This is a genomic window from Flavobacterium sp. 40-81 (assembly GCF_001898245.1).
Taxonomy (GTDB): Bacteria; Bacteroidota; Bacteroidia; order Flavobacteriales; family Flavobacteriaceae; genus Flavobacterium; species Flavobacterium inviolabile.
In genome coordinates, this window is sequence record NZ_MKTM01000017.1 from 1 (window position 1) to 57,671 (window position 57,671).

Consider the following 57,671-nt stretch of genomic DNA (forward strand, 5'->3'; position numbering starts at 1 on the left):
CTTAACTCAAAAATCCTACGCAATCTCTCAATGAACTTCCCGTTTTTGCGGGCTGCAAAGGTAAAACCTTTATTCCATTTAGCCAAATCTTTTTTGAAAAATTTTTTAATCCCTTTTTCACTCCGATTCAACCTCAATATCTAATGAACTTCGCCTTGATTGCGGGTGCAAAAGTAGCACCTTTTTACTCTTCTCCAAACTATTTCTAAACTATTTTTTGCCTTCCCCTAAAACAATTACTTAACAAACTGATTACTAATCCTTAATATAACAAATTATTTTTAGGGGGTTTTCCCATTTTTGCTCTCAAATACTGATTTTACTGGCTCTTCCAACTATTTCCTATTTATAAAGCGCAAAATTATTCCTGAAAAGTATTGTCGTTTTTTACCAGAACCGATACCTGATCGCTATTTCGCTGCTAAAATCCGGTCTTCAATCTTTTCAAATAAGCTGTTTTTTTAAATACCAGGTTCCATTAAATATCAAAAAACTGCTTCGCTGATTTTCTGCTCCTATATATATAAGGAATAATTGGCCTGTTTCCTTTATAAAAAATATCCAAAAAAATGCAATCTTTAGTTCCTTTACCAATTTATCCGGCAAATTTCCAATCCGGAGTGAGCTAAATTCAATAGCATTTTTTGTTACCATTATAATATGGCAGGTTATTATTGCCATAAATCTGTAAAATTCCTTTTCTTGAAGTTTTTAAATGATTTTTTTCCTGCTCCTTTTTATACACGATACAAAAGGGAACGGCACACTTCCTTTCCCGGAATTTTATAAAAACAAAAAAGCGACAAGATTACTCTTGTCGCTTTTTTTGAATTTTATTGTTGTTTAATAACCGATAAACAATTATTAAATACTTTTAAAAGTTTACTTAGCTTTTTAAAGCTTCAGCACCACCAACGATTTCAAGGATCTCGTTTGTAATGGCAGCCTGACGTGCTTTGTTATAAGTAAGTTTCAACTGGTTTCTTAATTCGGTAGCATTATCCGTTGCTTTATGCATTGCTGTCATACGGGCACCATGTTCTGCCGCGAATGAATCTCTGATCGCTTTGTATAATTGTGTTTTTAACGACTTTGGAATTAAAGTCAACACAATTTCTTCTTTAGAAGGTTCAAAAATATAATCTGATGTTGCCACCTGAGTTCCTTCGATTGAAGCTAACGGTAAAAATTGTTCGGTCATCACGATTTGCGTAGCAGCATTTTTAAACTGATTGTATACCAATTCAATCTTGTCATACTCTCCGGCAACGAATTTTTCCATTAATGTTTCTGCAATAGCAGCAACACCTTCAAATGCCAGGTTATCATAGATAGCACTTTGGTTGTCGATAACATTATTGGTTTTTCTAAGTACGTCATTTCCTTTTTTACCAACAGTAATCACATCAATCTGTTTTCCTGCATAGGCTTCCGTAAGTGTTCTAACCTGTTTAAGAACGTTCGCATTGAAAGCTCCACAAAGTCCTCTGTTCGAAGTAATTGCAACAATCAATACTTTATTTACATCACGTTGATCCGCAAATTTTCCAGCAGCATCTCCTTCTAGTGACGCACTTAAATTTTGTATTAGCTCTGTTAATTTTTCGGCATAAGGGCGCATTGCTGTAATTGCATCTTGTGCTTTTTTCAGCTTAGCTGCAGACACCATTTTCATCGCAGATGTAATTTGCATCGTTGATGAAACAGAAGTAATCCTATTACGTATTTCCTTTAAATTTGCCATTTGTCGATTTGAAAATGAAATAATCTGAAAAATTTGAAGATGTCAGCCATCTTCAAATTTTCAAACTATCAAATTATTAATATTTTGCAGAAACTTCTTTAGCTACTTTTTCTAAAACGTCTGTAATTTCGTCTGTGAATTTACCCGCTTTTAAAGCATCAAGAGTATCTTTATGTTTCGCTTTTAAGAATTCTAAATAATCTTTTTCAAATTCTTTTACTTTATTAACAGGAACGTTTCTTAATAAGTTTTTCGTTCCGGCATAGATAATTGCAACCTGATCTTCTACAGTATACGGATCGTTTACTGCTTGTTTCAAGATTTCAACGTTACGTCTACCTTTTTCAATTACGTTTAAAGTAACCGCATCCAAATCAGATCCGAATTTCGCGAAAGCTTCTAATTCACGGAATTGTGCCTGGTCTAATTTTAATGTACCCGATACTTTTTTCATTGATTTGATCTGAGCGTTACCTCCAACACGTGATACAGAGATACCAACGTTAATCGCCGGACGTACACCAGAGTTGAATAAATCAGACTCCAGGAAGATCTGACCATCTGTAATCGAAATTACGTTTGTAGGGATATACGCAGAAACGTCACCCGCTTGTGTTTCGATAATTGGTAAAGCTGTTAACGAACCACCACCTTTAACGATTGGACGTAAAGATTCCGGTAAGTCATTCATGTTTTTAGCGATGCTATCATCAGCAATAACTTTTGCAGCACGCTCTAATAATCTTGAGTGAAGGTAGAAAACGTCTCCAGGATACGCCTCACGTCCTGGTGGACGACGTAATAATAAAGACACCTCACGGTAAGCCACCGCTTGTTTAGATAAATCATCATAAACAATTAAAGCCGGACGACCTGTATCACGGAAGTACTCCCCTACTGCTGCACCTGCGAAAGGAGCATAAACCTGCATTGGAGCAGGATCGGAAGCATTAGCAGCAACAATAACCGTATAAGCCATTGCTCCTTTTTCTTCTAATGTTTTAGCGATTCCGGCAACTGTAGAAGCTTTTTGTCCTACTGCAACATATATACAGAATACAGGTTTACCTGCATCGTAAAATTCTTTTTGGTTTAAGATTGTATCGATACAAACTGTTGTTTTACCAGTTTGACGGTCACCGATTACAAGCTCACGTTGTCCACGTCCAACAGGGATCATGGCATCTACCGATTTAATACCTGTTTGTAACGGTTCTGTTACCGGTTGACGGAAGATAACTCCAGGAGCTTTTCTTTCTAATGGCATTTCGTAAAGATCTCCACCGATAGGTCCTTTTCCATCGATAGGGAAACCTAGCGTGTTAACCACACGCCCTACCATTTCTTCACCAACTTTCAATGAAGCGATACGTTGTGTTCTCTTAACTGTTGACCCTTCTCTGATTCCAGTAGACGGACCTAATAATACCACACCTACATTATCTTCTTCAAGGTTTAATACAATTGCCTCTAACCCGTTTTCAAATTGCACTAACTCACCGTATTGTGCGTTAGATAAACCATAAACACGAGCGATACCGTCACCCACTTGAAGAACTGTTCCCACCTCTTCCAAAGTAGCTCCTGATTCAAAACCAGATAATTGTTTCTTTAATATTGCTGAAATTTCAGCAGGCTTAATTTCTGCCATCTTGATTTATAATTTAAACACCTTTCAGTGTGGTAAATATTAATTACTTAATTCTCTTTTTAATTCGCGCAATCTTGTTGCTATGGAAGCATTGTATTGCTTATCTCCTATTCTTAAAACAAATCCTCCAATAATTTCCGGGTCTACAATGTTTTCAATTGTAACGGATTTGTTTGAAAATTCTTTGATCTTCGCTAAAACTTTAGCTTCTAATTCCGGGGTGATAGGAAAAGCTGTTGTAACTTTTACTTTTTCAATTCCGTTCATTTCGTCAAACAAAGCGTTGTATTGCGTTGCAATTTCTGCAAGAATTTCAAATCTTTTGTTTTCTAAAAGCAATTGGAATAACCCTTTCGTTTCTGACTGAACAGAAGCAAATATTTCAGATAGTGCTGCATTTTTCACATCACCCTTTACAACCGGGTTCCCTAAAAAATCTTCCAGCTCTTTACTTTCATTTACAGCAGTAATGATGGTTTTCATATCCTCATTTACTGTTGCGGCATGACCGTTTGCATTAGCAATATCTAAAATTGCTTTTGCATATCTAATCGCAGCTCTTGCCATAAACGATTAATTTAATTTTACGTCATCTAACATTTTCTCAACCAATTTGGTTTGAGTATCCTTGTTAGCTAGTTCTTCTTTTAATAATTTCTCAGCAATTTCCAATGAAAGTGTAGACACATGGTTTTTCAATTCAACCATCGCTGCATTTTTCTCACTGTTGATTGTCGCTTTTGCCTGCTCAATCATTTTATCACCTTGAACCTGAGCTTCTGCTTTCGCATCAGCAATCATTTTTTCTTTAATTTCACGAGCTTCTTTAATCATTGTATCTCTTTCTGCTCTTGCTTCTGCTAATAATTTTTCGTTATCAGCTTTAAGGTTTTGCATTTCTTTCTTCGCATTTTCAGCTGAAGCGATTGCATTTTTAATACCTTCCTCACGAGCCGTGATAGAATCCATAATTGGCTTCCAGGCAAATTTAACTAAAAGCAGGATTAACACTAATAAGATAAGTGCTTGCCAAAAGAATAAACCGAATGAAAAATCGTTAATTAATTTCTCCATTATAATGAATATATTATGATTTAATTTTTTTCTTACTAATAAAACAACACCTGCAACCAACCGTTACAGGTATTGTTAAACTTTTTTCCTTTATTATTTTCCTAAGATTAAAGCAGCGAATGCTAAACCTTCTAATAAAGCAGCGATAATAATCATCGCTGTTTGAATTTTTCCAGCAGCTTCTGGCTGACGAGCAATAGCGTCCATAGCAGATCCACCGATTTTACCTAAACCTAAACCTGCTCCGATTACTACTAAACCAGCTCCGATTAAATTAAGACTTCCCATAAGTATATATTAAAAAAATTAAACTTCTAAATTAAATAATTACATTTTCTTCTTCGTGTCCATGATCATCATGGTGATGATCCTGAACCGCCATACCGATAAACAATGATGATAACATTGTAAAGATAAACGCTTGTAAGAATGCTACTAAAATTTCAATAACCGAAATAAATAGTGTCAAACCTAAAGAGATTGGCATATCGGCATAGATATTCTTTCCTACGAAGATCATAGCAATCAAACTCATGATTACAACGTGACCTGCAGTAATATTTGCAAATAAACGAATTAATAATGCAAATGGTTTTGTTAATGTTCCTAAAATCTCAATTGGCATTAAGATAATTTTCATTGGAACCGGAACACCCGGCATCCAGAAAATGTGTCCCCAGTAATCTTTATTCGCACTGAATTGTGTAATAAAGTAGGTAAACAAAGCCAAACAAACAGTTACAGCAATATTTCCGGTAACGTTAATTCCAAGAGGTGTCATTCCTAAAAGGTTTAACAACCAGATAAAGAAGAATACCGTTAACAGGTAACCCATGTATTTTCTGTACTTTTTCTCTCCGATGTTAGGAATAGCGATTTCGTCTCTGATAAAAAGAATCAGCGGCTCTAAAACTCTTCCGAAACCTGTAGGGATTGGTCCTTTTTTGTATGATTTTGCCAAACCGGTAAACATCAGCAATAATAACGCCGATACTACCAACATTGACACAACATTTTTAGTGATTGAAAAATCTAACGGTTTTACGTTAGCCGGGTGGTGGTGCTCATCATAAGTAATTGTACCGGCAGCATCTGTTTTATAGATTTTACCATGGTATAATTTATAATAGTTACCATCAACTTCCGCCACAGTTTCCCCGTGGTGTAATTTTGAAGAAGAGAATACCTTCAAGCCGTTATCAATTAAGATAACCGGCAAAGAGAAACCATAATGTTTACCTTCTTTTTCATCTGAAAAGAAAACAAAATCATGCGAATCCTGCAAGTGGTGTTCAATGTAAGCTGTTACTTTGTCTTTTGGATCCTGAGCTTCGTGCTCGTCTCCATGAGAAGCTTCATTGTGTGCTGCATCAGCAGTTACATGAGCCTCATGCGCCACTTCAGTTTTTACTTGAGTAGTGTCTACTACAGGGTTAGCTATAGCAACAGAAGAAAGCAGCCCTACAAAAGTTGCTAGAATAAATCTGACAGGTTTTTTTGAAATCACCATACCTTATTAAATATCTTAATTTTTACGGTCCTTAAATTTGGTGCAAAGGTACATTTTTAATTAATATTCCAAGATTATTGCCCCTCTTTTTTAGTGTATTTATGAATTTTTACTTCGTTTATTATTTCTTATTTAATAATCGTGAAGCCAAAACCACTTCTACCGCTAAAAAAGCAATAAAAATCATAAAAAAATTAATTTTCTCCATATAAGTACTCTCGGTATTGTCCTGAAGCACCGGTAACAGAAAAATATAACTTAACGCAAACTTAATACTGATTAGGACCAGAAAAACAAAACCTAACTGTTCGGGTTTTGTTTCGTTTATTTTTATTAAAATGAAAAGTAATACCAAAGAGAGGATAAAGAAGAACAGGTACACGGTATACACCGGATAATGAAATGCCTGATACGTTTGAGAAGGAATACCGAATTGAAATATCAGAATGTGTAAAAGCGCCACTGCGGGCATAATCTGAAACAAACGAAGTATTACATCATATTTTTTCCTGCTCATGAATTTTAATTTATTTATTTAATTGATTTACCTGCCTTATCACATTATAAAGCGCCACAAAAACACCTAACAACGTCAGGATTTTTACATATAAATCATTGGGATTCGGGTATTTGTCATCAAGCCAGCCGCCTAAATATGCAAACGCAAAAATTATTATCCCCATCTGGAACGGGATATTAATTAGTGCCAGCCACTTATTACGCGATTTTTTCTCCTGATCCTGATTCATCTTTAGCGATTGTTTTTACCACATTGCGCATCACACAGGACGCACTGAAATCGGCACCGGGTTCTACAGCAAGTTTCCCCACTATAGCTTCCCCTTTAATGGAGGCCTTGGATTTAATATTCAGAATGTCGGTCACTTCGATTTTTCCGTTGAATTTCCCTTCAATATCGGCTGTTTTACAGGAAATATCTCCTGTAACACTACCGGCAGGGCCAATAACCAACCGGCCTTTTGACGTGAAATTTCCAATCAGATGTCCGTCAAGTCTAAAATCGGCCTGAGAAATAATATCCCCTTTTATTGTAGTTCCTTCAACAATTCTATTGGTTTTCCCGAGTAAATCGGTATAGGATTTTTGTGGTTTATCAAACATGACTTATTTCTTTACAGAACAAAGTTAGGGAATAGTTTTATAATAGCCGCAATGCTCCGCATTAGCAGGAGCATTGTGTTTTTACTTATTTCAGCGTGGCCTTATAGGCTTCCAGATTTTTTTTGATCTGGATTACTTTATAATCTTCATTGGAAACAACAAATGGTGTTTCTGTTACTTTATAACCTTTAAAGTCTTTCAGCACACTTATTGTTGACTGTGCGGCTTCTTTACTGGAGAACCCGTGAACAATAACAAAGCTTTTATCGGCTGTGTACACATCGTTCGATAAGGTGATTTTATCACTGCTTCGGTCTGTGATGTATTTTTGCAGCTTGTCTGTCAGCACTTTTGTTTTGGCATCATTCGGATACGGAATTTCAAAGACCAGTTTCCAGCTCATCGGAGTTCCTTTACCCAGTTCCAGTTGTTCCAGTTTTGGGATATCGGTTTTAACCAGCACTTCCGCCTGTTTTCCTTCTTCGGCATTCGGATAGTTCAGCGCAACAAAGTTCAGGGCTTTTTTATATTCTTCCAGTCCTTTTAGTCGTCCTAACGTGTTTGCTTTTAAAAGTTCAAATTTCGGAACCATTTCGTCGCCGTTAAAGTTCTCGATAACCGGATCCAGCTGACTCAACACTTCCTGCAGCTGTCCTTTTTCATATTGTTTGAACAGGTTGTTGTACACTTCTGTCGGACTACCTGCAATAGCAGCATCAGACGCATTGTTCAATAATATCTGGGCATAGCGGCTATCCGGATATTCGGCCAGAATTTGCTGTTTCATAATTTCGGCTTTTGCCGGATCGATGATCTCGTATATTTTGAACAAGTTGTATTTTGCCGGCAGGACCAAACGTTCTTCCGGTTTATTGACCAGCAGTTTCTCCAATTTGGCAGCCGCCAGTTTGTATTCTTTAAATTTCTCTTTGTAAATCGTTCCCAGCTGGAAATAGGCAAAGTTGCGTTCTTTCGCCAGGCTGTCCAGTACTTTTTGCTCTGTAGGCAATTGTTTGATATAGAAATCCGGAGTATAACGTTCATCCTCCATTTTTGTTTTCGGATTTTCATCTACAACGGCGACATCCTGATTGTCTTTATTGTCTTCTTTATCAATACTTTCCTGGGTAGACCAACGCCAGTTGTCTTTTAAAGCTCTGTTCCCCCATTTTTTCTTAAATTCACTTCTTCCGTAAGCAACGGTTGACGGGTTATAGAAATAAAAGGTATTGGTCCCCGATCCGAGATTTGCAGCACTTTTAACAATACCGTTCTTTTTTTGTGTGTCTTCATCAGATGGCGGCAGCTGTTTGGACATCATTTGCATTGCCTCACTTTTCGAGGAAACATCCGGATTAGCCATACTTGCCGACTGTCCGTCGATAGCACCGCCGTTTTCGGCAATGTTTTTTGCCTTCTCTGCTTCCAGCGCTCTTTTGGCATCTTCTATTTTCAGCTTTTCAATATAAGCCTCATAATAGTTTCGCTGGTCGTTAGCATTTAATCCCGTTACATATAAGATACTGTCATTTACCCTGGCAATTCCTTCATATTTGATAACGTCATTAAGGTTTTCTCTTTTTTTCTTAATGGCAATAAACTCTCTTGTTTTTGGGTTTAGTTTTGACATTGTACTGTCATAGTATTGTCCGGCTACAAGGTATTTTGCATCGTCAAAATAGATTTCTGCCAAATTGCGGTAATTGGAAGCAATCAGGTAATTGTCCTGCGATATGGAACGCAGGGATTTATTGTAGAATTTTTTTGCCTGTATTTTTTTATCCTGTTTGTCGTAAAACAACGCAACCTGGTGATTGATCACATCCAGATACGGTCGGTTTTCACGATCTTCTGCCAGTTTGCCAAACTTTTCAAGGAATGCCAGCGTGTCTCCGGCTTTGTAATCAAATTGTGCGGCCTGTTTGGCATGTGCCTGAATAACATAACGGCGCGGCGATTTTCTTCGCATGTCAATAACCGACTGAAAAGAGGCAAACGCGCTGTCAGGATAATTCAAATCGCCATACAACTGTCCTAAGATAAAATGGTATCTTGCTTTTTCTTCGTTGTGTTTTGTTAAATTCCGGGCTGTTTTCAGGTTAACCACAGCACTGTCAATGGAACCCAGATTCATATATGCCTGTGCCAATATCGCATTGGCATCTGCCTGAACCTGTCCTTTCAGTTTGTTGTCTTCCAGTAGTTTTTTCAGGTTTTTGATCGCTAACGCTTCATTTTCCAGACGAATATTGGTTTTTTCTCTCCAAACTTTCGCTTCATATATTTTATCACTATTGGAATATTTATACAGGATATAGTTGAATGCTTCCAAAGCCGGAATGAACCGATTGTCATAATACCGGGCTTTTCCAAGCAGTAAGTGGGCTTCATCCATCTGAGGGTTTTTCTCGCCTCCGTCTATATACATGGAGTGTTTCTGAATGGCTTTGATAGCCTTCGTTTCTGCTCTGTCAAAATTTGCATTCTTTGCCTGTCCGGGTAATACTCCGGCTTCAATATCCTGCATACGTTCAACGGGCAGCACTTCCCAAAAATTATCTTTATAGGTTCCTTTTAATTCTTCTACTCCTTTATCGAAAGCGACCCCGCCGTTATATAAAATATTATATTCGGCAGTAACGGCATGATAATTTCTTCTTACAAGTGAGTTTTTCTTTGTGGAACAGGCCCACAGAAAAAGAAAAAGTCCAACGCCAAAAGCGTATCTGAATATCTTGGTTTTCAATATAAAAACGTTTTTAGTTCTTTAACTTCCAATTTCTTTTTTTAGTATAAAGAGAGGTAAAAATACGTTTCTTTTTGATATGTGGAAAATTTGACCTTAAAAAAGGGTTAAAAGAAAAAGAAATCCCCCGAATAACCGGGGGATAAAGTGTTATACTGCAAAGAATTCTTCAAGTTCCTGAAGGGTTTCTGCCGTGGTGTGTATGTCTTTTACCACCCTTCCTTTTTCAAGAGCAACGATACGGTCGCTCACCTCAATCGTGTGCAGCAGGTCATGGCTTGATACTAAAACCGTTACATTTGGATTAGCCGCCAGTTCCTTGATTATTTTTTTCAGACGGATTTGCGTTGTCGGATCCAGATTCGCAAACGGTTCGTCCAGAATAATAACTTCCGGGCTTCCGATTAATGTGGCGATAATACCCACTTTTTTCTGGTTTCCTTTAGACAGATCCCGCAGGTATTTTTTATTATTCAGAATTTCTCCGTTAAAGAAATCTTCGTGCTTTGCCAAAAGCGCATCCACATCGGCTTTATTTTGTCCGCGTAATTCCCCGATAAAATAGAAATATTCTTCCGGTGTTAAGTACCCGATCAGGAAGCTTTCATCGAGAAAAGCTGCCGTAAATGGTTTCCAGGCTTCACTGTTGTTCACCTGAACCGAATTGTTTATGATGTGTCCTGTTGACGGTTGGATCAAATCCAGCAACAGGCTGAAGAATGTTGTTTTCCCAGCACCGTTATTCCCAACTAATCCAAAGCTCTCTCCTTTTTTAATTTCAAGGTTTTCAATGTTCAATACGGTAGTACCGTTATATGTTTTTGATAGATTCGTTACGTGTATCATTATCTATACTTTATTTAATTAATAGCTTAATTTTTCTGTTTGTAGGCTGCAAGGGTTTTGTACTTCTCCGTTTTATAAACGCGTTCAATAATTGCAAACACTTTGTTTCTAAAAGCAAAACCGATAACACCGGCCGAAGCAACCAGTATAAATCCAAAAGTGGATCCCAAGGTATAATGCCCGATGGCATATAACAATAACGGCAATGCAATTTTTGGCAGTGCCAGCAGTAAGCTTTTTACATTAAAAGCCTGTTTGTCGCCAAATGCGTTTTTACTTGTTGACAGGTCAATCGGTGTTTTAACATAAGCACCGGCCCAAAGTACAACATGGGCATTTACCCCTAAATTGTAGATAGCTCCCACAAGAATAGCAGCATAAACTTCCCAGCCAAAATACAGGTAGAAAGAAGCCAGTACTGTTGAAATTACCGTGGCAATCACCATTAGCCACCACTTCGAATTCAGATAATCCCTGTATTTGATATTCTGGCTCATCATTAAAGGATAATAAGCACTGTCCCAGCTTGGCACAAACTGTCCGAAGTTTAGCAAGAAGCCACCGGTAACAAAAATTCCCGCAAAAATTTTCCAGTGTGGTGCACTATAGCTTTCAATCCCATTTGAGAAAAACAGCAGCCCGTAAAACAGGAATACCACACTCATGATGATGGTCATTTTGGAACGCTTGTTTCTTTTCAGAAGTTTGATATCGTTTTTAAGAAAGGTTCCCAAAGTTCCGAATTGGTTTAACCAGGTCAGGTTTTCTGTTCTGGCAATTTCGTGTTTCAACTCTAATCCGGCATCCAAATACAGATTCTTTTTAAAATATCTAAAGGTAATTTCATACAAAATACCACAAAGGATTACCGGAACGATTACCAGCCATTTCATCTCGTACAATCCCATAAAAAAGCTTCGGGTATACTGAGTGATATCAAACAGGTTATAATATTGTGATCCTGCAATTACAACGATAAGGCCAATTATGATATAAAGCAGCAGGTCCTTTTTATTAATGAGTATGTTTAAGTAGTTGTTTGCCAGGATCAACAGGATCATTCCCAAAAACCAGCAGCTAACTCCCAAAGGATCAAAACCTTCGATAAACAATACTACCGAAAAAGGAACCAGAAAGAACAGGTGCAATACATTAAAAAATGAAATCGCTGTTTTTCCTAACGTATAATTGACAATGCTGTTTTTCCTGATATTTATAAAAAGCAGTGGTTTAATATTCATTACCGGCGTTTTTTGCAGGAAAAACCGCATTATTAAATCCCCAAACAAATAGTAAATAATAAAGGTATTGACTACCGGAAACGGTTTCATCTGGCTTTCCTCAAGGATATAATACAGGGCAGCCCCTAATATTAAAAACAATGCGATAAAATATAACCCTGCTAAAATCATGAAAATCTTGAGCACCAGATTCGATGTGAATGAGGCGGATCGCAGGAATGATTTCCACTCTAAAGTGATAAAATGTTTTAACATGAAATTTATACTGTTTTATTTAAGGTTAGATGCGGCTTTATATCTTTTGTTACATATTATTTTATAATCTGATGCTTTTTAACAATTTCATTCATTTCTTCCTGAAATATTTTAGGCAGTATTTTCATACGGATATATAGGAAAAGGTATAGCAATACCAGCAGTATCGAGAATAGTAAAATGGTCCGGAATCCCATTTCGATCTTATTCATTATCTGGTATATAATATTAAAACCATTGCTCAGAAAGAGCAGCGGAAATGAGAAATAAATATTCTTCATGATACTTTCCAGCAGCCATTTTTTACCGGTTATTTTCTGCTGTTTTTTATTTTTATTCAGCCATAAAAACGCGGCTATTCCTTCTATAAAAAAGGTTATGACAAACAGTCCCAAAATACTGTAATCAGGATAATCGCTGCGGTTCAGTAACTGGAATACCACATAAACGGTTGCTATGACGAGGATAATTTTGGGCAATCTGAAAAAGCGTCTGAATTCTGCTAAAATCCGGCGGTTGTACTTTCCGGTTAATGCTGCCTGTCTTTCCTCCAGAATTGTTGTGAAGCCGAAAACTCCAAATTTCCGGAATTCGATTTTTAAGGCTTCATCAAAAGAGATTGCCGGATTAATAGCCCACTGTGCTTCAATTGCATTTGCCAAATGGTCTACCAGCTCCGTTTGTACGTCATAATATGCCACATAATGCTGACCGGTAAAAGCATATAGTTTTTCTATTTCTGTTTCATTTACCCTTCGGTCTGCCGTTTTGCCTGTATTCATCTTTTATACTATTCGATTATATTTGAAATTTGGGCTTTACCAGCACCTGCATGTTCTTAATAAATGTTTCTAATTCTGCCAGGCGGTTAACGGTTTCCTGTTCTCCGCTTGCGGTCAGCCTATAATATTTCCGGAGCCTGTTGTCTACTTTTTCCATTTCCACATCCAGAAAACCTTCTGCTTCCAGTTTGTGCAGCGCCGGATACAGCGCTCCTTCGGTAACATTCAGGTCGCCTTTGGTGATTTCCTTTACTTTTTGCGTAATTTCATAACCATACATCCTGCCGTTTTCTTCCAGCAAGCGCATGATAATTGTATTCAGGCTGCCTTTATATAATTGTGAATTCTTCATTTCCTGATTTTTTCCGACTCCAATATACATAATTTTCTTATGCATAAGAGTCCTGAGTATTATTTTTTTGCAAAAGGGATTTATCAAAGGCTATAGGTTTAGTACATTTGCAGCATAAACAATTGTAAACATGTCAACATTTCATTCTTTATTAATAAAAGAAGTCAGAAGAGAAACCGCACAGGCTGTTTCTGTTTCTTTTGATGTTCCGGAAAATTTAAAATCTGAATACCAATTTATCGCCGGTCAATACATTAATATAAAATATTCCCAGGACGGAAAAGAGATCCGCAGAGCCTATTCCATCTGTTCCTCTCCCTCCAGCGGTGAATTGCGTGTAGCGATTAAAGCGGTTTCGGACGGTTACTTTTCGAGAATAGCAAATGAAAAATTAAAAGAAGGTGATCGTATTGAAGTTGGCGTTCCGGAAGGAAAATTTACTTTTGAACCCAAACCGGACAATCAGCGCAATTATGCTGCATTTGCTGCCGGAAGCGGTATCACACCGGTTATGTCTATCATACAGGCTGTTTTAGAAGGAGAACCAAACAGTACTTTTGTTCTGGTTTACGGAAACAAATCGCCAGAGGATACTATTTTTTATAAAAAACTGCATGATTTACAACTGCAATACGTAGGTCGTTTCTTTGTACACTATGTATTCAGCCAGGCTAAAGCCGAAGATTCCATTTTTGGAAGAATTGAGCGTTCTACCGTTAATTTTGTAATCAAGAACAAACATGCTTCGCTAACATTCGCCAAATATTATTTGTGTGGTCCGGAAGAAATGATTGCGACCGTAAGCGGTGTTTTAAAAGAGCAGAATGTTCCTGAAAAAGATATTAAGTTTGAGCTTTTCACAACATCCTCTACAGAAACTAAAATTGAAAATACTTTAGGCGGGCATACTAAAATCACGGTTTTGGTTGACGATGAAGAGGTTACTTTCGAAATGGCTCAAAAGCAAACCATTCTTGAAGCAGCTTTAAAACAAGGTGTTGATGCCCCATATTCCTGTCAGGGCGGTATTTGCAGCAGCTGTCTGGCAAAAATAACAAGTGGCAGCGCCGAAATGCGAAAAAATTCCATCTTAACCGACAAAGAAATTGCCTCAGGATTAATTTTAACCTGTCAGGCACATCCAACATCCAGTGAAATCTATATCGATTACGACGATGTATAATATAAAGCATAAAAAAACGCCCTTAGTTCTAAGGGCGTTTTTTTATGCTTATTCGTTATAATACCGATTCAATTTTAGCGATCACGCTTTCCGGCGAAATGGTGTGCATCACGTCTTCATATCCTTCTACCGTTTTATTTCCGTAAACAGACGTTGGCAGCAACGGATAACGGGTTCTGTCCGGAATCAGTGAGTTTTCCATCGGCTGGTTAAACGGCAGGAATCCGGCATAAGGATGGGTTGCTCCCCAAAGGGTAATCACCTTTATTCCTAACATTGCAGCAATATGACCGTTTCCGGAATCCATACTGACCATAACATCGAGATTACTGATTACTTCCATTTCCTGTGGTAATTTCAGTTTTCCGGCAACCACGATTATATTTTCCTGTCCTTTGCTTAATTTGTTCAGGCTATCCACTTCATCCTGTCCGCCGCCAAAAAGAAAGATCGTATAGTCTTTGTTTTGCGCCAGTTTATCAATTACCTGCTGTATTAAATCCAGCGGGTACATTTTTGTTTCATATTGTGCAAAAGGGGCAATTCCAATCCATTTCCCATTTTTTGTTCCCACAACCTCAAGGCTCATGGCGCTGAGTTCTTTTTTTGCCGGAAAAACAGGGTGTTGCAGATCAATCGGGAAACCGAGTTTATTAAACGCCAAAGCATGTCGTTCGAAAGTAGACAGCAGGGGTTTGAAAATTTTGTTTTCGGCTCTTGTCAGTTCCTCTTTCTCTTTTCTTCCCTTGTCCATAAACGTTACTCTTTTTCCCGTTAAGGCAAATAACTTACGGATAACTTTCGAGCGGATTGCATTGTGCAGATCGGCTACAGCATCGGCTTTTAGTTTTGTCAGGTCATAGAACAACCGCAACAGACCGGTAGGTCCTTCGTGTCTTCCCTGCAGATCAACATTAAAAAACGCAACGCCGGGAATATCCTCAAAAAAGGGCTTGAAAAACGGCCTCGATACCACCGTGACTTTCACATTGGGATATTGGGAAACAAAAGCCCGCAGCACCGGTGCGATCATGGCAACATCGCCCATTGCTGAAAGTCTTATTACTAAAATGTGTTTAATTTTAGACATGTGCCTTAAGGCTACTTTTTATTCTGGTACAAAACCGGGTTCAACTCATCGTCATTATACATCTTCATTTGTTTGTACACCTTCATGTACTTATCACCGTTTTCAATGTCGGTTAACAAATCATCAATAGCAGTGGTCAGATCTTTTTTCTGTTCCAATAAAACGTTTAGTTTTTCCTGGCATTTTGCTCTATGTTCTTCGCTGGCTTCTTTACGATTTGCTTCTTCATTCATGTGATAAATTTTCAATGCCAGTATCGACAAACGATCCAGTGCCCAAGCCGGACTTTCGGAGTTGATTTTTGCCGTTGGTTTTACATTTACTGTTGCAAACTTCTGAAGAAAATAGCTGTCGATATATTCTACCATATCCGTTCTTTCCTGGTTGGACGCATCGATTCTTCTTTTTAAAATCAAGGCTGCTTCCGGATTAATCTTCGGGTCACGGATAATGTCTTCAAAATGCCATTGAACCGTATCAATCCAGTTTTTCAGATATAATAAATGTTCAATTTTATCTTTTGGATAAGGGTTATTTATGGGTTGATCGACATTATCAAACTTATGATAATCGGTGATACTTTCCTCAAAAATAGAAAAGGCAAATTGTGAAAACATAGTTTAAATTTTATTTACAAATATAGTTTTTATACTTTTATCCTACTAATACAAATTTTACACTAAATGCGCATTCATTATATTTCCGAAAACAACAGTATTCTCAATCATTTTTTATCTCAAATCCGCGATGTAAATGTCCAGAAAGACAGCATGCGTTTTCGTAAAAATATAGAACGTATTGGTGAAGTCATGGCCTATGAGCTAAGCAAGATCCTAACCTATAAAGAGGTTAATATCCAAACACCGCTGGGCATCAAAAAAACGACCGCTTTAGAAGACAATGTTGTTTTGTGTTCCATTCTGAGAGCCGGTCTGGCATTGCATACCGGGTTTATGAATTTCTTTGATGATGCCGAAAACGGCTTTGTGTCGGCAATGCGCCATCACCCGAATAACGACGATTATTTTGATATTTTAGTAGAGTATCAGGCCGCTCCTTCTTTTGAAAATAAAAACCTGATCCTGATTGATCCGATGTTAGCCACCGGACAGTCGCTGGTTGCTGTTTTTAATAAATTAATGACTGCCGAAACACCTAAAGAAATTCACATTGCCGTAGTTATTGCTACTCCGGAAGGAATTGCCTATCTGGAAAATAACCTGCCGGATAACTGCCACCTTTGGGTAGCGGCTCTGGACGAAGGTCTGAACGAAAAAAATTATATTGTTCCGGGATTAGGTGATGCCGGCGACCTGGCTTACGGCAGCAAATTATAATACCTGGGCAAAAAAGATAAAGAAACTAATGGCTACAAGGGAATACAATACGCCTTCTCTTGTCCATTTGTTATCGATATTTTCTATAAAATTGGTTCCCATAACCGCTAACGGGAAAAAGGTAAAAGCCAGAAAACTGTTGTTTTTACTTGACGACAATACATAAATCCCGACTCCTAATAAAAAGGAAAAAAGAATTTTCTTGTACGACGACTGCATATTCAGCGGACGGTTGGAAAGTGCCAGCAACTGCGTGGCAAAAAACAGTACCGCTATCGATGAAAAAAGTGCCAGGGCAATGTTCTGGTATACGTTTTCAAAATAGGTAAAATCAAAACTGATATAGGCTTTCTCCATTACTAAAAGCAACAGGTTCTTGTCCCATACTATTACCGCAAAAACAAAAATTATCAGCACTGTAAACAGGGCAATAAACGGAATGATCCAGTTGCGATAATCTCTCGAAACGTGGAAAATAATGGACACAAATACTAAAATCAAAAAAAGTATACTCCAGAAATGGAATAGTGTCGCCACAAATATCCATAACGACGCATCAAAGATTTTTTCTTTCGGGGTTATTAACGACTGCAACGAAATTAAGCGTCGAAGCGACAATAGTATAAAAAAGTTCGCAATTATGATATTGGTGTTTATCAAAACCGACGGAAACAGGATCAGAAAAAGCAGGAACAGAAAGGGTGTATAACTGTTATCTTTTGTCAATCCGTTTCTTTTACTGATGAATCTTACTAAAAATAACGACCCCAATAGCAGTAAGAATGAACCTATTTTTTGAACCACTGTTGTATAGTGTTCCATCCAGCTCAGGTCCTTAGTTTGGTATAAAAAGTAAAATAAAACTAGCAATAAACTAATTAAAGCATAATTTAACGGTCTAGATTTATTAAAAAGACTTGCTATCATGTAGATATTTTATATTTTTGTGACTGTAAATATAATACTTAAACAAAAATGAAAGCATTTTTTGAAGGAATACAGTACTTATTCGTAGACATATTATTCGCTCCGATGGATTGGATGAGACAATTGGAATTAACAAACTGGTGGGCTGCAAATCTTTTAAACTGGATTTTCATCATCATCTGTTGTGGTGCTACTTATTACTGGGTTAAAGAATTAAAAAGTCACAAAGATAAGGGTGAGGATGCTCAGGATACTACAGCCCATTCGTTCTTGAAATAATTTACAGGTCGAAACCGATATCTTTTCTAAAATACATCTTATCAAAATTTAGTTTTGCTATATTTTGGTAAGATTTTTTTATGGCTTCCTGGAAGCTGTCTCCATAGGATGTTACGGCAATTACTCTTCCGCCGTTCGTGACAACCTGGTTATCTTTTAAAGCTGTTCCTGCATGGAAAACGATAGAACCTTCCACATTTTCCAAACCGGAAATTACTTTTCCTTTTTCATAGTCTTCCGGATAACCGCCTGAAACGACCATGATGGTTGTAGCACTTCGGGAATCTATTTCCAAATCCACCTGATCCAGTGTTTGTGTTGCTACCGCTTTGAATAGCTGTACCAGATCCGATTGCAGTCTTGGCATAACCACTTCTGTTTCCGGATCACCCATACGCACGTTATATTCAATTACATACGGTTCGTTTGCTACATTGATCAGACCGATGAAAACAAATCCTTTGTACGGAATACCGTCTTTCTGCAATCCGTCAATCGTTGGTTTTACAATCCGGCTTTCAATTTTTTCCATTAAAACAGCGTCTGCAAAAGGTACTGGCGAAACCGCTCCCATTCCTCCGGTATTCAATCCGGTATCGCCTTCTCCGATTCGTTTGTAGTCCTTTGCTGTTGGCAGTACTTTATAGTTTTTACCGTCTGTTAAAACAAAACAGCTCAGTTCGATACCGTCCAGAAATTCTTCGATAACAACTTTTGCACTGGCACTTCCAAATTTTTCATTAACCAGCATGTTGCGCAGTTCTTCCTGAGCTTCTGCCAGATCCTGGATAATCAGAACTCCTTTTCCGGCTGCCAAACCATCTGCTTTTAAAACATACGGCGGTTTTAATGTTGTTAAAAAAGCACAGCCCTGTTCTACGGTTTCTTTTGTAAAACTGTCGTATGCCGCTGTCGGGATATTGTGTTTTACCAAAAATTCCTTGGCAAATTCTTTACTTCCTTCCAGCTGTGCCCCGATTTTTGACGGTCCGATTACCGGAATGCTCTGTAAGGCTTCATCATTCTGGAAATAATCGTAAATCCCTTTTACCAACGGATCTTCCGGACCTACCACTACCATTTCGATGTTTTCCGCTAAAACAAGTTGCTTAACCGCTTCAAAATCGTTCGGATTGATGTTTACATTGACCGCTATTGATGCTGTTCCGGCATTTCCGGGTGCAACAAATAGTTTGGAACAGTCTTTACTTTGCAGCATTTTCCAGGCTAAAGCATGTTCTCTTCCTCCTGAACCTAATAATAAAATTGTCATTTTGTTGTGTTGTTATTTGAAAGGTCAAAAATACTCCGTTTTGAATGGAAAATATAATTTTCGCTGTAAAAAGTTTCTTTCCCTTTAAGTAGCGTTGTTTGTTTTTTTAACTTTGTTAAAATTATTGGTCATTGTGCTTAAACTATTCGATTTATCTTTGAAATTCAGCGGCTTCCCTATGAAAGAAGCCAATTTGGAATTTGACAGGACGCTTGCCGTTCCGGAACACGAGTATGCCGGTTTCATTTTTTCGAAACAGAAGGAAATTGTTGATTTTCACCTTAAGCACAATCCATTTTACCAACAGCTTTACGGGAAAAAGGTGTTTGAAAACTGGGAAGATTTGCCGGTACTGACAAAAAAAGAGTTACAGCAACCTTTACAGCAGCGCCTTGCGGAAGGATATACCTTAAAAAACACGTTTGTGAACAAAACTTCCGGTTCCAGCGGTGATCCGTTTATTTTTGCCAAGGATAAATTTTCGCACGCCATTACCTGGTCTTCCTATTTTTACCGGTTTGGCTGGTTTGGCATTGATTTTAATCATTCCTACCAGGCCCGTTTTTACGGGATTCCATTGGATGCTATCGGTTACCGGAAAGAGCGGATCAAAGATTACCTGAGCTGTCGCTTTCGCTTTCCGATATTTGATTTATCGGATGCTTTTCTCAAAAAAATACTGTTTCACTTCAAGACTAAAAAATTCGATTATATCGACGGTTATACCAGTTCGATCGTATTGTTTGCCAAATTCTTAAAGTCGAAGAATATTATTCTAAAAACTATCTGCCCTACTTTAAAAGTCTGTATGGTTACTTCGGAGATGCTTTTTGAAGAGGATAAGGTTTTACTGGAAAAACAATTCGGCATTCCCATTGTAAATGAATACGGTGCTTCGGAGCTGGATTTAATTGCTTTTCAGAATCCGGAAGGAGAATGGCAGGTTAATACAGAAACTTTATATGTTGAAATACTGGACGCTGATAACCGCCCGGTTCCTAACGGACAGGAAGGCCGCATTGTGATTACTTCTCTTTACAATAAAGCGCATCCCTTTATCCGTTATGATATTGGCGACATTGGCATACTGGATGAAAAGAGCACTCCTAAAAAAATGCTTTTAAAAACACTGGTTGGCAGAACCAACGATATTGCGGTTTTACCCAGTGGTAAAAAGTCGCCGGGACTTACCTTTTATTACGTTACCAAAAGCGTTATTGAAGATGACGGAAATGTAAAAGAGTTTATTATCCGGCAGCTCAAAACGGATACCTTTGAAATTGACTATGTGAGCGATCATGTATTAACCGCTTCACAAATTCAAAAAATTGAACAGGCAATCGCGCTTTATTTAGAACCCGGTCTGTTGTTTATTTTTAATCAAAAGGCTTCATTAGAGAGAACCAGCAGAGGAAAGCTAAAGCAGTTCCAGTCGTTACTGTAGTTTTTCGGTATATCGCGGTTTGATCAGCAACTGTACAAACAGGAATCCTGCCATACATGCCAGCGCTTTGATTGCATTTAGTTTATGAAAATCGCGATATACATAGAAATTATGTTTGAGCAGTTTCCATTTTGAAGCAGAGATAGAATCTTTCCGGATCCTGTAGCAGGCAAGACTTTCCGGAACCGGATAAGCTGTTTTTATTTTTGCTAAAACCGTTAGCCATAACATCCAGTCCTGTCGTTTCCGAAAGGATGGGATCGGAATTTTTCCGAAATAGTCCGTATCGTAAATTCCGGTAAGGTTCCCGATAAAGTTGCAGAAGAACAGTTGCCGGTAAGATAGTTTTACCGGGGCTTTGATTCTCCTGTTTAAAGAGGCACCATGCTCATCAATGCAATCGTAAAAAGAAAAGGTAAACGGCAGTTTGTTGCTTTCCATGAAGGCGAGCTGTTTTTCCAGTTTTCCGGGTTTCCATACATCGTCGGCATCCAGAAAAGCAATATATTTTCCGGTTGCTTTTTCCACCGCATGGTTTCTGGCTTTCCCGGCACCTGAATTTTCCGTAAGGGAGCATAATTTAATACGGTTGTCCTGTGCTGCAAAGGATGTGACAATCCGGGTTGTTTCATCCGAAGAATGGTCATCAACAATGATCATTTCCCAATTTTCACAGGTCTGATTCTGAACCGAAAGTATGGTTTCGCTAATGTAGCGTGCGGAATTAAATGCAGGGGTTATTATGGAGACCAAAGCCGGCATTAATAGGCTTTTTCGTCGCCTTTAACAGCGTTGTAAACGGTAAGGAATATGATTTTAAGATCCAGCAGCAACGACCAGTTTTCAAGGTAAAAGATATCGTATTTTACCCTGTTGATGATGTCGTAGTTGTTTTCTACTTCACCCCGGTACCCGTTCGTTTGTGCTAATCCGGTAATTCCCGGCTTGATAAAGTGTCTTACCATAAATTTGTCAACACTTCTGGCATACATTTCAGTATGGCTCACCATGTGTGGTCTTGGTCCCACCACCGACATATCACCCAGCAATACGTTGAAGAATTGCGGTAATTCGTCAATACTTGTTTTACGGATAAACCGTCCTATACGGGTGATCCGCGGATCGTTTTTGGATACCTGTTCCAGATCGGCTATTTCATTAGGACGCATCGAACGGAATTTATAGCAGTTGAATTCCTTGTAATTCAATCCGTTTCTTTTTTGTTTAAAAAAGATCGGTCCCTTGGATTCCATTTTAATAAAAATTGCCAGTAATGGCGTGAGCCATGATAACAATCCTAAGATGATGAATGACGCAAAGAAAATATCAAATATTCTTTTTATAATTTTATTAAGAGATTTATCTAAGGGAATATTACGCATGGAAATAATTGGAATATAGCCGTAATAATCAAAAACTAAATTTCTGGATAGAATTTCTTTACTATCAGGCAAAAATTTCAAAATCTTAAGATTATTGTCGGTGAAATCAACGAATTGATTAACTTCTTTATTTGTTAAATCGGACAAGGAGCAATAAATCTCATCTACATTTTTATCCAATACAAATTGAAGACACGCTTCAATGTTTTCTTCCTTGTTGTTTACATTGAACACCTTTTCCAGTTTATAGCCGTAGTCGGGATTGTCGTTGAAAAAGTCTTTTAACTGGACTACATTTTTACTATGGCCGACAATAACAACTCTTCTGAAGTTTCCTCCGAAAACAACCCGGAATCGTTTCAGGAAGTAAAAAACGGCCAGCTTGAACAAGGCTATTAATGCGATGGAAATAGTGGTGTATTTAATGGTCGCCGATGGTTCCGTATATTTTGAAAAATATCCGATATAGGCAAAACTAAGCACCAAAAACAACAGGTATTGCTTTAAAATTTTTCCTAAAATCTCTATTGCTTTGGTGTAGCGGTAAACTTCATAAAAACCAATATTAAAAGAGACGATGATCCAGGCGATACTGATAAAGATATTATAAAAACATCCTATTGTTTGCGGCAACAGGAATACCGTTAATACATTGATAATAATCAAGTCTAACAAATAGGAAAACGGTCTAATATATCCGGAATATCGGCCTGTATTTCTACGCACTAAAATATATATTTTGAGAAATCTTTATGCTCTTCTTTTAATAACTCTTCTGTTGACAAAGACCTGAAATAATCATAGGTTATCTTCATTCCTTCTTCTCTGGAAACTTTTGGCTCCCAGCCCAATATTTCTCTTGCCTTTGTAATGTCCGGCTGACGCTGTAAAGGGTCATTTACAGGTAGCGGATGGTAAACCACCTTTTGTTCGGTACCGGTTAGTTTGATAATTTCTTCGGCAAAGTCTTTGATCGTGATCTCATCCGGGTTTCCGATATTAACCGGTAAAGCATAATCCGAATGCAATAGTCTGAAAATCCCCTCTACCTGATCGTCTACATAACAGAAAGAACGGGTTTGCGAACCATCGCCGAAAATAGTAAGATCTTCACCTCGCAATGCCTGTCCGATAAAAGCCGGGATTACACGTCCGTCGTTTAATCGCATTCTCGGTCCGTAGGTATTAAAGATTCGTACGATTCTGGTTTCTACACCGTGAAAAGTGTGGTAAGCCATCGTTATGGATTCCTGGAAACGTTTTGCTTCATCATAAACGCCTCGCGGACCAATGGTATTTACATTTCCATAGTATTCTTCCGTTTGCGGGTGCACCAAAGGATCTCCATATACTTCTGAGGTGGATGCAATTAAAATCCTGGCTTTCTTAACACGGGCCAATCCTAAAAGATTGTGGGTTCCCAAAGAACCTACTTTAAGGGTTTGAATCGGAATTTTTAAATAGTCAATAGGACTTGCCGGTGAAGCAAAATGAAGTATATAATCCAGCTGACCCGGAACATGCACAAACTTTGTGATATCGTGATGATAAAACTCAAAGTTCTGGTCTTTAAATAAATGTTCTATATTTTTTAAGTCTCCGGTAATTAAATTATCCATTCCAATAACATAATATCCTTCTTTTATAAATCTATCACACAAATGAGACCCTAAAAATCCTGCAGCCCCTGTAATTAAAATTCTTTTCATTGTTGCCTTTTTACGGTTGCAAGATATAAAAATCCCGTGTTTTGATTCCATTAAAAATTAACAAACTTTAAGAATTAACACTAATTGCCTGCTCAATTTTTATTTCTTATCAAGAAAACCCTGTTTGTTTCGTTCTAAAATTTATATTTGCAGTACTTAATACTGTAGAATGATTCTATTTTATTAATATTACGGACACACAAAACAGTTAATCATATTGATTTTTCAATCAGTTTTACAACCTGGTGTTGTTCGGTATTTCAAATATTCTTTGCTTTTGAACAAAGGAAGACTATTTTAGCGATTTGTTAATCTTCAGCATAGTGACGATTCTTAAATATTAAATAAAGGAATCACAATGACATTATTATGCTGACGATTTGGATTATCCCGTTAATTGAAAAAATTAACCGGACGGAAATTATCAAAATTTATGATTAAAGACATTACCTTTATTACCGTAAACTATGCCCCTGAAGATACAGCAATAGGTTTATATACATCCCAATTAGCGGAATTTTTAGTTACTAAAGGTTATAATGTATCTGTAATTACAGGATTCCCTTATTATCCCATGTGGAAAATTCCTGAGAACTACCAGGACAAACCCCGGTATTATACCGAGGTTATTAATGGGGTTACCATTTACCGATACAAATTTTTTGTTCCGGAGAACAGAAACTTTTTTTATCGTACCTTACACATATTATCTTTTAATTTCGGAAATTTATTTAACCTGAAAAAGGTGCGAAAAGCCGATTTGGTTTTTTGTAATATTCCTTTTACAACCAATGTTGTACTGGGATTGTTTTTAAAATGGCGATTAAAAGCAAAATTGTGGACCTCCATTAAAGATTTTGAATTTGATGCGGCCTATGAGTCCGGATTACTAAAACAGAATGTGGTAACCAGGGTATTCAAAACAATTTTATACAAAATTGAAGCTTACCTGTTTACAAAGTCCGATATTATCAGTTCGATCAGTTTTAAAATGGTAGACCGGATTAAACAGAAAGCACCCAGAACAAATCCTGTTTTTTTCCCGGATTGGGTGGATGTTGATTTTATCAATCCGGAGAATTATAACCATCACAGCTATATTTCTAAAGATAAGTTCACGATTTTATATTCCGGAAATATCGGTCAGAAACAAAACTGGGAAGTTTATATTACTTTAGCGAAAAAGTTAATTGCACATCCGGATATTGAATTCATCCTAGTGGGTGAAGGGGCTTATAAAACAGAATTGTTAGCCCGCCTGGAACAGGAAGGGCTTCTTGGTTTTATTAAATATTATGAGCCGATTCCTTATGAGGATTTATCCGATTTGTTGTGCAGTGCCGATTTACACGTACTGTTTCAAAAATCGGATGTTATCGATTCGGTGATGCCGTCTAAGATACTGGGAATGATGAGCAGCGCACGTCCTTCGGTTATTACCGGGGATCTGAGCTCGGAAGTTGCCCGACATATTAATTCATCACAGGGCTGGGGGTATTATACCAATGAGGATCCGGAATTAATACTGAATGCTATTCTGACCTTAAAAGAAGATAAAAATTTACAAACGGAAATAGGTAAAAAAGCACGAACTTACATGATAGAAAATTTTTCAAAAAATATGATTTTGAATTCTTTCATTGAAAAAATTGATACTTTATAATTATGAAAAAAATAATAGTTTTAGGTGGTGGTGGTTTCATCGGTGGTCATTTAGCCAAAAGATTAAAAAATGAGGGTAATTTTGTTCGTATCTGTGACATCAAAAACCACGAATACTTTTCACATGAAGAGATTTGTAACGAATTTATAAAAGGAGATTTAACCGATCCTGTTCTGGTAGCACAGGTAATTGACGAAGGTGTTGATGAAGTATACCAGCTAGCTGCCGATATGGGTGGTGCCGGTTATATTTTTACCGGAGAAAATGATGCCAATGTGATGCACAATTCTGCCATGATTAATTTAAATGTGGCAAAAGAGTCTGTCGTAAAAAAAGTGAAAAAGGTTTTCTATTCTTCTTCTGCCTGTATGTATCCGGAATACAACCAGCTGGATCCTTCCAATCCAAACTGTGAAGAATCTTCGGCTTATCCGGCCAATCCGGATTCGGAATACGGTTGGGAAAAACTATTCTCCGAAAGATTATTTTTAGCATTCAACAGAAATTACAAACTGGATGTGCGTGTCGCACGTTTTCACAATATATTCGGTCCTCAGGGAACCTGGAAAGACGGTAAAGAAAAAGCGCCAGCTGCCATGTGCAGAAAAGTTGCCGAATCGGAAGCCGGATCTCAGATTGAAGTTTGGGGCGATGGTCAGCAAACAAGATCTTTCTTATATGTTGACGAATGTGTGGAAGCCGTTTTAAGATTAATGGAATCCGACTTTTTAGGACCTGTAAATATCGGTTCGGAAGAGATGGTTACGATTAATCAGCTGGCACAAATGGCAATTGACATTTCCGGAAAAGATATTACGATTAAAAATATTGACGGACAGGAATTTATTGATAAATACGGTTTCAAATGCCCTACCGGTGTTCGTGGCCGAAATTCCGACAACCGATTGTATAAAGAAAAAATCGGCTGGGAAGTTTCAGAACCATTACGTGATGGTATGGTCAAAACGTTTACCTGGATCAATCAGATGGTTCTGGAAAATAGTCCGAAAATCTAACAAAATAAAAAGCGCCATTTAAAAATGGCGCTTTTTATTTTATAGGTAATCCATTATTTAAACTGCTTTATGCTTTACAGCCGGATTTCCTTTATATATTCCTTTCTCTGAAATACTTTTATATACTGATGATCTTGCTCCTACAATAACTTCATCTACAATTTCTACCCCAGGAGCCACAAATACATCTGTAGCCAACCAACATGAATCATTAATTATAATGGTTTTAGCATATATTGGAAAATCAATTTTGTCATAATCATGGGATCCCGTACAGATATAGCATTTTTGAGAAATTATAGTATTTGTACCTATAAATATCTCTCCTAAGCTGTATAAAACAACGTCATCCCCAATCCAGGAATAATCCCCTATTGTTACCTTCCAAGGGTACGTTACTTGTACCGAAGGACGAATAATTACCTTTTTCCCAATTTTAGCTCCAAACATTCTTAATAAAAAACGTCTCCAGCCATACATAAATTGAGGAGAGGGGCGAAACAAAAAGAAATGAATAAGCCACCATAGTTGAACAACTATCGCGCTACGCCCTCTAAAACCTTTTGGTAAATAAAATTCTTTTAATATATACATTTTTCCAACAATGTATTTGCGTTAATTATAAACTGCTCTTCAGTAAAATGCTTTTTTGAATATTCAATATTATAGATTCCTTTTTTCGCTATGATATTTGGATTAAAATACAACTCTTCTAATTTATTTGCTAAATCCAAAGCGTCATTTTTTTTACAAAAAACAGCATTTTCACTTTTACAAATATCAGCAATTCCTGCGTGATTAGTTGTTAAAATTAGATTTCCTAATGCCATTGCTTCTAAAATACTGATTGGCTGTCCTTCCATTTTATAGAACGTTGGCAAACAGAAAACGTTACTATCCCTTAAAAAATTCTTCTTTTCTTCACCATAAAGCCCCCCTTTATAATCAATCTCGTTTTTTATAAATAACTCCGAAAGATCATTTTCGGTCACTAAATTTCCGGCAACTTTTAGATCTATATTTATTCCTTTCTTTTTATTTATCTCAATAGCTTCGATTAAGATATTTATCCCTTTTTCTTCAATCAAGTTACTCAAAAAAACCACCTTCAATGTTGAGTAGTCTTTTTTGTTTATTAATTCTTTTTCAGGTATCACTAAGGAATTTTCGAAAAAATTATTCAATTCAAAAATATTCTCTGTTTTAAGGAATGGTTCAAAGTTTTTACGCAGCGATTCCGATAAAACGATTCCATAATCAAACCATGAAATTACCTTATGGAAAAGACTTTTTTTAATTCCTTTCAGCCTATTATACTCGTCTAATAAATAGTTTCCATGCAAATGGACAACAAGCTTCTTATTGAGTATCTTAGAAACAATAATAAACGGAAGGTATTTCATAACGCCAAAAAAAGACTGTCCTATAGTGATATAAACAATCTTTGTAAGCAGTATTTTATAAACACTCAGATAGCTTTTCAAAAATTTAATTTTCCCTAAACTAATACTTCCATGACTATTAGAGATATTAGCGGCAAATTCGGTATTGATTTTCATCACTTCCCAATCTTTCTCACGTAATCCTTTTGCAATTACTTCATTTGCTAAACTTACACCAGAAACAGGAAAAGGGAAAGGCCCTATTATTAATATCTTTTTTTTCATTTCTCATCCTCTTTAAAGATATACATACTCATTATAAAGGAATACATAATAATCCCATTTTGACGTTCCAAATAACTCTCAGTCAAGAATACCATCAAAAAAAATGTCAATACCAATAATCCTTGACTGTTTTTTGATTTAATAAATTGACGGTATAAAATTATGTTTGATGCTAAAAAGATTAACAATCCTGTTAATCCTGCTGTCAATGCAATCTGTATATATTGATTATGGGCATTATATGTATCAACAGCTAATTTCTTATAGCCTTGAGCGATATAGCTTTCATTTAGTACATCCTGGACATCGCCTATTCCATATCCAAAAAAAGCAGCATTTTCAACCAACTGTATACTGGACTTCCATATAATATACCTTATCCCTGTTGATGTTTCCGTATTTTCAACAATTCTGTCAACAGATAATAATTCAAAAAATCGATTTTTAATTTCCGGAATAAATATCATTCCTATGAAAACAAACATAATTATGAGTATCCCTTTCAGCCAGTATCCTTTCATTTTTTGAGAAAGGAAGAAAATAGTTGTACAGACTAAGAACGCTATGATTGATCCTTTTCTCGATAAGATTAATAACCCAGCAAATATTACCAAAAATAATATGTACGATATTGTTTTAGAGGTGACATTAGAATAGAGTAAAAAGAATAATGCAATTGCAAAGTATGAAGATATATATATCGGATGATCGTTAATTCCCCAAAACTCATACATTATATAGGAGTATGCATAGTTTAAGGAACTATCCCCGGAGAAACACCCTAACTGATTCAAATAGATAAAGATTAAAACAGTATATATGGAGCATGCTACCACAAATGACTTCTTAAAAAAATTAAAAAATCTTTCCCTGTCATAGTCCGTTAATAAACAAACCGCCATTGGAAGGAGTAAAGGAATCATTCTCCCAATAATTTTCCATCCTTCGTTTAAATTGTTCGTATATAATAATGAAAGAAACGCTATTACGAAAAGTATCGAAATAAGTAATCCTCTTTTGAAATGGAACTTATTATTATTATTATTATTATAAAAAAAGGATAATCCTGAAAGTATAAAAACAAGAACTGCTAAATACGGTTTGAATTTGAATGGTATTAAAACAAAAAGGCCAAACAAAATTGCTGAACCACTTATAAAATAATTCCAATTTTTATTAATAAAGGTTTTTATCATTCTTTGATTTCTTTAAAAACGAATTTCATTTTTTTTAACTTGTAAAGATATCTTGAAAGTATCAAAATAAAAATTGAATACCATATAAATCTATGTGTTGATCTTAAATTATACTCATAACTGAACATAATAAACAAAAGCAACATTAAAACTTGTAATATTGAAAAAATGTACCTTTTGTTCATAATCTCTTTTTTTATGAACCGGTCTACTAAAGAAAAATAAAATCCTAAGAAAATGTAATAAAAAAAGCTGAAAACCGGGAATTTTGAAAGTTCTCCAATTGCCGAAAACGGTGCATAAATATTGATTCTTAAATGTTTAGAAATCTGGTACCAGTTTACCATTCTGCCGGGTAATGGACTCATGCAGGTCATCAGATTCTCTAAAGAGGCATCTTTATACAATTTGATTGTTTCTGATGTTACATAAAATCCGAAGATAAATGTGTAATAAACATTTCGGACAGTGTATTCAAAAATCACATGTGGTTTGCTTATTGTCATATTCATATAAGGAATCAAACCATGTCCGAAAGATTGCGAACGCAGAGAAATATTATATCCGAAAAATAAAGTAATAAAAGGGATAAATAAGGAGTAAAATAAAATCCTTTCGCTTCTTTTCGATAAAAATAATGAATAGGTAATCCCAAAGATGATTAAACAAATAGAGGCAATCCTACTTCCTAAACATATTCCTATAAAAATTACTGTAAGTATGGATATCCAAGATATGATCTTTACCTTTTTCATTAAAGCTCCCGACAGAACAGAGATAAAGATTAACAGATTTGAATAAATCATCTTAAGAACGGAACTATCCTTTGGAATATATTTTTTCCGAACAAACAACTCATTACCATAATCCAGATAAACCAGAATTACACACACTATTAATAGGCTAATCGTGATATTTGAAATGAGTTTATAATTGATTTTTCTATCTTTTATATTGACTATTTCTATTCTTATTTTATTAATGGCATTATACCCTGGGTTTGCTATTTTATAAATAAAAACACCTGCTAGGAATAACGAAATAACTCTTAAAAAGACTATGAGCTGGTCGACAAAGTTTTTATGATTTTTCATATCCAGATTGAAAAAATTTATCTTTTCAGATCTCGGATAATAAAAGTGGTAAATTGTAGTGAAGAAAATTACCGCTAAATAGTATAGTACAAATATATCAACAGGTGATAAAACAAAAAACTTGCGTTTATTGTATATTAAAGCGAGTAATACTATTATTAAAGAAAGATATAAAATCATTATTTAAAAAAATCCTGTGAGGAAAATTCCCCACAGGAAAATTAATTATTCTTCTAAAGCTCTTATTCCAGAAGCTTCATACCAAGCACTAGAATATGATCTAACGTATACATTTCCGTTTTTAGAATTCAAGAGAACAATTTGAAATTTAGCATCAGCTCCTTTTATTATTTCAAATGAATAAACCGGATATTTATACTCTTTAAGTCCCTGAGTAGCATCTTGTGCATTGTACCATGACCCATTATTATTTCTAACGAAAACATCACCTGTAAATTTGTTTAAACAGATAATATTAAATTCATCATTTGAAATTTGAAAAACTTTCATCTGATATTTTTCTGACATTTCTGCTTGTTTAGAAATGTCTTGGTTTACTTCTTGTTTTTTGTCACTACTTTGACATGAAAACAAAAAAATACAACACAACATACTAAAAAATACTGTTCTCATTTTTGTTTTTTTTACAAATATAGAATCATTATACAACTAATTGGTATTTTATAAGAAAATCTATTAACAATAGTTGTTATGAAAGAAACAATAAGCTCATTAAAAAAATAATTGTAGTTTTACGCTAAACAATAATACCGCTATAATGGAAGTCAATCATCTTGAAAAAATATATAATCAACAACAATCCGAATATTTAAACAATAACCCTACCTGGCATGAAGAAGATTCTCCATGGAAAGCAAAGCAAATTGAGAAGCTATTATCACGAAATGAATTGGATTTATCAACTGTTGTTGAAGTAGGTTGTGGTGCCGGTGAAATTCTTAATCAGTTGCACTCAAAACTGAATAAGGAAATAAATTTTTACGGATATGATATTTCTCCAGATGCTCATCAGCTTTCGAAGACAAAAACAAAAGAACGTTTACAGTTTTTTCAAGAAAATTTCTTAGAAAAAGATGTTTCTTTTGATTTATTATTAATGATGGATGTTTTTGAACATGTTGAAGATTATTTCGGTTTCATAAAAAATTGTTCTAAAAAAGCCACCTATAAAATATTCCACATCCCTTTAGACATCTCAGTCTCATCTGTATTGAGAAATGAAATAATTAATGGGCGAAAAAGTGTAGGGCATATTCATTACTTTATGAAAGACACTGCTATTTCTACATTGAAAGATTGTAATCTTGAAATTATTGACTACATATATACCGCAGGAGCAGTAGAACTCAGCAATAGAAAATTTAAAACCCGTTTATTAAATATCCCTAGAAGGATTTTTTTTAAAATTTGTCCCGATTTGTGTGTCAGAGTATTTGGCGGTTACTCCATATTAGTTTTGACCCGGTAATTTATGTGAGAAAAGGATTTTATTCTTAATTGAAAAGAATAAAATCAAACACGCCATAAGGATATCCACACCAATTCTCAAAAAAATTAAATTTTCAAAATACATTTGATCAAACAGGTATAAGAACAGAACAATACTCATATACGCCAAGCATGAGATTATTAATGAAAAATTGTATTGCTTAAGCGATCCAAATGCTACTAAAGCGCAGCTTCCTACGATATTTGAAATTCCAATGGCTGGGATTAATATTACCATTTGTTTTAAAAGGTAAGAATATTTTGTCATTTCATTACCTCCCAGAACACCCATTATTTTTTCGGAAAAACAATAGGTTATCAAGGCAAAGGTAATACCCATCATAAACGTTAGTAATACTAATTTCCGCATAAACGTTATACGTTTATTTCTAACAATGGAAGGAAAAACAGCTTGCTGAATAACCTCATAAACAAAAACAAAAGCAAATACTATTTTAGACGCAAGGTCAAAACCAGAAACCAAACTTTTCGAACAGAAATAACCGATTAAAAAAATTGTCCCGAAATTCAAAAAAAGTGTTGAGAATTTTCCTAAAAAAAACAGGTAACCTTCCTTTAAATAAAACAACAATGTTTTTAATGGTATTTTAAGAAATTTAAAGTTCGATTCTTTCTTTAAAAAATAAAAGCCCATTCCGCCCCAAATCAGGTTTGAAATTACTAACAGAACTACATATCGAAATCCATGATCATTGTTTACAACTAAAACAAAAGTTCCGATAACTAAAAATACTCTGGCGATAACCGTAACGATTGTTATTGGTTTCATTTTTTCTATCCCTTGAAAATACCAAATCGGAAAAAGGACTTCACCACCTCCCATCAGCATCATTACGATAAAAAGAAAGAAATATGCTTGGGTACCCGAAATAAAAATAAAGGGCACTAATAAAATAAAACTAAGTAAAAACAATAGGGCTTTAATGGTATAAATTGACGAAATAATTTCATCTATTTTAGCCTTATCATCTTTATTCTCAACTATATTCTTAGAAATATATAAATCGAATCCGAAGTTTATCAGAATTAAAAAATACTGGATAAAAGAGTCAACCCATGTTATGGTACCATAGTTTTCTTCCCCTAATACTCTTATAAGATATCCTATCAATAAGTATTTTGATAGAATGTTGACAAACTTTATTATCCCTATATGAAAGAAGTTTCTAACTATACTTTTATTATTATTCTTTATAATTTGAAGTTTAGCAAACATTTTCTCCTAATTTTTCATCCCACTTACTTATAGAAACCCCAAAAATACTTTTTATTTTGCTTTTATCCAGAACACTATACTTTGGCCTTTTTGCAGGTGTCGGATAAGCCGATGTCGGGATCGGATTTAGTTCAATCGTGACATGATTAACCTCAAATATCTTTTTTGCAAAATCAAACCAGCTGCAAACCCCTTCATTGCTAAAATTATAAATCCCGTAATTTTCTTTAGCACTTGTGATGATTTGTAATAACGCTTTTGCCAGATCCACCGCATACGTTGGTGTACCAATCTGGTCGTTTACTACATTCAACGTATCTCTTTCTGAAGCCAAACGCAACATGGTTTTCATAAAGTTATTCCCAAATTCCGAATATACCCATGAGGTTCTGATAATGTAATATTTTTCTGCGATTTGTTGTATTACCTGCTCACCTTCTAATTTGGTTTGTCCATAAACGCCTGTAGGATTGGGCTGGTCTTCTTCTGTATAAGGAATACTTTTATTTCCGTCAAAGACAAAATCCGTTGAAATATGCAGTAAAACCGTATCAAAATCTTTACACACTTCCGCCAGATACTGTGCGCCGGTAACATTTATGGAATAGGCTTTTTCCGGTTCGCTTTCTGCCTTATCCACAGCAGTATATGCTGCAGCATTAATGCAATAATCCGGTTTTACTTTTAAAAAAAAGTCGGTAATATTTTCTTTATTCGTAATATCGATCTCTGCCGATGTTGCAAAGAAAAATGTTATTTCGGGGTAGTTCTTCGCAATAGCCTGGATGGACTGACCCAGCTGCCCTGCTGCTCCGGTAACTAAAACTACCATACTTTCTTAGCATTATTGAGTTCCGGCAACTGTGTGTCTTTCTCGGAGATCAGCAACTCTTCCTGTTTTAATTGCCAATTGATATTCAGTTGGGCATCATTGTAGATTATGCCACCTTCTGATTCTTTATTGTAAAAATTATCACATTTATAGAAAAAGGTCGCTGTTTCACTCAACACCAAAAATCCGTGAGCAAAACCGCGCGGAATAAACAACTGTCGCTGATTTTCGGCAGACAGTACTTCGGCGACATACTGTCCGTATGTTTCCGACTCCGGACGAATGTCGACCGCCACATCCAGTACTTCACCCTGCAACACGCGGACCAGTTTTGCCTGAGCGTGATCGCCCGACTGATAATGCAATCCCCGCAGCACTCCTTTAGAGGAAAAAGACTGATTGTCCTGAACAAATTTTACGGATTGTCCAACACCGTCCTGAAATGTTTTTTCGTTAAAACTCTCCATGAAATAGCCTCTTGAGTCATGAATAACTTTAGGCTCAAGAATAAAACATCCTGATAGTTTTGTAGGAATAAAATTCATGCTGTTTATTGTAATAATCCTAATAAGTGTGTTCCGTATCCGCTTTTTAATAACGGTTGTGCCAGTTCGTTTAATTGTTCGGCATTGATGAATCCCATTTTATAGGCCGCTTCTTCAATTGCCCCTATTTTCAGTCCCTGACGTTCTTCAATAACCTGGACAAACTGCCCGGCCTGCATTAACGATTGGAACGTACCGGTATCCAGCCAGGCGGTACCTCTGTCCAAAATACTTACCTGCAGTTTTCCCTGTTCCAGATATGCTTTATTGACATCCGTAATTTCAAGTTCTCCTCTATGGCTTGGTTTGATGCGCTGTGCAATAGAAACAACATTGTTATCATAGAAGTAAATCCCCGGAACCGCATAATTCGATTTCGGATAGATCGGTTTTTCTTCAATGGAAAGTACCCTTCCGTCTTTGTCAAAATCCACAACGCCATAACGTTCCGGATCATGCACATGATAGGCATAAATAATTCCGCCGTCCGGGTTGTTATTCGCCTGCAGTAATTCGGCCAATCCGGTACCGTAGAAAATATTATCGCCCAGGATTAACGCTACTTTATCCTCTTTAATAAAATCTTTTCCAATAATAAATGCCTCAGCCAATCCGTTCGGATGTTCCTGTTCAGCATATTCAAAACGGCAGCCCAAACGGCTTCCGTCTCCCAGCAATTGTCGGAATAAAGGTAAATCATGCGGGGTTGAAATAATTAATATTTCACGAATTCCTGCCCACATTAATGTCGATAACGGATAATAAATCATCGGTTTATCATAAATAGGCATCAGCTGTTTGCTAACGGCTAATGTTAGTGGGTGCAATCGGGTTCCGGAACCTCCGGCTAAAATTATTCCTTTCATGTATAATTGCTGTAATTCGAAAATGAATCTTTATTATTGCTTCTTCATTTTATCCAGATACCACGAAATCGTTTTACGAATTCCGGTTTCAAAATTTTCATCTGCTTTCCATCCCAATCCGGTTTCAATTTTACCGGCATCAATAGCATATCGCAAATCGTGTCCCGGTCTGTCCTTAACAAAAACAATCTGGTCCTGGTAATTGCCTTCCGTTTTTGGAGATACTTCGTTTAAAATATCACAAATCGTATGGGCAATATATAAATTGTCCCGTTCATTTCTTCCGCCTATATTATAGGTCTCTCCTGCTTTCCCGTTTTTAAAAACAAGCGCAATCCCTTTGCAATGATCGGTTACATATAACCAGTCTCTAACATTTTTACCATCTCCGTAAATCGGAATGTTTTCACCGGAAATAGCTTTGCGTATAATTGTTGGTATTAATTTTTCATTATGCTGTTTCGGACCGTAATTGTTCGAACAGTTTGTAGTCACCACATTCATACCATATGTATGGAAATAACTTCTTACAATCATGTCGGAAGAAGCTTTAGACGCAGAATAGGGGCTATTTGGTGCATAAGGCGTTTGTTCTGTAAACAGGCCTGTAGCTCCTAAAGTGCCATATACCTCATCTGTTGAAATATGGTGAAATCGTGCCGATTCATAACCTTCTTTATACTGGCCAGGTCCAACCATCCAATGCTTCCGGGCACTGTCCAAAAGATGGAATGTCCCCAACACATTGGTCTTGATAAATGCTTCCGGACCGGAAATGGAATTGTCCACATGCGATTCGGCGGCAAAATGGATTACTCCGGAAAAATTATATTTTTCAAAAAGCTGCTCAATCAATTCTTTATCACAAATATCTCCTTTAACAAAGGTGTACTGTTTGTGATTTTCAACCTCTTTCAGATTGGATAGATCTCCGGCATAGGTAAGCAAATCCAGGTTAACTACATGGATATCCGGATTATTCTCAATAAAATAGGTTACGAAGTTAGCACCAATAAATCCTGCACCACCTGTAATTAAAATATGCTTCATTATTTATGCTAAATTTCTTTTAGTCATTTGTTTTTTATAGAATGACATGAATATGTTAATTGCAATGAAAATTCCTATAAAAAGAATTGGTAAAACCAATTTAAATTTACCGTTAAGAGACTTAACATTTTTTATATTTAAGATGGTACTGTTATCTTTTATTATTTTATCGCTATTTTGAAATTCTTCTTTAAGACCTCCTAATTCTTGAGTCAATTGATCTTTCGTCTTAATGATATCATTTAACTGCATGTTTTCGTTATAATAAATCAGCTTATCACTTTTTTGATTTGCTCCTATAAATCCGGAAAATTGATTTAAAATACTGTTAATCTGACCTATTGTCTCTTCATTCGTCTTAACTTTTAGAGCTATACCGCCTAATCGCTCTTTCTGAATTTTTTTATAATAATCATTCTTGTTCAGATAATCTAATATAGGCTGAACCGTTTTATTCACGTCAGTTGCTTCAACGGTACTGAATGTTATTAAATGATATTTATAATTTTTACTGGTTATATTATCTTCTAATATTTTTGCCGTACTACCATCTTCAGATAACAATTTAATCATTTCTAAATTTTCTTCATTCTTGTTGATAAGCTTATATACATCAATAATAGGCTCAACATCAATTTTAATCATTTTATCAGAATCTTTCAATCCTATTTTATCTAAAAACGATTGATCTTGTTCTCTTATCTTAGAATCTATAAGTTTAACTTTTGAATATAAATAATCAACACTATTGAAATTAGGGATAACGATGATTTCATGATTATAAACTTTTGTCGTTTTATCTTTATAAAAACCTAATCCAACTCCTAATATGAATAAAATCACTATTATTATTATATTTCTTTTAAAAAATAAAATAGCATCAAAAATTTTATCAAAAAATAATTGAACCATTTCTCCTATTTTTTTAGAGACTTGTGTCAAATTTACCTCTTGATTATCAGAATTAATTTGTTGATTATTACTCATGTAAATGGTTATTTGATATTGAAAATTTGTTCTAAAATCTTAATTGTAATTAAATAGGTTGGTTTAACTCCTGTTGTTCCCAATCCTCCGGAAGCCAATGTACTTCCTGTTTCTAACGGGTTATCCGATGCATAATAAGCATAACGGACTTTTACGTTAGACGGAATGCTCTTTCTGATTTTGGAAGCCGACTGAATTGCTTTTTGATAATAAGCCCCTTCCATTTCCAGTCCGATTACTCCCCAGGTGGATTCATGGAAAAATTTCAGTAAATCCTTATTCTGTAAAGACGTTCCTAAAACCGTTATCATTGGTCCTGCAAAAACAGGTATATCATTGCCTACAAACATTTCGGCAGACAGTTCATTATCGAATGGATAATTATCTCCTGTTCCCTCATTGATGTGCGCCGAAGGAATCATAATGTCTCCTTTTCCGCCTTCTAAAATTCCGGCTTTACCCATAATCGAAACCGATGCAACATTCAGGAATAATTTTCCTTCATCGTTTTTATACGGTTTTAAAAGCTCATCAATAGTCTCATAAGCCTGCTCACCGAAAGCATAATCCATTACAATGATAACCGGATGCTCTCCTTCTACCGTTGCTTTTGGAAATGCCGATTTATTCCAGTCAATTTTTGCCGTATCAAAAATCTGAACGTCAATATTGGTTCCGGATGTATCCGGTAATGAAATCATTCCGTGTTTTGTAGCAAATTCTTCTACTTTCGAGCGAACATCGCTATTTCCGGATTTACTCAGCTCTTCATAAATAACAAAGTCCGATTGGTCCTTGAATTTTGCTTTTAATACATGAGTCGCAAAAAGGGAATTCATCACACTGTGCATATTCGCACTGATAACGTGAATAGGTCTGTCAATCAATTTGTTCTTTTGCAGAACTTTCTTGATGTTGTTTGCCCAGATCTCACCGTGTATATGATGTCCTAAACGCTCTCTTAAAATCGGGCTGAACGTAATTGTTCTTTTGTTATTGTCAACCACTTCTTCTATGGCCAGTTTTCCTAACCAGTAAATAATGTGCAGAAAACGTTCCGGTGCCTGTTGTGTGGCAAAATCATCATAGATATCCAGAACCTCAGCAAATGTTCTTCCCAAAATATTGGACACGTGGGAAATTGCTTTTTCTCTTTCCACCAGTGTCAGTTTTTTGTTCTGCAGGATCACCTGTTCCAGCTTTTCCCAGTCACGGGTCAATCTTCCGTCCTCATCAATCAAAACCCTGTCCTTGATTTTATGCGACTCGATAAAGATAAAGGTAAGATGCGTTAAAATATCATAGATATCCGAACGTCCTCTCGTGATTTCGATATTCATCTGCTCATCGTCAATACGGTAACAGTTCCTCTTTCTTTTCGGAGGAACTATTGCCTGGAAATGCGATTTGGAATATCCTTCATCTGAGGTCAGATTGATATAACGGCATTCTTCTATTCCTATCGGTAACCGTTCAATTACATACAGTAATCCGTTTAACTCTACTTTTTCTTCTGCTATGGAACCATATATTTCAGGACGCAAAGACAATAATGCTTCCCGTAATGTTTCTCCTGAAACCCCCATTGGTTTATAGAATCCTCTATTGAACAAATGACGCATGGTAATATACAAACGTTCAATTGCTGCCGATGATTCCTGTGCGCGTGAACGCGAAATGTTTTTAATCTCTTTCATATTTCTTTCTATTTACTAACCTACAAATGTAGGATTTTTATTTTTTAGTTTGTCAACGTTTCCTTTAAAGCAAATTCCCGGGAAACGATACGGTTTGCCGCAATTAAAAATAGCACTTAAACAAATCGATTTATATTATTTTTTCGTTAGCTTATCGGCAATCTTCCGGTCATTCGACAATCTTGGCAATTTATTCTGTCCGCCCAATTTTCCTTCCGATTTCATATAATCGTGAAACGCGTTTTTAACAACCGGTGTTACCACCACTGTCCGCAATACATTACCGGAAATTAAATCGTCATAATACACATTCTGCTTTCGCATCGCCTGATCGATCTTTAATTCAAATTCCGACAGTTTTTCCGGTTCCTGTTCAAATTCAATAAACCATTCATGATACGGTAATCCTTCTTTTGGCGTGATTTGCGGCGCAACCGTAAACTCATTTATACGAATAGCGGTAGCTGCCATTGCCTCCTGTAAAGCCGCTTCCACTTCTTTTCCGATAACATGTTCTCCAAAAGCCGAAATATAATGTTTAATTCTTCCGGAAACAATAACACGGTAGGGCGCTAAACTGGTAAACTGAACCGTATCGCCGATATTATAAGACCAAAGTCCGGCATTGGTAGAAATAATCAGGACATAATTCACGCCCAATTCCACTTCTCCAATCGTATATCTTTTAGGACTGTCCTTGAAAAAATCCTCACTTTTAATGAACTCATAGAAAATTCCGGAGTTCAGCAACAGCAGCATTCCTTTCTCTTTTTGCGTATCCTGGTATGCAAAAAAACCTTCCGAAGCCGGAAACAGTTCAATACTGTCTACCCTTCTCCCAATCAGGTCTTCAAACTTGGCACGATAGGGTTCGTAGTTCACACCACCGTAAATAAACAAATTAAAATTCTTGAAAATTTCGCCAACCGGTTTTTGCCCTTTCTCTTTCAGCTTTTCAAAATACATTTGAACCCAGGAAGGAATCCCGGAAATAACCATCATGTTTTCGTCATAGGTTTCTTCCACTATGGCATTCACTTTGGTTTCCCAGTCTTCAATACAATTGGTTTCCCAGCTCGGCATTCTGTTTCGTTGCAGGTATTTCGGCACATAATGCGCCACAATTCCGGAAAGACGTCCCAGTTTTATGCCGTTTTTTTCTTCCAGTATCGGACTTCCCTGTAAAAAAATCATCTTGCCATCCACAAACTTGGCATTCCCGGTTTCATGAATATAATGCAAGATCGCATTCCGGGCAGCTTCTATGTGAAAAGGCATGGATTCTTTCGTAAGCGGAATGTATTTGGCACCGGAAGTGGTTCCGGAAGTTTTGGCGAGATAAATCGGTTTCCCTTTCCACAAAACATCTTCTTCCCCTTTTACCATACGGTCAATATACGGTTTTAACTCCTCATAATCCCGTACAGGAACCTGTTTCTGGAAATCTGCAATAGTGGTAATCGCCGAAAAATTATGGTCTTTGCCAAAATGGGTCTGTCTGGCATTTTGAATTAACTCAGAAAAAACTTTTTCCTGTGTGGCAACAGGGTTTTTCGCCCACTGCTGTGTTTTATTGTATATGTTTTTCGCTAATATTTTAGCAACAATCGATTTTATCGACATTGGATCTTAATTATAATTAGTCGCAAACTTTTTACGTATTGCTTTTTCGGTTCTATAAATGGGTATAAAAACAAAGACCAGTACGATGGCAATACTGACTACAAATTCTATTTCACTTTTTACGTTGATTACCAGGTTGATCATCGAAATCAGCACTAAAAAGAAACCGCTTTTGATGATTTCTTTAGCCGAATATTTCTGGGCAAAATTCCAACGCTCTGTCGACTGCATGGAAGCAGCAGTCCGGTAACCGTATAAACCGTTAATCTTCCGGGGCGGAAACAAATACAAAACCATACCGGTTATAATAAATATCCCTCCGGCCAGTAACGGCAACTGTAATAACGCACGAATCCACTCCATAATATACTATTCAAAATCAATAAACTGCGTCGGGTCAATCGGGTAGCCATCCTTCCAGAGCTCAAAATAAAGCTGCACATCCGGATGAATTCCGGTCATTCCGGCCAGCGCAACCACTTCGCCCGATTTTACAACATCTCCTTCCGACTTTGTCAAAGATGCCGCTCGTTTGTAAACGGAAATAATCCCGTCATTATGACGGATAATAATTACCTGCCCGTTTGTAGGTGTCCAGTCGGCAAAAACAACGGTTCCGTTGGCAATCGACTTTATCGGTGTATTCTTAGTTAACGCAATACTCACAAAAAAGTGTTTGTTCTTTGCATTATATTTTTCGGCAATATGTCCTTTTACCGGCGGTAGTAATACCAGATTTACTCTTGGTTTTGCCTTTTCAAAAACATTGTATTTGTCTTCCAAAGCCACCTGTTCCCGTAGCTTTAAATCGGTTTTAGACGGATTTAAAGCGACCGTTTCCACTTTGTCTTTCTGTTCTACCTTAATGGAATCCTTATTTAGTTTTGCATATTCCAGATCGCCGGTGAGCACTTTCTTGATCGATTCTACATACAGGTTGTTTTGCCTGATGGCTCTTTCCAGCGAATCCGATTTCATTGCCAGCTGCGTTGCTTCCCTTTTCAGTTTGGTAGAAGAGTATCCCGGAATGTATTCCCGAAGCGGTGTAAAAGCAATAATAAAGGTGGTCCCGGTAATTAAAAAAATAGTCGAAATGGTCAGGCTGACGAAAACATTCATCAGGTTTAATTTCAATGAAAAAATCTCTTCAAATGTATCTTCGTTCAATATAACCAACCGGTTTTTATTGAATAACTTCTTTTTTAAAAGCTGTCTCTTTAGTCTCTTTGCAGACATTTTATTGGTTTAATTCACAAATATAATAATTTAATATTCGCTTTCTTAATCCTTAATGTATATTGGTTTTTAGCAATTAGGTTAAAGAAATCCTAAATTTTAGCCGTCAATACTAAAAAGCTCTAAATATTTATTCGTCAAATCGTATTTATACCTAACTTTGTTCTCTCTTTGATGAAATAAACTTTTTGAAATAATAAACACATTAACAATGGGAAAGCTTGGTGCAACAGAAATAATATTAATCGTAGTAGTAATTGTTCTTCTATTCGGTGGTAAAAAAATTCCTGAATTGATGAAAGGTTTAGGTTCCGGTATTAAGGAATTTAAAAATGCTGCTAAAGACGATCAACCTTCCAATACTAAGAAAGAAGAAACTAAAGAGTAATTTTTTGTAATACTTTTTTTTAGAGGCTGTAAAAGTAAACGACTTTTTAAACTTGGATTTCTATATTTTTATTCCTTAGAAATCCTGAAATATAAAAAGAGGCTGTTTGTTTTTTACAGCCTCTTTTTGTTTATAGTATCATACTCAATTGTATTCTTTTACGGTCTTCATCCACTTCGGTCACTTTTACCTGTACATGCTGGTGCAGCTTGACCACTTCATTCACATCGCTCACAAAACCTTCTTTGAGCTGTGAAATATGAACCAGTCCGCTTTCTTTAATTCCAATGTCTACAAAACAGCCAAAATTGGTAATGTTATTCACAATTCCCGGCAATACCATTCCGGTTCTTAGATCTTTAATTGATTTTACATTCGCATCAAATTCGAAAACTTTAGCCGATTTTCGCGGATCCAGTCCCGGTTTTTCCAATTCTTTTACGATATCTTTCAAACTCAGCAAACCAATCTCCTCTGTAATATAATTTTCCAGCTGGATCTGCCCGATCTTCTCCTTGTTTGCAATCAGTTCGTTAACCGATATTTTAAGATCCTTCGCCATTTTTTCCACGATCTTATAGGCTTCCGGATGCACGGCCGAATTGTCCAGCGGATTTTTAGCATTGCTGATGCGGATAAAAGCCGCCGCCTGCTGAAAGGCTTTTTCGCCCAGTCGCGGTACTTTCTTTAACTGGCTTCTGCTTTCAAAAGCTCCGTTTTCGGAACGATAGGCAACAATATTCTCCGCCATCTTCTCCCCGATTCCCGACACATAGCTCAATAACGATTTACTCGCCGTGTTGATATTGATTCCCACAGAGTTTACACAACGGGTAACCACTGTGTCCAGTTCATTTTTCAGCAACGACTGGTCTACATCATGCTGGTATTGCCCCACTCCGATTGATTTCGGGTCGATCTTAACCAGTTCTGCTAACGGATCCGACAAACGACGACCAATAGAAACGGCACCTCTAACGGTAATATCGTAATTCGGGAATTCATCACGGGCAATTTTAGATGCCGAATAAATCGAGGCTCCGGCTTCGCTCACCACAAATACCTGCAGTGGTTTATCAAAGGCTATTTTTTTAATAAAAAACTCGGTTTCTCTCGAAGCCGTTCCGTTTCCAATGGAAATCGCATCAATTTTATAAGAGTTCACCATCGAACGGATCTTTTTCATCGCCATAGCCGATTCGTTCTGCGGCGCATGCGGGAAAATCGTTTCGTTGTACAGCAAATCGCCCTTTTCATCCAGGCAAACCACTTTACAGCCGGTTCTAAATCCCGGATCTATTGCCAGAATTCGTTTTTCTCCTAAAGGCGGTGCCAATAAAAGCTGTCCCAGGTTTCCGGCAAAAACCTGGATGGAACTCGCATCTGCTTTCGCTTTTGCTTCCTGTAAGGTTTCATTCGAAATGGCCGGTTCTAACAGTCTTTTATAACTATCCGAAATCGCTTTTTTAAGATGTCCCGCTGTTTCTTTTTTAGGATTCTTAATGACATTTTCTTCAATAAAATCTAAAGCTTCCTCCGGTTCTACAGCCACCTTCATTTTTACATAGCCTTCATTTTCTGCCCGAAGCATGGCTAATAAACGGTGTGATGGTGCTTTGGTAATGGATTCCGACCACTCAAAATACTGCTCGAATTTCTTAGCCCCTTCTTCTTCCCGCTTGGCTTTTACCACTTTGGTTTCCACAACCGCTTTGCGCTGAAACAATCGTCTCAGGTTTTTCCGGATGTAGATATTTTCATTAATCCATTCTGCCACGATATCTCTGGCGCCCTGCAAAGCTTCCTCTTCGCTGGCAACATTGCCATTCAGGTATTTTGAAGCGATAAAATCCAGATCGTCGGCATTTTGTGCCATTATAATTTTTGCCAAAGGCTCCAATCCGTTTTCACGGGCAACATCGGCCTTTGTCTTTCTTTTCTTTTTATACGGCAGGTATAAATCTTCCAGATCGTTCAGATCGAAACTGCTGTTGATCTTCTGTTCCAGTTCCGGCGTTAAGGCATTTTGTTCCTGAATTGCCTTGATGATCGCTTCTTTTCGTTTGCTGATGGCTTCAAAAGCCAGATTCAGTTTCGCAATCTGTTCAATGACTACCTCATCCAGATTCCCGGTACGGTCTTTCCGGTAACGGGCAATAAAAGGAATCGTACAATCTTCCGATAGAAGCTGCAGCGTATTTTCTATATTTTTTGGAGCGGTCTGAACGTGCTTCAGAATGTATTCAATCGTGTTCATCCTTAAAATAAAAATGGGTGTTTAAAATTTTATTAACCTTAGCGCGAAAAGCTAATATATAGTAGGCTAAAATACTATCTTTGGCAGAAATTTTATAACAATGTCCCCATTATTATGTTTTCTTCTGGTAATTAACGGTATAACGTTATTTACTTTCGGATTAGACAAATGGCTGGCTGTTAATCGCAAAAGCAGAATTGCTGAAAGAACGCTTTTACTACTCGCCTTTTTTGGCGGTACGATGGGTGCCTTATCCGGAATACTGCTGTTTCGTCACAAAATTGCAAAAGGTTCCTTTTTATGGAAATTTGCAGTGGTATTTGCTATCCAGGTCATCATTTTATACCTGCTGCTACCATATTTTTCCAGTCTGGATCAGGTTTCTGACCGGTAGAAAAGTGTCGACAGAATTCGTTCAAAATCAATATATTTGTCAAACATCTTACTAAATTCAAACTATTTTGACTCAGAATCCTACAAAATTTAATTTTTCAAAGTTTTCATTTCTTTTGAATCCAAAATATATTTTTGGAATCCTTGTCATTTTAGCCGGATTAATTGCGGTAAAACAATTTACGAACGGTAGTTACAACAACTATTCGATTTTCAAATACACGTTCTGGCACCTCATCGAATCCAAATCGCTTTACGACCACTATCCTGCCGAATATTGGGATCGCAATCACTACGGTCCTGTATTTGCCATTTTTATTGCCCCTTTTGCCCTTTTACCGGACTATCTGGGAATGTTTTTCTGGAATGTATGCAGTGTACTGGTTTTTGCATTCGGTATTTACAGCCTGCCGCTTTCCAATAAAATCAAGGCAATAATTACGCTTATCTGTGCGAATGAGCTGATCACCGCTTTGCTTAGCTTTCAGTTTAATATTTTCCTTACCGGAGCCATCTTAATTGCTTTTTCCTTTACGTTAAAAAATAAAAACCTGATTGCGACTTTCCCGATAATCAGTTGTGCGTTTATAAAACTTTACGGTGTTGTGGGACTGGCATTTTTCTTCTTTACCAAGAAAAAGATCTCGTTTATCCTGGGGCTGGTTTTCTGGACGGTATTGCTTTTTGTACTGCCCATGGTATTGTCTTCCCCTAAGTTCATAATCGATACCTATGTAGAATGGTTCAACACTTTGGTTTATAAAAATTCTTCCAATATTTCACTGGATTCGTATCAGGATATTTCAATCATGGGGCTGGTACGCAGAACGTTAGGTGATCCTACAATCCCGAATTCCCCGTTTTTACTGGGCGGTGTTTTGTTATTCGGGTCTACTTACCTTCGCATCAGTCAATACCGCTTTCTGGAATACCGTTTATTGCTTTTGGCATCCACGTTAATTTTTACGGTGATCTTTAGCAGCGGATCCGAATCGCCAACGTATATTATTGCTTTTACAGGTGTTGCCATCTGGTTTATGAGCAAGTCAAAACATAGCAAATGGGATATTGCATTACTGGTTTTTGCAATCCTGCTGACTTCATTTTCACCAACCGATTTATTCCCGAAAGTGGCCCGTGTTTTCATCAGAAATCATGCCTTGAAAGCACTTCCCTGTGTAATAATCTGGTTTACTATTATTTATGAAATGCTAACGAAAGATTTCAAACCTAAATCCGTTACCGTATGCGAAAATTAGTTTCCATAATCATCCCGGCTTATAATGAAGCCGAAAATGTCCGGCACATCTTTGATAAAATCAAGGTTGTTTTTGATACGTTACCCTATAACTGGGAGGTTATTTTTATTGATGACGGGAGTAAAGACGAAACGATAAATACGGTTATGGCTTTGTCTGAAGAAAACAATAATGTTTATTTTTTAGAGTTTTCAAAAAATTTCGGGCATCAGTTAGCGGTTAAAGCCGGTTTGGACAATGCCTATGGGGACTGTGTGGTTTCTCTGGACTGTGATGCACAGCATCCGCCGGAAATCATTCCGGATATGCTGGTAAAATGGGAGGAAGGCTATGACATTGTTTATACCATCCGGGAAGAAGACAAACGCCTTTCGAAAGCCAAGCGCAGTACTTCCAATCTTTTTTACAAGCTGGTTAATTCCCTATCGGATATTGAACTGGAAGCCGGTACGGCCGATTTCCGTTTGCTGGACCGTAAAGTGGTCAATGTATTCCGCAATTTCCACGAAACAGAACCTTTTTTAAGAGGGCTGATCAAATGGCTGGGCTTTAAGCAGCACGGTATTCACTATTCGCCGGCCGAACGTTTTGCCGGAAGCAGTAAATATTCCGTAAAAAAAATGATCCATCTGGCGTTACACGGCGTAACGTCCTTTAGTATAAAACCGCTGTATACCGCTGTTTATTTAGGACTGAGCATGTCCCTGCTGTCCCTGTTATACATTCCATACGTGATTTATGCTTTTTACAGCCATATTGAAGTATCCGGATGGGCTTCCACCATTATGACCATCGTTTTCTTTGGCGGTTTACAGCTCATCATGCTGGGAATTATCGGGATTTATGTGGGCAAAATGTTTATGCAGACTAAGAACCGGCCGAATTATATTATCCGTTCTACCAATTTAAAAGACCAGTCATGATTTTATTAAGTTTTGATATTGAAGAGTTCGATATGCCTTTTGAGTATTCAAAGGACATTTCTTTTGAAGATCAAATGCAAATATCAATAGAAGGCTCTCATAAAATCCTGGATTTACTGGAGAAACATGAGGTCAGAGCAACTTTTTTCAGTACGGCAACTTTTGCCATTCACGCGCCGGAAATTATCGAAAGAATCAAAAGAGCAGGGCATGAGCTGGCTTCCCATACTTATTATCATTCCGATTTTAAAGTGCCGCATTTACGGGAATCCCGGGAAAAACTGGAAGCCTTATCCGGTATGAAAGTAACCGGTTTCAGAATGCCCAGAATGATGCCCGTTGATGAAAAAGAAGTGGCAAAAGCCGGATATACTTACAACAGTTCCATCAATCCGACCTTTTTACCGGGAAGGTATAACAACCTGCATATTTCCAGAACCTATTATATGCAGGACAATGTTTTACAAATACCGGCTTCTGTTAGTCCGCTGGTACGTTTTCCGCTGTTTTGGCTGTCATTTCATAACCTGCCCTTGAATTTGTACAGCTGGATGGCAAAGAAAACCTATCAGAAAGACCAATACCTCAACATTTATTTCCATCCCTGGGAGTTTACCGACCTGAATGATTTTGAGCGTTTTGGTTTTCCGGGTTATGTGCGCAAAAATACCGGTGTCAAAATGGAGGAGAGGCTGGATCGCTTTATTGCAAAAATGAAAAAAAATCAGTTACCGTTCGGCACTTTTCAGGAGTTTATCCGTACGATTCAAAAATAAAAAAGCATCCCAAAAGGATGCTTTTTCTATAATTTTTACTCTTGTTTATTATTGACAAAACGGGATTTTATTCACCCGGTTGGCATGTCTGCCGCCTTCAAAATCCGTCGTTAAAAACGCTTCCACCATTTCTACGGCCTGTGGTATCGACGTAAAACGCGCTGGAATGCTGATAATGTTTGCATCATTGTGCTGACGTGCCAAAACCGCAATTTCTTTAGTCCAACACAACGCAGCTCTGATACCCTGGTGTTTGTTTGCTGTAATGGCAATTCCGTTTCCGCTGCCGCAGATTACAATACCAAAAGCAGCTTTTCCTGCTGTAACATCCGTTGCTACCGCATGTCCGAAATCGGGATAATCAACACTGTCAAAAGTATCTGTACCGTGGTTGGTAACGATGTGTCCTTTTGCTTCTAAGTGTTTTACAATAGCTTGTTTATAATCCGGACCGGCATGGTCATTTCCAATTGAAATATTCATTGTGTTGTTGTTTGTTGTTATGCCCTGCAAAGTTAGAAAAGAATCCTGTTAAACAATTTTTAAATTTGTATCATCATTTAATTTTTTCAGGATTTCCCGAACTGTTTCCAGATCATTCGGATGCACCTTCAGTTTGATTCCTCCCAAAGCCTGCGAATACATCGGTACGATATTCATCATTGTCTCATTTTCAAAAAAGTACTGGATCCGGCTTTGGTCCAATAAGTGTTTCAGCACGGTAATCTCGTGCGGATAATCAAAAACGGCAATCGTTATAAATTCGTTCATTTCTCAGACTTTTTATAAAGATACAAAAGTTATTATTTCTATAAATCTTAATTCATTGTACATAATTGTTAATACTTATTTGTAATTTTAGCAGTATATTAGAAATGAAACATGAGTAAGAAACACAAAAAGTTAGGAAAGACAGGGAAAGATTTTTCTGGTAAAATTTTTAAAATCCTGTCCAAAGATCCTAATAAAACATTCAACTATAAACAAATAGCTTCTGTTTTAGAATTGAATGACACCCAAAGTCGCAACGAAATCATCAAAGAATTAAAATACCTGGCCTCCAAAGAAAAGATTGAAGAAATAGATCGCGGGAAATACCGCGTGATCTCCAAAGCCGATTATTTCGAAGGAATCATTGATATGACCAGTCGTAAAACAGCCTATTTTGTGGCTGCCGAATTAGAAGATGATGTTTTTATCCCGACCAACAATTTAAACCATGCGCTTGACGGCGACAAGGTAAAAGTATATATCTACAACAGAAGAAAGGGCAGAAGACCGGAAGGAGAAGTTGTTGAAATTGTAGAAAGAAAGAAAACGGATTTTGTGGGTGTTATTGACATTCAGAAAAACTTTGCATTTGTAGCTACCGCCAATCCGAAAATGTACACGGATATTTTTATCCCGAAAGACAAAATAGGAGAGGCACAGGATGGCGATGTGGTATTGGTGCACATTGAAGACTGGCCGGCAAAAGCCGATAGTCCTTTTGGAACGGTTACCAAAGTTTTAGGAAAACCGGGTGAGCACAATACTGAAATTCACGCTATTCTGGCCGAATACGGTCTGCCGTATGATTTCCCGGTAGAAGTGGAAGTCTATGCACAAAAACTGGATACTTCCATTCAGGAAAGTGAAATCCTGAAACGCCGTGACATGCGCGATACCCTTACGTTCACGATTGACCCGAAAGATGCCAAAGATTTTGACGATGCCTTATCGTTTAAAAAACTTCCGAACGGCAATTACGAAATCGGAATCCACATAGCCGACGTTTCCCATTATGTACAGGAAGGAACAATCCTGGACGAAGAGGCCTATAAAAGAGCCACATCGGTTTATTTAGTGGACAGGGTAGTGCCAATGCTTCCGGAAGTACTGTCCAATTTTGCCTGTTCTTTGCGTCCGCATGAAGAAAAGTACACTTTCTCAGCCATTTTTGAACTGAATGAAAAAGCAGAATTAGTAAACCAGTGGTTCGGAAGAACGGTAACCTATTCTGATCAGCGATTTGCCTATGAAGAGGCACAACAGATCATTGAAACCAAAGGAAATGTTATTCCTGCCGAAATTTCCTTAACCGGAAATGACTATATAGTGGATACCCCTATAGTCGAAGCCACGTTAAAACTGGATGAGCTGGCAAAAATTCTAAGACGCAAAAGACTGAATAACGGTGCGATTTCATTTGATAAAGTGGAAGTGAAATTCCATTTAAATGAAAATGCAGAGCCAACAGGCGTTTATTTTAAGGTCGCTAAAGACGCCAATCACCTGATTGAGGAGTTCATGTTGCTTGCCAACAGAAAAGTGGCGGAATTCATCGGAAAACAAAAGAAAACATTTGTGTACCGTATCCACGATGAACCGGATGAAGATAAATTAATCAACCTGCAAACGGTGATTTCAAAATTCGGTTATTCCATCAATTTTAAATCCAAGGACAGTATTTCAAAATCACTGAATACTTTACTGGAGGATGTTCAGGGTAAAAAAGAACAAAACCTGGTCGATACACTTGCTATCCGCAGTATGAGTAAAGCGGTTTATTCTACTGAAAACATAGGCCATTATGGTTTGGCATTCGATTATTATTCCCATTTTACCTCACCAATTCGTCGTTATCCCGATGTTATGGCACATCGTTTGCTACAGCATTATCTCGATGGCGGAGCTTCGGCAGATGCAGAAGTGTATGAAGAAAAGTGTGTTCATTCTTCATCCATGGAAGGCCTTGCGGCAAACGCAGAGCGTGACAGCATCAAATACATGCAGGTAAAATACATGCAGGATCACAAAGACGAAGAGTTTTTGGGTGTTATTTCCGGTGTGACAGAATGGGGAATTTATGTAGAAATCGTTGAGAATAAATGCGAAGGAATGGTTCGCATCAGAGAAATTCGGGATGATTATTACACTTTCGATGAGAAGCAATATGCTTTAGTTGGAGAAATTTCTCATAATATTTTACAATTAGGAGACGAAGTTATCGTTAAAGTGAAAAATGCCGATCTGGTTAAAAAACAATTGGATTTTCATTTTATTAAAAAGAGAGAGTAGTCTAATTTAAAATGTAATTCTTATGATAAAAACAAATCTGAAAAACAATTTCATGCTGGTAGCATTGCTTATTGTCGCGCAATTGGGTTTTGCCCAGGTAAATAAAAATGTTGGTGATTTTACAACCGTAAAAGTATTCGATAAAATTTCAGCGCAATTGGTTCCTTCATCAGAAAGCAAAATTGAGATTAAGGGAGAAGGTGCCGAAAAAGTGGAAGTGGTAAACAAAAACGGGGATTTGAAAATCCGTATGCCGCTGGATAAATTCCTGAAAGGTGAAGATATAACCGTTATTATACATTTCAAAAATATCGAAAGTATTGAAGCCAGTGAAGGTGCTTATGTTTCCAGTGAAGCAACCCTGAAAGGTGTTGACTTTACCGTAAATGCCAACAAAGGCGGACAGATAAAGGTGATCCTTGATGTTAAAAAAGCCGGTGTCCGTGCTACAACAGGTGGTGTTGTAAAATTGAGCGGTAAGGCACAAAATCAGGATATCGTGATTAATTCCGGAGGTATTGTAAATGCTAAAACTTTTGAAACATCTCAAACTACTGTTGCGGTAAACGCCGGTGGTGAAGCAGATGTTTTTGCAACGGATCTGGTGGATGCCAAAACCAGAGCAGGCGGGGATATCACCGTTTACGGAAATCCTAAAAAAGTAAATCAGAAAACTTTTGCCGGAGGAAACATTGATATCATCAAAAAATAATAAACCGCGTTACCGCTTAAAAAGACAGGCTCTGTATATGAGCGTTTAGATCTTCATCAATGAGTTCTAATTTCTTTTTTAAGCGGTAACGTCCTTTTTTAACGCTCTCTGCCGATATACCAAGAATGGACGCTACTTCAAAAGAATCTAAATTCAGTTTGATCAGCAATAGCATCCGCAATTCACCAGGAGTTAAGTTATTGTGCTTTTTTCGGATATGCGGTATAAATCCCGGGTAAACCTTGTCAAAGTATTCCTTGAACAAAAACCAGTCTTCCTCTGTTAAGATTTTCATTTTGCTTAATTCTCCGATATTTCTGGAATGGATTGCATCGTCATGGTCTACATTAAAACTATTCAGTTTCTGTTCCAATTCATTAATAATTTCCGATTTTGTAAGCAGTTTATCTGTGAAATTATCCAACGCTTTTCTTTTTAGTTCCATTTCTATTTTAAGCCGTTCGATTTCCGATTCGTGAAGCTTCTTATCCACAAGGAACAGTTCTTGATTCTTACGGCTTCTAAAAACGAAATAAGCAACAGCAATCGATCCCGTTATAATTAAAAATAAAATCGTAACCACATACATCCAGCGTTGGTTTTGGGCAAGCTGTTTGTCCTTTTGAAGCAGTTTTATCTTTTCTTCTTTTTGTTTGGTTTCATATTTGGTCGAAACATCCTGAATTGCTTTTTCTTTTTGAATATTAAACAGCGTATCCTTTGTTTTGCTATACTTCATATAGTACACCAAAGCTTCTTTATAATTCCCTTTAATTCTTTCTAGTTTGGACAACTGTTGCAATGAGATTCTGGATTCATTCTGCATTTTTTTAGATTGTGCAATTTTATAAGCCAACTCATATTTTGCTATGGCGCCATCAATATTATTCTTTTCCTTTAAACAATGTGCGATATTATGCATTATTGTAATAGGTACTTCCTTGTTATTGCCTCCCGAAAGAAAGAGTTTTTCTGAAGTATAGAGATATTCCAAAGCCAGATCCCAATTTTTCAGACCCATATAGGCAATCGCGATATTATTGTTGGATTCAGCCTGTCCGGATATGTCCTTTAATTTTTTCCTTAATTCCAGCGAATGTTTTGCCAGTTGGACAGATGCTTCAAATTTATCATCCTGAAATAACATTACCGCTTTAGCAGATTCAAAATAAGCAAGATTCAAACTGTCTTTTACCTTTGCAAAATAAGCAAGAGCCTTGTCGCCATATAATTCCGATTTATTATAATCCTGATTTAGAAAAAAATTGATTCCCAAATTACCAATAGTACTGTAATACAGTCTTTTTTTATCGGTTAAAGCGCTTTTTTCTAAAAAATCAAGCGCTTTATACTGAAGGTTTATGGCAGCATCAAATTTTCCCATTTTTGAAACGGATTCCGCGGCGCCCTTTAGTCCATAATACATTTCCCTTTGTAATGGCTTTGTATTTAAACCCTGTAACGCTTTATTGAAAAACACTTGTGCCGAGTCAAATCTGGATTGATGCAGGTAAACATATCCTTTGTACAAATTAAGAACAGCTGTTTTTTCTTTAGACTCCTCAGCGGGTTCTTTTATTTCTTTTCCAAGCCGGGCATAATCCTTTTTTTTATACCATGAAAACAAAGAATCATAATACCGGTTTTCATCCGTACCGGTCGTTCTTTTATTTATTTCCAATTGTGTGGTGCTATTATTTTTCTTTTCACAAGAAATGAATACTACCATAAGAAGTAGCCCCATGGCTTTTAAATGTTTCACGTATAATGTTTTGTTTTTAAAAAGTATTCCTGTTTTTGAATTAAATCAAAATGCGAAATAAATCTTTTTATAATTATCCCAGGCCCCTAAAAATGGGATGTCCTCTTTTTTGTCCACCGCAAATATGGTGATTATAATCTTTTCAAAAATAGATTTGTAAAAAACTAAAAACCTATATTGAATGAAGAAAATTACTTTATTATTACTGTTAACTTCCTTTACTTTTTCTTTTGCGCAAACAGCAAGTCCAAGTCCTTATTGTGCTTCTAATTATTCCAATGAGCCTTTTGCTTTACCCGATTATTTTATAACATCAGTTGTTTTGAAAAACGCAACATTAATTACTAAAAATGTCCAAAGTGCAGCTCCAAACTATCAATTTTACAATACTGTTGCCGCACAGGATCTGCCTAAAAATTCCCAGGCAAACATTACTATCAACTTTAACGGATCAACTATGCATTATATTGATGCCTGGATTGATTACAACAAAAACAATGCATTTGATACAGGAGAAAGTATTGGTTATTATGACCGGATAAACGATCCTAATATGAATATAAATGTGACCAGTAAAACATTTTCTTTTACAGTACCGGCAAGTGCACAAAACGGTACAACAAGATTGAGAGTAAGAGTAGTGGAAGATGACGATGTGTTTTTTTCAAATCCTGCATTGCCGGTAACTATTTGCCAGCAATATGCCAATGGGGAAACATTAGATTTTAATGTAACAATATCCAATGCTTTGAGTACTGAATCTTTTGATAAAAATACTCTTTCCGTTTTTCCGAATCCGGTTTCCGACTTGTTAACAATCACTAATGATAACGCTGCTATTGACATGGTTTCCATTTCAAACGCATTAGGGCAAACGAAAACGGTTAAAACTGCCATTACAGATAAATCCGTTATCGCAGATTGCTCGAATCTTTCTTCTGGAATATATTTTTTAAGCGTTCAATCCGAAGGGAAAGTATTCACTCAAAAAGTGGTTAAGAACTAGATTTATTACTTGTTGACTCTTTTTAACCCACAAATCCTACAGGATTGTGGGTTTTTTGGCGTTAAATAACATCAAAATAGCATAACTAAAGAGAAAAATCATTTTTTCATCTATCTTTGTAAGATACCTATTTCTTAATAGGTTTTTTTTTATAATTCACCTTAAAACCCTTTCAATGATTGATGATATTCTTACCGGTATTCCGTTAGGATTCTTTTTAAGTTTCATGATTGGACCCGTATTCTTTGTTCTTCTGGAAACCAGTATCACTAAAGGGTTTCGTGCCGCTATGTCTTTTGATGTGGGGGTAATTCTGGGAGACATTGTTTTTATTGCTATTGCATATTTTAGTAGTGTCCGCTTAATCCAGAGTATCAAAGATGATCCGGCATTATTTCTTTTCGGGGGCATCCTGATGTTTACTTATGGTATGATCACTTTCTTTAAACTGCGAAGAAAAAGTAAAACCATAGATGAAGATGAGGAAGTGGTTGAATTGATTAAAAAAGATTACCTGAGCCTCTTTCTAAAAGGCTTTTTATTAAACTTTATTAATATTGGCGTACTTGGTTTTTGGCTGGCCATCATTATTACTTTCGGTCCAAAACTGGACATGGAAGCCGGCAGAATGCTGACTTTTTTTAGTGCTGTAATCGGTTCTTATTTTATTACCGATATCGGTAAAATCATGCTGGCAAAACAATTGCGCAAAAAATTAACGCCAACGAACATTATCCGGGTTAAAAAATTCAGCAGTGTTTTATTAATGGTCTTCGGGATGGTTTTAATGATTCAGGGATGGTTTCCTAAAGAAAAAGAGTTTGTAAAAAATACCTTAGAAAAAATAGAAGAAAAAAAGTAAGTCTTTTATACATCCAAACGATATAAAAACAAAAAAAGCTGTCAGAAGACAGCTTTTTTTAATTCTGAGGCATCGAGCGGATTCGAACCGCTGTAGACGGTTTTGCAGACCGCTGCCTAGCCACTCGGCCACGATGCCAGTGTTATTGGTGGGCAAACTTACTAAAATATTTTTAATTCCAAATCCTAAATTGAGAATTTATTCGGTATATTTTGTAATTCGCTCGTTATCAATAATATTTTAACTTCTGTATTCTTCCATTTGTATCGTTACGGCTTCCACATCACCACCAATAGGCGGATTTAGCTTGGAAACGGCTACAATTATTCTGGAAACAGCAGGAATTTCTTTAAAAATTCTTACAATAATACGCTTCGTAACATGCTCTAATAATTTCGAACGGATAGCCATTTCTTCACGAACGATACGGTTTAAATGAACATAATCAACGGTGTCTTCCAACTCATCTGTTTCCGATGATTTTCTTAAATCTGTTTTTATTTCTAAATCAACACTATAATCAGAACCTATTTTACTTTCTTCTACCAAACAACCGTGAAAAGAAAATGTTCTGATGTTTTTCAGCTTAATAATTCCCATTTTAAATGTATTCAATTATTGGTTATTCCTTCAATGGATAAAAGTACAACTTTTTGGAACGTATTCGTTGAATAAGCATTCAAAGAAATGAGTTTATAATGAACATTTTTGGTAACTTTGCCTTTCTAATTTTATTTTATGTCAACAAAAGAAAAATCATTAAATTTTATCGAACAAATCATTGAGGAAGATTTAAAAAATGGTTTATCTCAAGATAAATTACGTTTCCGTTTCCCGCCAGAACCTAATGGTTATTTACACATTGGGCATGCCAGTTCAATTTGTTTAAACTTTGGACTTGGATTAGATTATCAGGCGCCTGTAAACCTGCGTTTTGATGATACCAATCCGGCTAAGGAAGAGCAGGAATATGTAGATGCTATTAAAAGAGACGTACAATGGTTAGGATATGAATGGGCGCATGAATGCTATGCTTCCGATTATTTCCAGCAGTTGTATGACTGGACAGTTGCCCTAATTAAAAAAGGAAAAGCTTACGTTGACAGTCAGACTTCTGAAGAAATGGCGAAACAAAAAGGAACACCTACACAACCTGGTGTGGACAGTCCTTACCGAAATCGTTCCATTGAAGAAAATCTGGATTTATTCGAACGTATGAAAAACGGTGAGTTTGAAGAAGGAACACATATTTTGAGAGCCAAAATAGATATGACCGCGACCAATATGCTGATGCGTGATCCTATCATGTACCGAATCTTACACAAACACCACCACAGAACCGGTGATAAATGGTGTATTTATCCAATGTATGACTGGGCACACGGCGAAAGTGATTATCTGGAGCAGATTTCCCATTCTTTCTGTACACTGGAATTTTTACCACACCGGGAATTATACGATTGGTTTTTAGACCAGATTATCGATACTAATTTAACACGTCCTAAACAACGTGAGTTTGCACGCCGGAACCTTTCCCATACCGTTGTTAGTAAACGTAAGTTATTACAATTGGTTCAGGACGGGCATGTTACCGGATGGGACGATCCGAGAATGTCAACCATTTCAGGAATGAGAAGACGCGGTTATACACCGGCTGCTATCCGCAATTTTGCCGATACCATTGGTATTGCCAAACGCGACAACCTGATTGACGTTTCCTTACTGGAATTCTGTGTTCGTGAAGATTTAAACAAAACAACTCCGCGTGTCATGGCTGTTTTAGATCCGGTTAAACTGGTAATTACCAATTATCCGGAAGGAAAAGAAGAATGGCTGGAAGCAGAAAATAATCCGGAAGAAGAAGTTATGACCTATAGAACGGTTCCTTTTTCTAAAGAATTATATATTGAAAGAGAAGACTTTCTGGAAGAAGCAAACAGTAAATTCTTCCGTCTTACTCTTGGAAAAGAGGTTCGTCTGAAAAATGCTTACATTATTAAAGGCGAAAGCGTAGTAAAAGACGCTGAAGGAAATATAACAGAAATTCACGCTACTTATGATGAAGAGAGTAGAAGTGGCAGCGGTACAGAAGCCAGCAAAAGAAAAGT

The 57,671-nt window shown here is 36.8% G+C and carries 58 protein-coding genes and 1 tRNA gene (1 of these 59 running past the window's edge); 17 read left to right on the forward strand and 42 right to left on the reverse strand.

Features of this window, described 5'->3' with window-relative positions:
- Positions 1–886 precede the first annotated feature (886 nt).
- From atpG to BGO42_RS05435, 14 genes are all read right to left on the reverse strand, one after another.
- Positions 887–1,744, reverse strand: a complete 858-nt coding sequence (gene atpG, locus BGO42_RS05370; protein WP_177730823.1) for an ATP synthase F1 subunit gamma — start codon at positions 1,742–1,744, stop codon at positions 887–889.
- A gap of 76 nt (positions 1,745–1,820) precedes the next feature.
- Positions 1,821–3,395 carry a F0F1 ATP synthase subunit alpha gene (gene atpA, locus BGO42_RS05375; RefSeq protein WP_177730825.1) on the reverse strand — a complete coding sequence of 525 codons (1,575 nt, stop codon included), beginning with the start codon at positions 3,393–3,395 and terminating at the stop codon, positions 1,821–1,823.
- 39 nt (positions 3,396–3,434) lie between these two features.
- Positions 3,435–3,962, reverse strand: coding sequence for an ATP synthase F1 subunit delta (gene atpH / locus BGO42_RS05380; protein ID WP_177730827.1), 528 nt, complete (start codon positions 3,960–3,962; stop codon positions 3,435–3,437).
- 6 nt (positions 3,963–3,968) lie between these two features.
- Positions 3,969–4,469 (reverse strand): F0F1 ATP synthase subunit B, encoded by a 501-nt coding sequence (locus BGO42_RS05385; RefSeq protein WP_177730828.1) that lies wholly within the window; start codon positions 4,467–4,469, stop codon positions 3,969–3,971.
- Positions 4,470–4,562: 93 nt separating this feature from the next.
- Positions 4,563–4,757 carry an ATP synthase F0 subunit C gene (atpE, locus tag BGO42_RS05390; RefSeq protein WP_136404294.1) on the reverse strand — a complete coding sequence of 65 codons (195 nt, stop codon included), beginning with the start codon at positions 4,755–4,757 and terminating at the stop codon, positions 4,563–4,565.
- A 31-nt stretch (positions 4,758–4,788) separates the two neighbouring features.
- On the reverse strand, positions 4,789–5,979 hold the full coding sequence (atpB, locus tag BGO42_RS05395; RefSeq protein ID WP_177730830.1) for a F0F1 ATP synthase subunit A: 1,191 nt from the start codon (positions 5,977–5,979) through the stop codon (positions 4,789–4,791).
- Positions 5,980–6,100: 121 nt separating this feature from the next.
- On the reverse strand, positions 6,101–6,496 hold the full coding sequence (locus BGO42_RS05400) for a hypothetical protein (protein ID WP_273246542.1): 396 nt from the start codon (positions 6,494–6,496) through the stop codon (positions 6,101–6,103).
- Between the two features lie 10 nt (positions 6,497–6,506).
- A complete protein-coding gene (locus BGO42_RS05405) occupies positions 6,507–6,728 on the reverse strand; it encodes an AtpZ/AtpI family protein (RefSeq protein ID WP_273246543.1) in 222 nt (73 codons plus the stop codon).
- On the reverse strand, positions 6,697–7,101 hold the full coding sequence (locus BGO42_RS05410) for a bactofilin family protein (protein ID WP_177730836.1): 405 nt from the start codon (positions 7,099–7,101) through the stop codon (positions 6,697–6,699). Before BGO42_RS05410 ends, BGO42_RS05405 begins: the two co-directional genes overlap by 32 nt.
- Positions 7,102–7,186: 85 nt before the next feature.
- Complete coding sequence (gene porW, locus BGO42_RS05415) at positions 7,187–9,847, reverse strand: type IX secretion system periplasmic lipoprotein PorW/SprE (protein WP_273246544.1); 2,661 nt, start codon at positions 9,845–9,847, stop codon at positions 7,187–7,189.
- Between the two features lie 150 nt (positions 9,848–9,997).
- Entirely contained in the window at positions 9,998–10,693 is a 696-nt protein-coding gene (locus BGO42_RS05420; RefSeq protein ID WP_177730840.1) for an ABC transporter ATP-binding protein, read from the reverse strand.
- A 26-nt stretch (positions 10,694–10,719) separates the two neighbouring features.
- Complete coding sequence (locus BGO42_RS05425; protein WP_273246545.1) at positions 10,720–12,189, reverse strand: DUF5687 family protein; 1,470 nt, start codon at positions 12,187–12,189, stop codon at positions 10,720–10,722.
- A 56-nt stretch (positions 12,190–12,245) separates the two neighbouring features.
- Positions 12,246–12,971, reverse strand: a complete 726-nt coding sequence (locus BGO42_RS05430) for a hypothetical protein (RefSeq protein WP_273246546.1) — start codon at positions 12,969–12,971, stop codon at positions 12,246–12,248.
- A gap of 16 nt (positions 12,972–12,987) precedes the next feature.
- On the reverse strand, positions 12,988–13,323 hold the full coding sequence (locus tag BGO42_RS05435) for a PadR family transcriptional regulator (protein ID WP_273246547.1): 336 nt from the start codon (positions 13,321–13,323) through the stop codon (positions 12,988–12,990).
- A 130-nt stretch (positions 13,324–13,453) separates the two neighbouring features.
- Between BGO42_RS05435 and BGO42_RS05440 the strand changes: the two genes are divergently transcribed.
- Positions 13,454–14,506: a ferredoxin--NADP reductase gene (locus BGO42_RS05440; RefSeq protein ID WP_273246548.1), complete on the forward strand. Its 1,053-nt coding sequence runs from the start codon at positions 13,454–13,456 to the stop codon at positions 14,504–14,506.
- Positions 14,507–14,561: 55 nt separating this feature from the next.
- Here BGO42_RS05440 and BGO42_RS05445 read toward each other — a convergent pair whose 3' ends face one another.
- Positions 14,562–15,596, reverse strand: a complete 1,035-nt coding sequence (locus BGO42_RS05445) for a glycosyltransferase family 9 protein (protein ID WP_273246549.1) — start codon at positions 15,594–15,596, stop codon at positions 14,562–14,564.
- Between the two features lie 11 nt (positions 15,597–15,607).
- Complete coding sequence (locus BGO42_RS05450; protein ID WP_273246550.1) at positions 15,608–16,213, reverse strand: DUF4254 domain-containing protein; 606 nt, start codon at positions 16,211–16,213, stop codon at positions 15,608–15,610.
- 66 nt (positions 16,214–16,279) lie between these two features.
- On the opposite strand from BGO42_RS05450, the gene upp reads away from it, so the two are divergent.
- Complete coding sequence (gene upp / locus BGO42_RS05455; protein WP_177730854.1) at positions 16,280–16,933, forward strand: uracil phosphoribosyltransferase; 654 nt, start codon at positions 16,280–16,282, stop codon at positions 16,931–16,933.
- Here upp and BGO42_RS05460 read toward each other — a convergent pair.
- The gene (locus tag BGO42_RS05460) at positions 16,928–17,755 is read right to left on the reverse strand and encodes a DUF6427 family protein (protein WP_502686358.1); all 828 of its coding nucleotides are present in this window, start codon (positions 17,753–17,755) and stop codon (positions 16,928–16,930) included. The two genes, upp and BGO42_RS05460, sit on opposite strands and share 6 nt — an antisense overlap.
- Positions 17,756–17,908: 153 nt before the next feature.
- On the opposite strand from BGO42_RS05460, the gene BGO42_RS05465 reads away from it, so the two are divergent.
- A complete protein-coding gene (locus BGO42_RS05465) occupies positions 17,909–18,139 on the forward strand; it encodes a DUF6341 family protein (protein ID WP_177730858.1) in 231 nt (76 codons plus the stop codon).
- A 1-nt stretch (position 18,140) separates the two neighbouring features.
- On the opposite strand, the gene purD is transcribed toward BGO42_RS05465, so the two are convergent.
- On the reverse strand, positions 18,141–19,412 hold the full coding sequence (purD, locus tag BGO42_RS05470; RefSeq protein ID WP_177730860.1) for a phosphoribosylamine--glycine ligase: 1,272 nt from the start codon (positions 19,410–19,412) through the stop codon (positions 18,141–18,143).
- 133 nt (positions 19,413–19,545) lie between these two features.
- On the opposite strand from purD, the gene BGO42_RS05475 reads away from it, so the two are divergent.
- Positions 19,546–20,856, forward strand: a complete 1,311-nt coding sequence (locus tag BGO42_RS05475; RefSeq protein ID WP_273246552.1) for a phenylacetate--CoA ligase family protein — start codon at positions 19,546–19,548, stop codon at positions 20,854–20,856.
- On the opposite strand, the gene BGO42_RS05480 is transcribed toward BGO42_RS05475, so the two are convergent.
- From BGO42_RS05480 to BGO42_RS05490, 3 genes are read right to left on the reverse strand one after another with little or no spacing between them, the layout of a single operon-like run.
- The gene (locus BGO42_RS05480) at positions 20,848–21,618 is read right to left on the reverse strand and encodes a glycosyltransferase family 2 protein (RefSeq protein ID WP_273246553.1); all 771 of its coding nucleotides are present in this window, start codon (positions 21,616–21,618) and stop codon (positions 20,848–20,850) included. The two genes, BGO42_RS05475 and BGO42_RS05480, sit on opposite strands and share 9 nt — an antisense overlap.
- A complete protein-coding gene (locus BGO42_RS05485; RefSeq protein ID WP_273246554.1) occupies positions 21,618–22,964 on the reverse strand; it encodes an undecaprenyl-phosphate glucose phosphotransferase in 1,347 nt (448 codons plus the stop codon). The genes BGO42_RS05480 and BGO42_RS05485 overlap by 1 nt, the downstream gene beginning before the upstream one ends.
- Positions 22,964–23,947 (reverse strand): UDP-glucuronic acid decarboxylase family protein, encoded by a 984-nt coding sequence (locus BGO42_RS05490; RefSeq protein ID WP_177730868.1) that lies wholly within the window; start codon positions 23,945–23,947, stop codon positions 22,964–22,966. The genes BGO42_RS05485 and BGO42_RS05490 overlap by 1 nt, the downstream gene beginning before the upstream one ends.
- A 433-nt stretch (positions 23,948–24,380) precedes the next feature.
- Here BGO42_RS05490 and BGO42_RS05495 point away from each other — a divergent pair, with 433 nt between their 5' ends.
- A complete protein-coding gene (locus BGO42_RS05495; RefSeq protein WP_273246555.1) occupies positions 24,381–25,610 on the forward strand; it encodes a WcaI family glycosyltransferase in 1,230 nt (409 codons plus the stop codon).
- A 2-nt stretch (positions 25,611–25,612) separates the two neighbouring features.
- Positions 25,613–26,626 carry an NAD-dependent epimerase/dehydratase family protein gene (locus BGO42_RS05500; RefSeq protein WP_273246556.1) on the forward strand — a complete coding sequence of 338 codons (1,014 nt, stop codon included), beginning with the start codon at positions 25,613–25,615 and terminating at the stop codon, positions 26,624–26,626.
- A gap of 57 nt (positions 26,627–26,683) precedes the next feature.
- Here the strand turns inward: BGO42_RS05500 and BGO42_RS05505 are convergent, their stop codons facing one another.
- The 5 genes from BGO42_RS05505 to BGO42_RS05525 form a co-directional block, all read right to left on the reverse strand.
- Positions 26,684–27,220, reverse strand: a complete 537-nt coding sequence (locus BGO42_RS05505) for a WcaF family extracellular polysaccharide biosynthesis acetyltransferase (RefSeq protein WP_273246557.1) — start codon at positions 27,218–27,220, stop codon at positions 26,684–26,686.
- Positions 27,208–28,293, reverse strand: a complete 1,086-nt coding sequence (locus BGO42_RS05510; protein WP_273246558.1) for a glycosyltransferase family 4 protein — start codon at positions 28,291–28,293, stop codon at positions 27,208–27,210. The genes BGO42_RS05505 and BGO42_RS05510 overlap by 13 nt, the downstream gene beginning before the upstream one ends.
- Entirely contained in the window at positions 28,290–29,489 is a 1,200-nt protein-coding gene (locus BGO42_RS05515) for an O-antigen ligase family protein (RefSeq protein WP_273246559.1), read from the reverse strand. Before BGO42_RS05515 ends, BGO42_RS05510 begins: the two co-directional genes overlap by 4 nt.
- Complete coding sequence (locus BGO42_RS05520) at positions 29,486–30,583, reverse strand: hypothetical protein (protein ID WP_273246560.1); 1,098 nt, start codon at positions 30,581–30,583, stop codon at positions 29,486–29,488. Before BGO42_RS05520 ends, BGO42_RS05515 begins: the two co-directional genes overlap by 4 nt.
- Positions 30,584–30,808: 225 nt before the next feature.
- Complete coding sequence (locus BGO42_RS05525) at positions 30,809–31,216, reverse strand: hypothetical protein (protein WP_273246561.1); 408 nt, start codon at positions 31,214–31,216, stop codon at positions 30,809–30,811.
- Between the two features lie 145 nt (positions 31,217–31,361).
- Between BGO42_RS05525 and BGO42_RS05530 the strand changes: the two genes are divergently transcribed.
- Entirely contained in the window at positions 31,362–32,072 is a 711-nt protein-coding gene (locus BGO42_RS05530) for a class I SAM-dependent methyltransferase (protein ID WP_273246562.1), read from the forward strand.
- Here BGO42_RS05530 and BGO42_RS05535 read toward each other — a convergent pair.
- The 10 genes from BGO42_RS05535 to BGO42_RS05580 form a co-directional block, all read right to left on the reverse strand.
- Entirely contained in the window at positions 32,055–33,329 is a 1,275-nt protein-coding gene (locus BGO42_RS05535) for an oligosaccharide flippase family protein (protein WP_273246563.1), read from the reverse strand. The genes BGO42_RS05530 and BGO42_RS05535 overlap by 18 nt on opposite strands.
- A complete protein-coding gene (gene rfbD, locus BGO42_RS05540) occupies positions 33,319–34,161 on the reverse strand; it encodes a dTDP-4-dehydrorhamnose reductase (protein WP_273246564.1) in 843 nt (280 codons plus the stop codon). The genes BGO42_RS05535 and rfbD overlap by 11 nt, the downstream gene beginning before the upstream one ends.
- The gene (rfbC, locus tag BGO42_RS05545) at positions 34,155–34,706 is read right to left on the reverse strand and encodes a dTDP-4-dehydrorhamnose 3,5-epimerase (RefSeq protein WP_273246565.1); all 552 of its coding nucleotides are present in this window, start codon (positions 34,704–34,706) and stop codon (positions 34,155–34,157) included. The genes rfbD and rfbC overlap by 7 nt, the downstream gene beginning before the upstream one ends.
- Positions 34,707–34,711: 5 nt before the next feature.
- Positions 34,712–35,572, reverse strand: coding sequence for a glucose-1-phosphate thymidylyltransferase RfbA (rfbA, locus tag BGO42_RS05550; protein WP_273246566.1), 861 nt, complete (start codon positions 35,570–35,572; stop codon positions 34,712–34,714).
- A 33-nt stretch (positions 35,573–35,605) separates the two neighbouring features.
- Positions 35,606–36,622, reverse strand: coding sequence for a dTDP-glucose 4,6-dehydratase (rfbB, locus tag BGO42_RS05555; RefSeq protein WP_273246567.1), 1,017 nt, complete (start codon positions 36,620–36,622; stop codon positions 35,606–35,608).
- A gap of 3 nt (positions 36,623–36,625) precedes the next feature.
- On the reverse strand, positions 36,626–37,609 hold the full coding sequence (locus tag BGO42_RS05560) for a hypothetical protein (protein ID WP_273246568.1): 984 nt from the start codon (positions 37,607–37,609) through the stop codon (positions 36,626–36,628).
- Positions 37,610–37,617: 8 nt separating this feature from the next.
- Positions 37,618–39,306, reverse strand: a complete 1,689-nt coding sequence (locus tag BGO42_RS05565) for a DUF6909 family protein (RefSeq protein ID WP_177730902.1) — start codon at positions 39,304–39,306, stop codon at positions 37,618–37,620.
- Positions 39,307–39,441: 135 nt separating this feature from the next.
- Positions 39,442–40,929: a GH3 auxin-responsive promoter family protein gene (locus tag BGO42_RS05570; protein WP_273246569.1), complete on the reverse strand. Its 1,488-nt coding sequence runs from the start codon at positions 40,927–40,929 to the stop codon at positions 39,442–39,444.
- A gap of 6 nt (positions 40,930–40,935) precedes the next feature.
- A complete protein-coding gene (locus tag BGO42_RS05575; protein WP_273246570.1) occupies positions 40,936–41,292 on the reverse strand; it encodes an SdpI family protein in 357 nt (118 codons plus the stop codon).
- A gap of 6 nt (positions 41,293–41,298) precedes the next feature.
- On the reverse strand, positions 41,299–42,165 hold the full coding sequence (locus BGO42_RS05580) for a murein hydrolase activator EnvC family protein (protein WP_177730908.1): 867 nt from the start codon (positions 42,163–42,165) through the stop codon (positions 41,299–41,301).
- A 211-nt stretch (positions 42,166–42,376) separates the two neighbouring features.
- Between BGO42_RS05580 and tatA the strand changes: the two genes are divergently transcribed.
- Positions 42,377–42,553 (forward strand): twin-arginine translocase TatA/TatE family subunit, encoded by a 177-nt coding sequence (gene tatA, locus BGO42_RS05585; RefSeq protein WP_177730910.1) that lies wholly within the window; start codon positions 42,377–42,379, stop codon positions 42,551–42,553.
- A gap of 130 nt (positions 42,554–42,683) precedes the next feature.
- Here the strand turns inward: tatA and BGO42_RS05590 are convergent, their stop codons facing one another.
- Positions 42,684–44,810 carry a Tex family protein gene (locus BGO42_RS05590; RefSeq protein ID WP_273246571.1) on the reverse strand — a complete coding sequence of 709 codons (2,127 nt, stop codon included), beginning with the start codon at positions 44,808–44,810 and terminating at the stop codon, positions 42,684–42,686.
- Positions 44,811–44,910: 100 nt separating this feature from the next.
- On the opposite strand from BGO42_RS05590, the gene BGO42_RS05595 reads away from it, so the two are divergent.
- The 4 genes from BGO42_RS05595 to BGO42_RS05610 all read left to right on the forward strand — a co-directional run bounded on the left by BGO42_RS05595 (position 44,911) and on the right by BGO42_RS05610 (position 48,161).
- On the forward strand, positions 44,911–45,204 hold the full coding sequence (locus BGO42_RS05595) for a DUF1294 domain-containing protein (protein WP_273246572.1): 294 nt from the start codon (positions 44,911–44,913) through the stop codon (positions 45,202–45,204).
- A gap of 115 nt (positions 45,205–45,319) precedes the next feature.
- Positions 45,320–46,462, forward strand: coding sequence for a glycosyltransferase family 87 protein (locus BGO42_RS05600; protein ID WP_273246573.1), 1,143 nt, complete (start codon positions 45,320–45,322; stop codon positions 46,460–46,462).
- The gene (locus tag BGO42_RS05605) at positions 46,450–47,385 is read left to right on the forward strand and encodes a glycosyltransferase family 2 protein (protein ID WP_273246574.1); all 936 of its coding nucleotides are present in this window, start codon (positions 46,450–46,452) and stop codon (positions 47,383–47,385) included. The genes BGO42_RS05600 and BGO42_RS05605 overlap by 13 nt, the downstream gene beginning before the upstream one ends.
- The gene (locus BGO42_RS05610; protein WP_273246575.1) at positions 47,382–48,161 is read left to right on the forward strand and encodes a polysaccharide deacetylase family protein; all 780 of its coding nucleotides are present in this window, start codon (positions 47,382–47,384) and stop codon (positions 48,159–48,161) included. The genes BGO42_RS05605 and BGO42_RS05610 overlap by 4 nt, the downstream gene beginning before the upstream one ends.
- Before the next feature lie 48 nt (positions 48,162–48,209).
- Here BGO42_RS05610 and rpiB read toward each other — a convergent pair whose 3' ends face one another.
- Positions 48,210–48,644, reverse strand: coding sequence for a ribose 5-phosphate isomerase B (rpiB, locus tag BGO42_RS05615; RefSeq protein ID WP_273246576.1), 435 nt, complete (start codon positions 48,642–48,644; stop codon positions 48,210–48,212).
- A gap of 48 nt (positions 48,645–48,692) precedes the next feature.
- Entirely contained in the window at positions 48,693–48,932 is a 240-nt protein-coding gene (locus BGO42_RS05620) for a DUF2007 domain-containing protein (protein WP_177730922.1), read from the reverse strand.
- 111 nt (positions 48,933–49,043) lie between these two features.
- Between BGO42_RS05620 and rnr the strand changes: the two genes are divergently transcribed.
- Both rnr and BGO42_RS05630 read left to right on the forward strand, forming a co-directional pair.
- On the forward strand, positions 49,044–51,221 hold the full coding sequence (rnr, locus tag BGO42_RS05625; protein WP_273246577.1) for a ribonuclease R: 2,178 nt from the start codon (positions 49,044–49,046) through the stop codon (positions 51,219–51,221).
- 22 nt (positions 51,222–51,243) lie between these two features.
- Positions 51,244–51,933, forward strand: coding sequence for a head GIN domain-containing protein (locus tag BGO42_RS05630; protein WP_273246578.1), 690 nt, complete (start codon positions 51,244–51,246; stop codon positions 51,931–51,933).
- Positions 51,934–51,949: 16 nt separating this feature from the next.
- On the opposite strand, the gene BGO42_RS05635 is transcribed toward BGO42_RS05630, so the two are convergent.
- Complete coding sequence (locus BGO42_RS05635) at positions 51,950–53,695, reverse strand: transcriptional regulator (RefSeq protein WP_273246579.1); 1,746 nt, start codon at positions 53,693–53,695, stop codon at positions 51,950–51,952.
- 181 nt (positions 53,696–53,876) lie between these two features.
- Between BGO42_RS05635 and BGO42_RS05640 the strand changes: the two genes are divergently transcribed.
- Both BGO42_RS05640 and BGO42_RS05645 read left to right on the forward strand, forming a co-directional pair.
- Positions 53,877–54,701, forward strand: a complete 825-nt coding sequence (locus BGO42_RS05640) for a GEVED domain-containing protein (RefSeq protein WP_273246580.1) — start codon at positions 53,877–53,879, stop codon at positions 54,699–54,701.
- A 175-nt stretch (positions 54,702–54,876) separates the two neighbouring features.
- Positions 54,877–55,563 (forward strand): LysE family translocator, encoded by a 687-nt coding sequence (locus BGO42_RS05645; RefSeq protein WP_177730930.1) that lies wholly within the window; start codon positions 54,877–54,879, stop codon positions 55,561–55,563.
- Positions 55,564–55,630: 67 nt separating this feature from the next.
- Here the strand turns inward: BGO42_RS05645 and BGO42_RS05650 are convergent.
- Positions 55,631–55,701, reverse strand: a tRNA-Cys gene (locus BGO42_RS05650).
- Between the two features lie 102 nt (positions 55,702–55,803).
- Positions 55,804–56,163 (reverse strand): dihydroneopterin aldolase, encoded by a 360-nt coding sequence (gene folB, locus BGO42_RS05655; protein ID WP_177730932.1) that lies wholly within the window; start codon positions 56,161–56,163, stop codon positions 55,804–55,806.
- A 138-nt stretch (positions 56,164–56,301) separates the two neighbouring features.
- Between folB and BGO42_RS05660 the strand changes: the two genes are divergently transcribed.
- On the forward strand, positions 56,302–57,671 hold the 5' portion of the coding sequence (locus BGO42_RS05660; protein WP_177730934.1) for a glutamine--tRNA ligase/YqeY domain fusion protein. It continues 316 nt past the right edge of the window; the window shows 1,370 of its 1,686 coding nt (coding positions 1–1,370); the start codon lies at positions 56,302–56,304; the stop codon falls past the right edge of the window.

Excerpts from the sequence above, each read along its gene's own strand:
- atpG (WP_177730823.1), bottom strand. The coding sequence starts at position 1,744 with ATGGCAAATTTAAAGGAAATACGTAATAGGATTACTTCTGTTTCATCA.
- atpA (WP_177730825.1), bottom strand. The coding sequence starts at position 3,395 with ATGGCAGAAATTAAGCCTGCTGAAATTTCAGCAATATTAAAGAAACAA.
- atpH (WP_177730827.1), bottom strand. The coding sequence starts at position 3,962 with ATGGCAAGAGCTGCGATTAGATATGCAAAAGCAATTTTAGATATTGCT.
- BGO42_RS05385 (WP_177730828.1), bottom strand. The coding sequence starts at position 4,469 with ATGGAGAAATTAATTAACGATTTTTCATTCGGTTTATTCTTTTGGCAA.
- atpE (WP_136404294.1), bottom strand. The coding sequence starts at position 4,757 with ATGGGAAGTCTTAATTTAATCGGAGCTGGTTTAGTAGTAATCGGAGCA.
- atpB (WP_177730830.1), bottom strand. The coding sequence starts at position 5,979 with ATGGTGATTTCAAAAAAACCTGTCAGATTTATTCTAGCAACTTTTGTA.
- BGO42_RS05400 (WP_273246542.1), bottom strand. The coding sequence starts at position 6,496 with ATGAGCAGGAAAAAATATGATGTAATACTTCGTTTGTTTCAGATTATG.
- BGO42_RS05405 (WP_273246543.1), bottom strand. The coding sequence starts at position 6,728 with ATGAATCAGGATCAGGAGAAAAAATCGCGTAATAAGTGGCTGGCACTA.
- BGO42_RS05410 (WP_177730836.1), bottom strand. The coding sequence starts at position 7,101 with ATGTTTGATAAACCACAAAAATCCTATACCGATTTACTCGGGAAAACC.
- BGO42_RS05420 (WP_177730840.1), bottom strand. The coding sequence starts at position 10,693 with ATGATACACGTAACGAATCTATCAAAAACATATAACGGTACTACCGTA.
- BGO42_RS05425 (WP_273246545.1), bottom strand. The coding sequence starts at position 12,189 with ATGTTAAAACATTTTATCACTTTAGAGTGGAAATCATTCCTGCGATCC.
- BGO42_RS05430 (WP_273246546.1), bottom strand. The coding sequence starts at position 12,971 with ATGAATACAGGCAAAACGGCAGACCGAAGGGTAAATGAAACAGAAATA.
- BGO42_RS05435 (WP_273246547.1), bottom strand. The coding sequence starts at position 13,323 with ATGAAGAATTCACAATTATATAAAGGCAGCCTGAATACAATTATCATG.
- BGO42_RS05440 (WP_273246548.1), top strand. The coding sequence starts at position 13,454 with ATGTCAACATTTCATTCTTTATTAATAAAAGAAGTCAGAAGAGAAACC.
- BGO42_RS05445 (WP_273246549.1), bottom strand. The coding sequence starts at position 15,596 with ATGTCTAAAATTAAACACATTTTAGTAATAAGACTTTCAGCAATGGGC.
- BGO42_RS05450 (WP_273246550.1), bottom strand. The coding sequence starts at position 16,213 with ATGTTTTCACAATTTGCCTTTTCTATTTTTGAGGAAAGTATCACCGAT.
- upp (WP_177730854.1), top strand. The coding sequence starts at position 16,280 with ATGCGCATTCATTATATTTCCGAAAACAACAGTATTCTCAATCATTTT.
- BGO42_RS05460 (WP_502686358.1), bottom strand. The coding sequence starts at position 17,755 with ATGGAACACTATACAACAGTGGTTCAAAAAATAGGTTCATTCTTACTG.
- BGO42_RS05465 (WP_177730858.1), top strand. The coding sequence starts at position 17,909 with ATGAAAGCATTTTTTGAAGGAATACAGTACTTATTCGTAGACATATTA.
- purD (WP_177730860.1), bottom strand. The coding sequence starts at position 19,412 with ATGACAATTTTATTATTAGGTTCAGGAGGAAGAGAACATGCTTTAGCC.
- BGO42_RS05480 (WP_273246553.1), bottom strand. The coding sequence starts at position 21,618 with ATGCCGGCTTTGGTCTCCATAATAACCCCTGCATTTAATTCCGCACGC.
- BGO42_RS05490 (WP_177730868.1), bottom strand. The coding sequence starts at position 23,947 with ATGAAAAGAATTTTAATTACAGGGGCTGCAGGATTTTTAGGGTCTCAT.
- BGO42_RS05495 (WP_273246555.1), top strand. The coding sequence starts at position 24,381 with ATGATTAAAGACATTACCTTTATTACCGTAAACTATGCCCCTGAAGAT.
- BGO42_RS05500 (WP_273246556.1), top strand. The coding sequence starts at position 25,613 with ATGAAAAAAATAATAGTTTTAGGTGGTGGTGGTTTCATCGGTGGTCAT.
- BGO42_RS05505 (WP_273246557.1), bottom strand. The coding sequence starts at position 27,220 with ATGTATATATTAAAAGAATTTTATTTACCAAAAGGTTTTAGAGGGCGT.
- BGO42_RS05510 (WP_273246558.1), bottom strand. The coding sequence starts at position 28,293 with ATGAAAAAAAAGATATTAATAATAGGGCCTTTCCCTTTTCCTGTTTCT.
- BGO42_RS05515 (WP_273246559.1), bottom strand. The coding sequence starts at position 29,489 with ATGATAAAAACCTTTATTAATAAAAATTGGAATTATTTTATAAGTGGT.
- BGO42_RS05520 (WP_273246560.1), bottom strand. The coding sequence starts at position 30,583 with ATGAAAAATCATAAAAACTTTGTCGACCAGCTCATAGTCTTTTTAAGA.
- BGO42_RS05525 (WP_273246561.1), bottom strand. The coding sequence starts at position 31,216 with ATGAGAACAGTATTTTTTAGTATGTTGTGTTGTATTTTTTTGTTTTCA.
- BGO42_RS05530 (WP_273246562.1), top strand. The coding sequence starts at position 31,362 with ATGGAAGTCAATCATCTTGAAAAAATATATAATCAACAACAATCCGAA.
- BGO42_RS05535 (WP_273246563.1), bottom strand. The coding sequence starts at position 33,329 with ATGTTTGCTAAACTTCAAATTATAAAGAATAATAATAAAAGTATAGTT.
- rfbD (WP_273246564.1), bottom strand. The coding sequence starts at position 34,161 with ATGGTAGTTTTAGTTACCGGAGCAGCAGGGCAGCTGGGTCAGTCCATC.
- rfbC (WP_273246565.1), bottom strand. The coding sequence starts at position 34,706 with ATGAATTTTATTCCTACAAAACTATCAGGATGTTTTATTCTTGAGCCT.
- rfbA (WP_273246566.1), bottom strand. The coding sequence starts at position 35,572 with ATGAAAGGAATAATTTTAGCCGGAGGTTCCGGAACCCGATTGCACCCA.
- rfbB (WP_273246567.1), bottom strand. The coding sequence starts at position 36,622 with ATGAAGCATATTTTAATTACAGGTGGTGCAGGATTTATTGGTGCTAAC.
- BGO42_RS05560 (WP_273246568.1), bottom strand. The coding sequence starts at position 37,609 with ATGAGTAATAATCAACAAATTAATTCTGATAATCAAGAGGTAAATTTG.
- BGO42_RS05565 (WP_177730902.1), bottom strand. The coding sequence starts at position 39,306 with ATGAAAGAGATTAAAAACATTTCGCGTTCACGCGCACAGGAATCATCG.
- BGO42_RS05570 (WP_273246569.1), bottom strand. The coding sequence starts at position 40,929 with ATGTCGATAAAATCGATTGTTGCTAAAATATTAGCGAAAAACATATAC.
- BGO42_RS05575 (WP_273246570.1), bottom strand. The coding sequence starts at position 41,292 with ATGGAGTGGATTCGTGCGTTATTACAGTTGCCGTTACTGGCCGGAGGG.
- BGO42_RS05580 (WP_177730908.1), bottom strand. The coding sequence starts at position 42,165 with ATGTCTGCAAAGAGACTAAAGAGACAGCTTTTAAAAAAGAAGTTATTC.
- tatA (WP_177730910.1), top strand. The coding sequence starts at position 42,377 with ATGGGAAAGCTTGGTGCAACAGAAATAATATTAATCGTAGTAGTAATT.
- BGO42_RS05590 (WP_273246571.1), bottom strand. The coding sequence starts at position 44,810 with ATGAACACGATTGAATACATTCTGAAGCACGTTCAGACCGCTCCAAAA.
- BGO42_RS05595 (WP_273246572.1), top strand. The coding sequence starts at position 44,911 with ATGTCCCCATTATTATGTTTTCTTCTGGTAATTAACGGTATAACGTTA.
- BGO42_RS05605 (WP_273246574.1), top strand. The coding sequence starts at position 46,450 with ATGCGAAAATTAGTTTCCATAATCATCCCGGCTTATAATGAAGCCGAA.
- BGO42_RS05610 (WP_273246575.1), top strand. The coding sequence starts at position 47,382 with ATGATTTTATTAAGTTTTGATATTGAAGAGTTCGATATGCCTTTTGAG.
- rpiB (WP_273246576.1), bottom strand. The coding sequence starts at position 48,644 with ATGAATATTTCAATTGGAAATGACCATGCCGGTCCGGATTATAAACAA.
- BGO42_RS05620 (WP_177730922.1), bottom strand. The coding sequence starts at position 48,932 with ATGAACGAATTTATAACGATTGCCGTTTTTGATTATCCGCACGAGATT.
- rnr (WP_273246577.1), top strand. The coding sequence starts at position 49,044 with ATGAGTAAGAAACACAAAAAGTTAGGAAAGACAGGGAAAGATTTTTCT.
- BGO42_RS05630 (WP_273246578.1), top strand. The coding sequence starts at position 51,244 with ATGATAAAAACAAATCTGAAAAACAATTTCATGCTGGTAGCATTGCTT.
- BGO42_RS05640 (WP_273246580.1), top strand. The coding sequence starts at position 53,877 with ATGAAGAAAATTACTTTATTATTACTGTTAACTTCCTTTACTTTTTCT.
- BGO42_RS05645 (WP_177730930.1), top strand. The coding sequence starts at position 54,877 with ATGATTGATGATATTCTTACCGGTATTCCGTTAGGATTCTTTTTAAGT.
- folB (WP_177730932.1), bottom strand. The coding sequence starts at position 56,163 with ATGGGAATTATTAAGCTGAAAAACATCAGAACATTTTCTTTTCACGGT.